The 56,164-nt window shown below is 57.1% G+C and carries 55 protein-coding genes, 1 tRNA gene and 1 riboswitch (2 of these 57 cut by a window edge); of the genes, 20 read left to right on the top strand and 36 right to left on the bottom strand.

Annotated features, from left to right (window positions below; translation table 11 throughout):
* A protein-coding gene (locus HMPREF1487_RS15065) for a hypothetical protein (RefSeq protein ID WP_010797533.1) crosses the window boundary here: on the top strand, positions 1-143 show its final stretch. 253 nt of this gene lie to the left of the window's left edge; the window shows 143 of its 396 coding nt (coding positions 254-396); the start codon falls outside the window, past its left edge; its stop codon occupies positions 141-143.
* A 46-nt stretch (positions 144-189) separates the two neighbouring features.
* Here the strand turns inward: HMPREF1487_RS15065 and HMPREF1487_RS15070 are convergent, their stop codons facing one another.
* The 7 genes from HMPREF1487_RS15070 to HMPREF1487_RS15100 all read right to left on the bottom strand — a co-directional run bounded on the left by HMPREF1487_RS15070 (position 190) and on the right by HMPREF1487_RS15100 (position 7,224).
* Positions 190-1,305 (bottom strand): hybrid sensor histidine kinase/response regulator, encoded by a 1,116-nt coding sequence (locus HMPREF1487_RS15070; RefSeq protein WP_010797534.1) that lies wholly within the window; start codon positions 1,303-1,305, stop codon positions 190-192.
* Entirely contained in the window at positions 1,298-3,058 is a 1,761-nt protein-coding gene (locus tag HMPREF1487_RS15075; protein ID WP_010797535.1) for an ATP-binding response regulator, read from the bottom strand. The genes HMPREF1487_RS15070 and HMPREF1487_RS15075 overlap by 8 nt, the downstream gene beginning before the upstream one ends.
* Positions 3,051-4,037, bottom strand: a complete 987-nt coding sequence (locus HMPREF1487_RS15080; RefSeq protein ID WP_010797536.1) for an ATP-binding protein — start codon at positions 4,035-4,037, stop codon at positions 3,051-3,053. The genes HMPREF1487_RS15075 and HMPREF1487_RS15080 overlap by 8 nt, the downstream gene beginning before the upstream one ends.
* The gene (locus tag HMPREF1487_RS15085) at positions 4,028-4,426 is read right to left on the bottom strand and encodes an anti-sigma regulatory factor (RefSeq protein WP_010797537.1); all 399 of its coding nucleotides are present in this window, start codon (positions 4,424-4,426) and stop codon (positions 4,028-4,030) included. The genes HMPREF1487_RS15080 and HMPREF1487_RS15085 overlap by 10 nt, the downstream gene beginning before the upstream one ends.
* A complete protein-coding gene (locus tag HMPREF1487_RS15090; protein WP_010797538.1) occupies positions 4,386-4,808 on the bottom strand; it encodes an STAS domain-containing protein in 423 nt (140 codons plus the stop codon). Before HMPREF1487_RS15090 ends, HMPREF1487_RS15085 begins: the two co-directional genes overlap by 41 nt.
* A 9-nt stretch (positions 4,809-4,817) precedes the next feature.
* Positions 4,818-5,657: an STAS domain-containing protein gene (locus HMPREF1487_RS15095; protein ID WP_010797539.1), complete on the bottom strand. Its 840-nt coding sequence runs from the start codon at positions 5,655-5,657 to the stop codon at positions 4,818-4,820.
* A gap of 277 nt (positions 5,658-5,934) precedes the next feature.
* The gene (locus HMPREF1487_RS15100) at positions 5,935-7,224 is read right to left on the bottom strand and encodes an MFS transporter (RefSeq protein WP_010797540.1); all 1,290 of its coding nucleotides are present in this window, start codon (positions 7,222-7,224) and stop codon (positions 5,935-5,937) included.
* Positions 7,225-7,837: 613 nt separating this feature from the next.
* Here HMPREF1487_RS15100 and HMPREF1487_RS15105 point away from each other — a divergent pair.
* A complete protein-coding gene (locus tag HMPREF1487_RS15105; RefSeq protein WP_010797541.1) occupies positions 7,838-9,199 on the top strand; it encodes an OprD family porin in 1,362 nt (453 codons plus the stop codon).
* 36 nt (positions 9,200-9,235) lie between these two features.
* Here the strand turns inward: HMPREF1487_RS15105 and HMPREF1487_RS15110 are convergent, their stop codons facing one another.
* The gene (locus HMPREF1487_RS15110) at positions 9,236-9,958 is read right to left on the bottom strand and encodes an SOS response-associated peptidase family protein (protein WP_010797542.1); all 723 of its coding nucleotides are present in this window, start codon (positions 9,956-9,958) and stop codon (positions 9,236-9,238) included.
* Between the two features lie 203 nt (positions 9,959-10,161).
* Between HMPREF1487_RS15110 and HMPREF1487_RS15115 the strand changes: the two genes are divergently transcribed.
* On the top strand, positions 10,162-12,387 hold the full coding sequence (locus tag HMPREF1487_RS15115) for a hybrid sensor histidine kinase/response regulator (protein WP_010797543.1): 2,226 nt from the start codon (positions 10,162-10,164) through the stop codon (positions 12,385-12,387).
* Between the two features lie 250 nt (positions 12,388-12,637).
* On the opposite strand, the gene HMPREF1487_RS15120 is transcribed toward HMPREF1487_RS15115, so the two are convergent.
* From HMPREF1487_RS15120 to HMPREF1487_RS15145, 6 genes are all read right to left on the bottom strand, one after another.
* Positions 12,638-12,934 carry a cyd operon YbgE family protein gene (locus HMPREF1487_RS15120; protein ID WP_010797544.1) on the bottom strand — a complete coding sequence of 99 codons (297 nt, stop codon included), beginning with the start codon at positions 12,932-12,934 and terminating at the stop codon, positions 12,638-12,640.
* Complete coding sequence (cydX, locus tag HMPREF1487_RS26795) at positions 12,931-13,041, bottom strand: cytochrome bd-I oxidase subunit CydX (protein WP_010797545.1); 111 nt, start codon at positions 13,039-13,041, stop codon at positions 12,931-12,933. Before cydX ends, HMPREF1487_RS15120 begins: the two co-directional genes overlap by 4 nt.
* Before the next feature lie 95 nt (positions 13,042-13,136).
* Positions 13,137-14,279: a cytochrome d ubiquinol oxidase subunit II gene (gene cydB, locus HMPREF1487_RS15130; protein WP_010797546.1), complete on the bottom strand. Its 1,143-nt coding sequence runs from the start codon at positions 14,277-14,279 to the stop codon at positions 13,137-13,139.
* Positions 14,280-14,289: 10 nt separating this feature from the next.
* Entirely contained in the window at positions 14,290-15,897 is a 1,608-nt protein-coding gene (locus tag HMPREF1487_RS15135) for a cytochrome ubiquinol oxidase subunit I (protein ID WP_010797547.1), read from the bottom strand.
* The gene (gene cydP, locus HMPREF1487_RS15140; RefSeq protein WP_010797548.1) at positions 15,894-16,097 is read right to left on the bottom strand and encodes a cytochrome oxidase putative small subunit CydP; all 204 of its coding nucleotides are present in this window, start codon (positions 16,095-16,097) and stop codon (positions 15,894-15,896) included. Before cydP ends, HMPREF1487_RS15135 begins: the two co-directional genes overlap by 4 nt.
* 117 nt (positions 16,098-16,214) lie before the next feature.
* Positions 16,215-16,508, bottom strand: a complete 294-nt coding sequence (locus tag HMPREF1487_RS15145) for a metal-sensing transcriptional repressor (RefSeq protein ID WP_051370240.1) — start codon at positions 16,506-16,508, stop codon at positions 16,215-16,217.
* A 971-nt stretch (positions 16,509-17,479) separates the two neighbouring features.
* Here HMPREF1487_RS15145 and HMPREF1487_RS15160 point away from each other — a divergent pair.
* The 5 genes from HMPREF1487_RS15160 (at position 17,480) to HMPREF1487_RS15180 (ending at position 20,616) form a co-directional block, all read left to right on the top strand.
* Positions 17,480-18,709, top strand: a complete 1,230-nt coding sequence (locus HMPREF1487_RS15160) for a GGDEF domain-containing protein (protein WP_051370241.1) — start codon at positions 17,480-17,482, stop codon at positions 18,707-18,709.
* A gap of 5 nt (positions 18,710-18,714) precedes the next feature.
* Positions 18,715-18,984, top strand: coding sequence for a hypothetical protein (locus HMPREF1487_RS15165; RefSeq protein WP_125912921.1), 270 nt, complete (start codon positions 18,715-18,717; stop codon positions 18,982-18,984).
* A gap of 127 nt (positions 18,985-19,111) precedes the next feature.
* Entirely contained in the window at positions 19,112-19,612 is a 501-nt protein-coding gene (locus HMPREF1487_RS15170) for a UPF0158 family protein (protein ID WP_010797551.1), read from the top strand.
* Positions 19,613-19,810: 198 nt separating this feature from the next.
* Positions 19,811-20,140 carry a hypothetical protein gene (locus HMPREF1487_RS15175; protein WP_010797552.1) on the top strand — a complete coding sequence of 110 codons (330 nt, stop codon included), beginning with the start codon at positions 19,811-19,813 and terminating at the stop codon, positions 20,138-20,140.
* A 107-nt stretch (positions 20,141-20,247) separates the two neighbouring features.
* A complete protein-coding gene (locus tag HMPREF1487_RS15180) occupies positions 20,248-20,616 on the top strand; it encodes a DUF1475 family protein (RefSeq protein WP_010797553.1) in 369 nt (122 codons plus the stop codon).
* Between the two features lie 10 nt (positions 20,617-20,626).
* Here HMPREF1487_RS15180 and HMPREF1487_RS15185 read toward each other — a convergent pair.
* Positions 20,627-20,700, bottom strand: a tRNA-Gly gene (locus tag HMPREF1487_RS15185).
* Between the two features lie 174 nt (positions 20,701-20,874).
* Here HMPREF1487_RS15185 and HMPREF1487_RS15190 point away from each other — a divergent pair.
* Positions 20,875-21,933 carry a M4 family metallopeptidase gene (locus HMPREF1487_RS15190; RefSeq protein ID WP_010797554.1) on the top strand — a complete coding sequence of 353 codons (1,059 nt, stop codon included), beginning with the start codon at positions 20,875-20,877 and terminating at the stop codon, positions 21,931-21,933.
* Positions 21,934-21,943: 10 nt separating this feature from the next.
* Positions 21,944-22,267, top strand: a complete 324-nt coding sequence (locus HMPREF1487_RS15195; protein ID WP_010797555.1) for a protealysin inhibitor emfourin — start codon at positions 21,944-21,946, stop codon at positions 22,265-22,267.
* 13 nt (positions 22,268-22,280) lie between these two features.
* Here HMPREF1487_RS15195 and HMPREF1487_RS15200 read toward each other — a convergent pair whose 3' ends face one another.
* The 3 genes from HMPREF1487_RS15200 to HMPREF1487_RS26800 all read right to left on the bottom strand — a co-directional run bounded on the left by HMPREF1487_RS15200 (position 22,281) and on the right by HMPREF1487_RS26800 (position 24,257).
* Positions 22,281-23,267 (bottom strand): aldo/keto reductase, encoded by a 987-nt coding sequence (locus HMPREF1487_RS15200; RefSeq protein WP_010797556.1) that lies wholly within the window; start codon positions 23,265-23,267, stop codon positions 22,281-22,283.
* Between the two features lie 67 nt (positions 23,268-23,334).
* Positions 23,335-24,036, bottom strand: coding sequence for a 16S rRNA pseudouridine(516) synthase (locus tag HMPREF1487_RS15205; RefSeq protein ID WP_010797557.1), 702 nt, complete (start codon positions 24,034-24,036; stop codon positions 23,335-23,337).
* Entirely contained in the window at positions 24,036-24,257 is a 222-nt protein-coding gene (locus tag HMPREF1487_RS26800; RefSeq protein WP_010797558.1) for a cysteine-rich CWC family protein, read from the bottom strand. The genes HMPREF1487_RS15205 and HMPREF1487_RS26800 overlap by 1 nt, the downstream gene beginning before the upstream one ends.
* 249 nt (positions 24,258-24,506) lie before the next feature.
* Here HMPREF1487_RS26800 and HMPREF1487_RS15210 point away from each other — a divergent pair, with 249 nt between their 5' ends.
* Positions 24,507-25,646, top strand: coding sequence for a glycerophosphodiester phosphodiesterase (locus tag HMPREF1487_RS15210; protein ID WP_037030086.1), 1,140 nt, complete (start codon positions 24,507-24,509; stop codon positions 25,644-25,646).
* A gap of 211 nt (positions 25,647-25,857) precedes the next feature.
* Complete coding sequence (locus HMPREF1487_RS15215) at positions 25,858-26,274, top strand: NUDIX hydrolase (RefSeq protein ID WP_010797561.1); 417 nt, start codon at positions 25,858-25,860, stop codon at positions 26,272-26,274.
* Between the two features lie 484 nt (positions 26,275-26,758).
* Here HMPREF1487_RS15215 and atzF read toward each other — a convergent pair whose 3' ends face one another.
* The 7 genes from atzF to HMPREF1487_RS15250 form a co-directional block, all read right to left on the bottom strand.
* Entirely contained in the window at positions 26,759-28,552 is a 1,794-nt protein-coding gene (atzF, locus tag HMPREF1487_RS15220) for an allophanate hydrolase (protein WP_010797563.1), read from the bottom strand.
* Between the two features lie 101 nt (positions 28,553-28,653).
* Entirely contained in the window at positions 28,654-32,271 is a 3,618-nt protein-coding gene (uca, locus tag HMPREF1487_RS15225; protein ID WP_010797564.1) for an urea carboxylase, read from the bottom strand.
* A gap of 223 nt (positions 32,272-32,494) precedes the next feature.
* Positions 32,495-33,130: an urea amidolyase associated protein UAAP2 gene (locus tag HMPREF1487_RS15230; RefSeq protein WP_010797565.1), complete on the bottom strand. Its 636-nt coding sequence runs from the start codon at positions 33,128-33,130 to the stop codon at positions 32,495-32,497.
* 11 nt (positions 33,131-33,141) lie between these two features.
* Entirely contained in the window at positions 33,142-33,867 is a 726-nt protein-coding gene (locus HMPREF1487_RS15235; protein WP_010797566.1) for an urea amidolyase associated protein UAAP1, read from the bottom strand.
* Between the two features lie 10 nt (positions 33,868-33,877).
* A complete protein-coding gene (locus tag HMPREF1487_RS15240) occupies positions 33,878-34,651 on the bottom strand; it encodes an ABC transporter ATP-binding protein (RefSeq protein WP_010797567.1) in 774 nt (257 codons plus the stop codon).
* On the bottom strand, positions 34,648-35,466 hold the full coding sequence (locus HMPREF1487_RS15245; protein WP_010797568.1) for an ABC transporter permease: 819 nt from the start codon (positions 35,464-35,466) through the stop codon (positions 34,648-34,650). Before HMPREF1487_RS15245 ends, HMPREF1487_RS15240 begins: the two co-directional genes overlap by 4 nt.
* A gap of 56 nt (positions 35,467-35,522) precedes the next feature.
* Complete coding sequence (locus tag HMPREF1487_RS15250; protein ID WP_010797569.1) at positions 35,523-36,587, bottom strand: putative urea ABC transporter substrate-binding protein; 1,065 nt, start codon at positions 36,585-36,587, stop codon at positions 35,523-35,525.
* Positions 36,588-36,641: 54 nt separating this feature from the next.
* A riboswitch (guanidine-I (ykkC/yxkD leader) is annotated at positions 36,642-36,741 on the bottom strand.
* Positions 36,742-37,011: 270 nt separating this feature from the next.
* On the opposite strand from HMPREF1487_RS15250, the gene ung reads away from it, so the two are divergent.
* Positions 37,012-37,701: a uracil-DNA glycosylase gene (gene ung / locus HMPREF1487_RS15255; RefSeq protein WP_010797570.1), complete on the top strand. Its 690-nt coding sequence runs from the start codon at positions 37,012-37,014 to the stop codon at positions 37,699-37,701.
* A gap of 42 nt (positions 37,702-37,743) precedes the next feature.
* On the opposite strand, the gene HMPREF1487_RS15260 is transcribed toward ung, so the two are convergent.
* From HMPREF1487_RS15260 to HMPREF1487_RS15275, 4 genes are read right to left on the bottom strand one after another with little or no spacing between them, the layout of a single operon-like run.
* Complete coding sequence (locus tag HMPREF1487_RS15260; RefSeq protein ID WP_010797571.1) at positions 37,744-38,421, bottom strand: DUF4197 domain-containing protein; 678 nt, start codon at positions 38,419-38,421, stop codon at positions 37,744-37,746.
* 14 nt (positions 38,422-38,435) lie between these two features.
* The gene (locus tag HMPREF1487_RS15265) at positions 38,436-38,921 is read right to left on the bottom strand and encodes a YbaY family lipoprotein (protein WP_010797572.1); all 486 of its coding nucleotides are present in this window, start codon (positions 38,919-38,921) and stop codon (positions 38,436-38,438) included.
* Positions 38,922-38,945: 24 nt separating this feature from the next.
* Positions 38,946-41,447 carry a glycerol-3-phosphate 1-O-acyltransferase PlsB gene (gene plsB / locus HMPREF1487_RS15270; protein ID WP_010797573.1) on the bottom strand — a complete coding sequence of 834 codons (2,502 nt, stop codon included), beginning with the start codon at positions 41,445-41,447 and terminating at the stop codon, positions 38,946-38,948.
* A 16-nt stretch (positions 41,448-41,463) separates the two neighbouring features.
* Entirely contained in the window at positions 41,464-41,748 is a 285-nt protein-coding gene (locus HMPREF1487_RS15275; protein WP_010797574.1) for a hypothetical protein, read from the bottom strand.
* Between the two features lie 98 nt (positions 41,749-41,846).
* Between HMPREF1487_RS15275 and HMPREF1487_RS15280 the strand changes: the two genes are divergently transcribed.
* Positions 41,847-42,056 (top strand): cold-shock protein, encoded by a 210-nt coding sequence (locus HMPREF1487_RS15280; protein WP_010797575.1) that lies wholly within the window; start codon positions 41,847-41,849, stop codon positions 42,054-42,056.
* A 57-nt stretch (positions 42,057-42,113) separates the two neighbouring features.
* Here the strand turns inward: HMPREF1487_RS15280 and HMPREF1487_RS15285 are convergent, their stop codons facing one another.
* The 3 genes from HMPREF1487_RS15285 to dapE are packed head-to-tail and all read right to left on the bottom strand — an operon-like array spanning position 42,114 to position 44,457.
* Positions 42,114-42,494 (bottom strand): hypothetical protein, encoded by a 381-nt coding sequence (locus tag HMPREF1487_RS15285; protein ID WP_010797576.1) that lies wholly within the window; start codon positions 42,492-42,494, stop codon positions 42,114-42,116.
* Between the two features lie 20 nt (positions 42,495-42,514).
* Positions 42,515-43,318 carry a putative RNA methyltransferase gene (locus HMPREF1487_RS15290; RefSeq protein WP_177325226.1) on the bottom strand — a complete coding sequence of 268 codons (804 nt, stop codon included), beginning with the start codon at positions 43,316-43,318 and terminating at the stop codon, positions 42,515-42,517.
* Complete coding sequence (dapE, locus tag HMPREF1487_RS15295; protein ID WP_010797578.1) at positions 43,318-44,457, bottom strand: succinyl-diaminopimelate desuccinylase; 1,140 nt, start codon at positions 44,455-44,457, stop codon at positions 43,318-43,320. The genes HMPREF1487_RS15290 and dapE overlap by 1 nt, the downstream gene beginning before the upstream one ends.
* A 135-nt stretch (positions 44,458-44,592) precedes the next feature.
* On the opposite strand from dapE, the gene tcdA reads away from it, so the two are divergent.
* A complete protein-coding gene (tcdA, locus tag HMPREF1487_RS15300; protein WP_010797579.1) occupies positions 44,593-45,390 on the top strand; it encodes a tRNA cyclic N6-threonylcarbamoyladenosine(37) synthase TcdA in 798 nt (265 codons plus the stop codon).
* 9 nt (positions 45,391-45,399) lie between these two features.
* Here tcdA and mltF read toward each other — a convergent pair whose 3' ends face one another.
* On the bottom strand, positions 45,400-46,872 hold the full coding sequence (gene mltF / locus HMPREF1487_RS15305) for a membrane-bound lytic murein transglycosylase MltF (RefSeq protein WP_037030091.1): 1,473 nt from the start codon (positions 46,870-46,872) through the stop codon (positions 45,400-45,402).
* A 334-nt stretch (positions 46,873-47,206) separates the two neighbouring features.
* Between mltF and purL the strand changes: the two genes are divergently transcribed.
* Both purL and HMPREF1487_RS15315 read left to right on the top strand, forming a co-directional pair.
* A complete protein-coding gene (gene purL, locus HMPREF1487_RS15310; protein ID WP_010797581.1) occupies positions 47,207-51,106 on the top strand; it encodes a phosphoribosylformylglycinamidine synthase in 3,900 nt (1,299 codons plus the stop codon).
* A gap of 64 nt (positions 51,107-51,170) precedes the next feature.
* Positions 51,171-51,482 (top strand): YqfO family protein, encoded by a 312-nt coding sequence (locus HMPREF1487_RS15315; protein ID WP_010797582.1) that lies wholly within the window; start codon positions 51,171-51,173, stop codon positions 51,480-51,482.
* A gap of 50 nt (positions 51,483-51,532) precedes the next feature.
* Here the strand turns inward: HMPREF1487_RS15315 and HMPREF1487_RS15320 are convergent, their stop codons facing one another.
* Positions 51,533-52,036: a L,D-transpeptidase family protein gene (locus HMPREF1487_RS15320; RefSeq protein WP_037030094.1), complete on the bottom strand. Its 504-nt coding sequence runs from the start codon at positions 52,034-52,036 to the stop codon at positions 51,533-51,535.
* An 89-nt stretch (positions 52,037-52,125) separates the two neighbouring features.
* Entirely contained in the window at positions 52,126-52,668 is a 543-nt protein-coding gene (locus HMPREF1487_RS15325; RefSeq protein WP_010797584.1) for an NUDIX hydrolase, read from the bottom strand.
* 113 nt (positions 52,669-52,781) lie between these two features.
* On the opposite strand from HMPREF1487_RS15325, the gene HMPREF1487_RS15330 reads away from it, so the two are divergent.
* The 3 genes from HMPREF1487_RS15330 (at position 52,782) to purT (ending at position 54,930) form a co-directional block, all read left to right on the top strand.
* Positions 52,782-53,378, top strand: coding sequence for a CoA pyrophosphatase (locus HMPREF1487_RS15330; RefSeq protein WP_037030096.1), 597 nt, complete (start codon positions 52,782-52,784; stop codon positions 53,376-53,378).
* A 94-nt stretch (positions 53,379-53,472) separates the two neighbouring features.
* Positions 53,473-53,664 carry a DUF1289 domain-containing protein gene (locus tag HMPREF1487_RS26810; protein ID WP_073450372.1) on the top strand — a complete coding sequence of 64 codons (192 nt, stop codon included), beginning with the start codon at positions 53,473-53,475 and terminating at the stop codon, positions 53,662-53,664.
* Positions 53,665-53,748: 84 nt separating this feature from the next.
* Positions 53,749-54,930 (top strand): formate-dependent phosphoribosylglycinamide formyltransferase, encoded by a 1,182-nt coding sequence (gene purT / locus HMPREF1487_RS15335; protein WP_010797586.1) that lies wholly within the window; start codon positions 53,749-53,751, stop codon positions 54,928-54,930.
* Positions 54,931-54,973: 43 nt separating this feature from the next.
* On the opposite strand, the gene HMPREF1487_RS15340 is transcribed toward purT, so the two are convergent.
* Positions 54,974-56,164, bottom strand: partial view of an MFS transporter gene (locus HMPREF1487_RS15340; RefSeq protein ID WP_010797587.1) — the 3' portion only. The gene runs 120 nt beyond the window's last position; 1,191 of the gene's 1,311 nt are visible here — the last part of the coding sequence; the start codon falls outside the window, past its right edge; the stop codon is at positions 54,974-54,976.

The raw sequence follows: 56,164 nt of genomic DNA on the forward strand, positions 1-56,164 counted from the left end.
GTGCCGCGCGGGCACTGGAAGAATATGCAGCATCCAAGCAGTCGCTACAGGACCTGTGCTCGGAGTTTCTTATCGACAAATGCATTGAGCACAGTCCCTATTTGCATGAGCATCTTGAGCGAGCTTTGGACGTGATCGCCTGATGCTACGGAGCCCACCGGCAGGGCTCCTTGAGAGGCAGGGCGGCAATCAGGTGGGGGGTACCGTAGAGGGAAGGTGGACTTCCACCACGACGTGGTCGTCAATATTTTTGAATTCGGCATGGCCGCCAAAGCTTTCACACAGCGCTTTAACGATGGGAAGGCCCAATCCCCAGCCGCGATCATCGCTGCGGGTGGAAATGAAATAAGGCGTTGCCAGGTTGACCAATACCTCGTCAGGCATCCGGCCCTGGTTGCGAACGCACAAGACAATACGCTCGGCAGACATCATCTGGCTGACGTCGATCCGCGTATCAGGCGTGCCATGCTTGGCGGCATTGATGACCAGATTGTCGACGATGCGCAGCAAGGCGTGCTTGTCCCAATAGACGTGCTGTTCAGGTGACTCAAGGGTGAGCGTGATCTCGTTCTGTACTTGAATCCGCAGGTTACTAATCGCCTCGCCAAGCAGCGTACCAAGGCTCAGCTTTTCACCGTGCAGTTTGACCCCACCGCCCAGGCTGGTATGGGAAATATCCAACACGTTGGTGATCATCTGATTCATGCGCTGCAGGTTTTCCTCGAGCAGCTTCAGCATGTCATCGGTGCGTCGGGCAGGTGTGCGACGCATAAGGCTGGCTACCATGGTCGCGGCGGTCAGCGGGGAGCGAAGGTCATGGTTCAGCGAACGCATGAAGCGCTCCAGCATGATCTTTTCGGCCTCCAGGTTTTCACTGCGGGCAATGGCGACGTTGCGCTGGTTTTCGATGCTCGCCAGACGAGTGCTCGATTTGAGCAAGGACGAAATGGTAGCCAGGACTTCGTCCCGGTTGATCGGGTGGGTCAGGTAGGCCTGGGCGCCCTGGTTGAGTCCCATAGCCTTGTCCTTGCCGCTGACGAACGTGGCCGAGATATTGATAATGGCCGGCATCTTGTTCTGATCCAGCTTCTTTTCAATGGCCTGGATCAGTTCGAAGCCGCTCATGTCCGGCAGGTTGATATCAATGATCACCAGGCTGGTCTGATCGTTGATCAGCTCGAGGCCAGCACTACCGCTTCCGGCCTCGAGAATATCGAAGTCAGGCTGGGACAGCAGAATCTTCCGCAGCACATAACGGTTCGCATCCGTATCATCAATGATGACGATGCGCTTACGGTCACTCATTTCTCAAGCTCCTGGACAAACTCTGTACCTGACAGAGCAACTGCTCAAGATACCCAGGTTGGGATTTTTGCAGAATGGCATGGCAATAGGGTCTGAGGCGGGCCAGCTCTTCATCGTTCAGAGCCTTGGCTGTGTTGACCAGGACGCGACGGTGCATGGACCAGTCCATGCTCTCCAGCAGCTCTTCACCGCTGATATCCGGCAGATCGAGGTCAAGGAAGATGATATCTGGTCGCACGGCATTGAGCTTGTCCATGCTGGCCTTGGCGCTATCAGCCTCGATCATGATCGGGGCATAGCTTTCCAGGGCGCGGGTAACGATATAGCGATCGGCTTCGCTGTCGTCGATCAGCAGAATCGTCATGCCGGAGAGGGCGTTCTGCTCGAGTGTGGAGGCGTTTTCCTCCAGCGCTATCGGGATGCGCAGGTAGAACTTGCTGCCCACGCCCTCCTGGCTGGTCAGATCAATTTCGCCTTTGAGCAGGGTGGCCACCTTCTGCGCCAGGGACAAGCCCAGCCCCGTCCCTTCAATGTTCTTCCGGCCCGGTGATTTGATCCGGTAGAACTCGTCGAATACCTTTTTCTGGTTTTCTTCGGAAATGCCGATTCCGGTGTCGGCCACCATGAATTCGATCTGCTGGTCGTCCGGACGGAAACAGCGAATCGTCACGCTACCCTTGGGCGTGTACTTGAAAGCATTGGAAATCAGGTTGCGCAGGATCTGGAACAGACGCTCCCGGTCCGTATTCAGAATGACGTCTTCCGGCAGGCGGTCGAGCCGGTAGCTGACATTCTCGTAGCGGAACGAAAGCGCGGCGGCAAAGGCTTCGATTCGCTCCAGAAGTTCATTCAGGCTGAACGGTTCAGCCATGACTTTCATTCGACCGGACTGCACTTCAGCCAGATCCAGTAGCTCATTGACCAAGGTTGAGAGTTCGGCAGCAGCATCACTGATGAATTTGACCTGACGGTACTGTTCTCCATTCAGTGGTCCGTCCTGACCGGAGATCAGGAGCTTCGAGATGTTCTCGATAATGTTGATCGGCGTCCGGAACTCATGGGTCATGTTGGAGAAGAAGCGACTCTTAGCTTCGCTGGCATCCTGCAGCTCCTGAGCGGTCTTTTCCAGCTCGGAGTACAGGGCCACAACCCCCTTGTTGGTTTCCTCCAGTTCCTTGTTGGTGTCCTCCAGTTCCTGCTGCTTGGCGCGCAGTTCCGAGGTGGTCACCAGCAGGTCTTCGCTCTGGAGCTGCATTTCCTTGTAAGGGTCCAGCGCACTCTTGTCGGTGAGCTGATGCAGCAGCCGACTCAGCTCCGCCTCGCTGGGAAAGGGCTTGGGTACGGACAGGTATTTGGCGGCGCGGATGCGGGTACCGCTCGAAGAGGTGTCAATCTGGAAATCATCCATCAGGCGCTGGGCGCCCCGCAGACCTACACCCATACCGGTCTGAGAGACGTAGCTGCCATTAAGGATATCGTCCAGATTCTGGATGCCTGCACCGTTGTCCTGCGCTTCAAATCGCAGGCCGTTCAGGCGCCCTTCGGCAGTGGTCATCATGTAAAAGCTGAATCGACCCTGTTTGGCGTACTGGTAGATATTGCGTGCCAACTCAGAAACCGTGGTGGCAACGCGAATCTGGTCGAGCCTGGGTAGCCCAATCCAATCGGCAAGCTGCTTGGCACGTTGGCGACACCAGACGATGTCCTGTTCGCTTTCGATGCGCAGGCTAGAAATCAGGCGGTCATTAGACATGACGTACTACCAGCGCCGTGGCGTCATCCGTTGAGCGCTTGAAATCACGATGAATCAGGGCGGCGATAATGGCGGGATGCTTGCCTAGCAGGCCGGTATACCCTGCAAGGTTGACCCGGGAATTGATACCATCTGAATTCATGACCAGCACGGTAGATTCATCCCAGGGATAGGAAAAGGATTGTACGCGGCCTATCTTGTAGCCAACAGTACCGTTGGCCGAGACCATGCTTCGCGGCCGATCTGCCATCAGGGTGCCGGCAATGTTGCCAACACCACAGAAATTGACGGTGCCTTGTTCCGGTAGAATTTCAGCAAAGGCCAGGGCTGCACCACGTGTACTTGTCAGGGCACGGTGCATGCGCTCCATCAGCTCGGTCAGGGGAAGGCCGGTGGGATGGTTGAGAAATATATCCCGAGCCTTGGCACTGGCTTCTCTGGCCTGTGTGCCATGCCCAAGCCCGTCACACACCATAATCCGGTTGTTCAGCACGGCCCAGCTGTCGCCACAAACTTCCTCCCGCGGATGCGGGGTGCACAACACACCCTCTTCAAACCGCTTGCCTGGAGGCGAGGGCACCAGTTGCGTTCGGGAAAATACAATAGTGCCCTTACCCGGCTGCGAGTAGATATCGAAGCGATCAGACATACGCCGGATCGCCCCCAGTCCAGCCCCCATCGTACCCTTGGTGGAATAGTTGTCGCTCAGGCACTGCGCCACGTTGACCATGCCTGGACCGCTATCCACCGCGATCAGGTCCAGCTCATGATTATTATGGCTCAGGTACAACTCGCCTTCGCCGGCATGGTTGACTAGATTGCGTGCCAGCTCCTGGACAACAAGGGTCAGCTTGCCCAGCACTTCTTCGTCATCGGTCAGTTCGCGGGCATGGCGGATGACCGCCCGGCGCGCAGCATCCACGTGGGCAACATCGGAAACCGAGAATGTCTGGCTGCAATACAATGGGGTCAACGCCACTTCCACAACTCCACACGTGTACCCTGCCCGGGTGCACTTTCGATTGCAAATTCATCCACCAGCCGCTTGGCACCGCTCAGGCCCAGGCCCAGACCATTACCTGAAGTATAGCCGTCCACCATGGCCTTGCTGATGTCATCGATTCCCTTACCCTGGTCGGTGATGACCAGGTGAACGGCGCTGCGGCCGTTACGCATCGTATCCTCGATCACGCATTCGCCACCGCCGCCGTAGATCAGAGCATTACGGGCAATCTCGCTTGCGGCCGTAACGATCTTGGTCTGTGAGACAAGCCCCAGCTTGGCTGTTTCGGCAGATTGGCGTACACGCTGCCGGATGAGGACGATGTCAGTCTCCTGCTTCAGCGGAAGTATGTCTTTCTTCGCCACGCTCTAGCTCCAGGAGTTCATCATCCGCGACCATCTGTTCCAGACGGGCCATCCCTTTTTCTACATTCAGTGCAGTGGCAATGCCGTCGAGTGACAGGCCTAATTCGACGAGCGTGATTGCGACGGCAGGTTGCATGCCCACGACGATGACCTTGGCGTCAAGGATGCGAGAGACATTGGCAATGTGGGACAGCATGCGGCCAATGAACGAATCGACGATCTCCAGGGAAGAGATATCGATCAGCACGCCCTTGGCTCGGTGCTTGACGATTTGATTGGTCAAATCTTCCTGCAGGTCCAGGGCCAGTTGGTCGTGCATGTCGACCTGGATGGACAAGAGCAGGTATTTGCCCATTTTGAGAATAGGGATCTTGTCTACCATGGCGGCTCCTTAGCGTGCCGTAGCAGAAACGAGACGAACGTTGAGCTCTTTCAGAGCCATCTGGAATGCATCGGCCAGCGAGGCTTTGGTCACGACGTCACCCAGCTCTACGCCCAGATGGACGATGGTGGCGGCGATTTGCGGACGAATACCGCTGATGATGCACTTGGCGCCCATCAGCTTGGCGGCAGTTACTGTCTTGAGCAGATGCTGGGCGACCATGGTGTCCACAGTAGGCACGCCGGTAATATCGATAATGGCAAGGTCGGACTCGGTCTGGACGATCTTTTCCAGCAGGGCTTCCATCACGATCTGGGTACGGTTGCTGTCGAGCGAGCCGATCAGAGGGATGGCCAGGATGCCTTTCCAGAGTTCAACGACAGGGGTCGACAGCTCCAGCATGCTTTCCTGCTGTTCGCGAATAATCGCCTCCCGGCTTTCCATGTGGCTTTCAACACAGTACAGGCCGAGCTTGTCCAGTAATTTGCTGGCAATCCATACCACTTCTACGGGATTGGCGCACTGCGCTTGAATCCGTGCAAAAAGAGGCTCTTTCAGCGAGAAGACAAAAGTTGCCGTTTCAGACGGTGAGAATCCCTGCCGGCTCTGGCTGCGAGACAGACGATCCAGCATGGCTTTGACCGGGGTCCATTGGTCATGATGAAGATCATCCAGGCCTTCGGCAGCCGCAACGGTCAATAGCTTGAGCATTTCTCTGGAGTTGCTCTTGACCGTTTCTTCATCAATCAGATCGGTACGAATACCTGCTGAACGTTGCGCAGTGATCCATTCCTCTAACAACTCGCGTTCATGCTGTTGTAAAAGCTCGGCAATAACAGATGCAGGCATTGCTTATCCTCGTAAGAAGAGCGAGGTCGCCAGACGCGTACCTCATGGACATCAGATTCAACCTGAGTGTCCATCATGCAGTATTTTGCGGGCTGGCATGATGGAATCGTGGCGTCGGGTCATTGATGCTGAATAATCAGCCTTTTAATGTGGCCTTCGACCCGCGATTCAAGGGATGGTGCACACACTGAATCAAAGAATTTCAGCGGCAGACAAGCGGAGGGTAGCGCGTGCAGGGCATGAAGCGGTATGGCGTTTCATGCCCTGCCAGGGAGAGTTACTGCGAGCTCAGTGCCTGCTGACCCGCGCCCTGCAGATCCTTGCGGCGGAACAGAACCAACGTAGCCGTCAGGCCAAGTACGGCCGCCAACGTCAGCCAGATGCCCGGTGCGGCACGGTTATCCAGGGTATGGATCAGCCAGGTACAGATGACCGGGGTGAAGCCGCCAAAGGTTGCGGTGGCCAAGCTGTAGGCCAACGAAAAGCCTGTAGTTCGTACGTCCGCCGGCATGACCTCGGCCAGGGCCACGACCATCGCACCGTTATAACTACCATATAGGAAGGACAGCCACAGCTCGACTAGCAGCAGGCGGGTAAACGAGGGCTCGTTCGTTAACCAGATCAGCGCAGGGTAGGCGGTAAAGATAGCCAGAACCGTTGCTGCGATCAGCAAGGGGCGACGTCCGATCCGATCCGATAGCGAACCCATCACAGGTAACCAGATGAAGTTCGAAACTCCTACGCACATGGTGACCAGCAAACTGTCAATGTCGCTCAGGTGCAGTTCGGTCTTGCCAAAGGTCGGGGTATAGGCGGTGATCAGGTAGAAGGATGCTGTGGTCATCGAGACCATGGCCATCCCGGCGATGATCAGACCGAAGTTGCTGCCAATGGAGCGGATTACTTCGCCCAGAGTCGGACGGTGGTGGCGCGCCTGGAACTCGGGCGACTCCTCCAGCGAACGGCGAATGATGAACAGCACGGGTACGATCAGGCAGCCAATCAGGAAGGGAATACGCCAGCCCCAGTCACCCATGTCTTCTGGAGACAGCAAACGATTGAGCATGACGCCCAGCAGGCCGGCAAAGACCACTGCTACCTGTTGGCTGGCTGACTGCCAGCTGACAAAGAAGCCGCGGCGGCCGGGCGTTGCAATCTCGGCCAGATAAACGGATACACCACCCAGTTCGACACCCGCCGAGAAACCCTGCAGAAGACGGCCCAGCAAGACGAGGATGGGCGCAAGCACGCCCAGCGTGGCATAGCCGGGCACCAATGCAATCAGCAAGGTTCCGGTGGCCATCAGGGCCAATGTGATGACCAATCCCTTGCGACGGCCATGACGGTCGATATAAGCCCCTAGAAAGATGGCGCCTAGAGGACGCATTAGAAAGCCCGCTCCGAAAGTTGCCAGGGACAGCATGAGCGAGGCGAGGGGGTTGTCGCCGGGGAAGAAGGTTTTGGCAATGGCGGTGGCATAGAAGCCATACACCATGAAATCGTACATTTCCAGGAAGTTGCCGCTGACAACCCGGAAGATGGCTTTGCCTTTAGAGTTGTTCGCCATGGGTACACACTCGATGTTGGAATAATCGGCCCTGACGTATCTGGTTACAAATATCAGGCTCTTTTGAATCACGTACTTGTAACCATATGTGTAATTGCTACCTTACGGCAAGGCTTGTCAGCATGCGCATTTCCAGTTATGGGTGTCTGGCATCACTATTTTGGAAAAGCAAGAGGGGCAGGCTCTGGCTCGAAACGCCAGACGGACGTGGGTCCGCCTTTCAGCAAGCTTTGGCGCTTACAAAATCGCTTGGTCGACAGCTGGTTTGTGCCCCATCAGTTTCGCTTTTGCAAAATGTGACCGTTTGGGCGTAGTGAGGAGGATTCAACCCGTTCATTCAGCGGGTTCGGCTTTAACTGTCCCGTTTATCTCTGCTAAGACAGCGCATCTCGGCCAGCACCGGTGTGCCTATAAGGTTAGTTTGCTAAGCAATTTAATGGCACACTGAGCGGGCAGCGCGTCGTCTGCACTGGGCTTTTGGCTGAATTGCCGAGCCGTGGAAAGCGATGCGTACCATAAAGACAAACGACAAATGAATTGAATCTCGACTGCCAATGAGATCTTGCACCTCTCGATTTTTACGGTGCACCATTTTTAAGGAGAGCCACCCCTGATGAAGACCTTCAGACTGAGCACGCTAACCCTCTCGTTAATGGCTTGCAGCAGTACAATGGCCTTCGCCGGTCAAGCGGATTCCAATGGATTTATTGAAGACAGCCATCTTCAGCTCCTGAATCGCAGCATGTACTTCAATCGCCAGGTCAAAGGCGATGGCCACCACGAAAACGCGCATAACCAGCGTGATCCTCGCGATTGGTCCTATGGTCTTCTCGCCAATTATGAATCGGGGTTCACCCAGGGAACGGTAGGCTTCGGAGTAGATGCCTTCGGGTATCTTGCGCTTAAACTCGATGGCGGTAATGGCCATGCTGGCAGCGGCAATGTCCAGGTCAACTCGAGCGGCGAAACGCAGGATGAATATTCAAAGGCTGGCGGCGCGGTAAAGCTACGAATCTCCAACACTATTCTGAAGTATGGCGAAATGCAGCCGACGGCCCCGGTGTTTGCGGCAGGTGGCAGCCGACTATTGCCGCAGACTGCACGTGGTCTGAACATCATTAGCAAGGAAATCGATGGTCTGACCCTGGACCTGGGGCATTTCACGGCGGGTACCGAACCAACCTCTACCAGCACCGATGGCGGATTGTGGGCGACCTATGCCGGCGTCGAAACCCGCAAGGTCGACTACCTAGGCGGCGCCTATCAGGTTAATGACAACCTCAGTGTCTCGCTGTATGGCTCGGAATTCCAGGACCTCTGGCGTCAATACTACGGTAACGTCAACTATGCGCTGCCCCTGCAGGATGATCAGTCGCTAACCTTCGACTTCAACATCTACCGTACCAATGATGAGGGGCGCGCCGAGGCGGGCTCCATCAGTAACACGGCCTGGTCTCTGGCAGCGGCCTATAACCTAGGCGCGCATACCTTTACGCTGGCGCACCAGCGCATTCACGGCGATACGCCCTTTGATTACGTAGGCTTCGGCAACAATGGCGCAGGCGGTGGCGGTGATTCGATCTTCCTGGCCAACTCGATCCAGTGGTCTGACTTCAACGCACCGAATGAAAAGTCCTGGCAGGCGCGTTACGACCTGGACATGACGTCCTATGGCGTGCCAGGTCTGAGCTTCATGGCCCGCTACATCTATGGCTATGATATCGACGGTACTCATGCGGATGCTGGCGGTGCCTACGTATCCCGAGACGAGGCGGGTGCGGTAACAGGTTATGCCTACGATCATAATGACAAAGAGCGTGAAACCAACCTGGAGGCCAAGTATGTCGTTCAGGAGGGGCCGGCAAAGGATCTGTCCCTGCGCGTTCGTCAGGCATGGCACCGTGGCGCTGCCTCGACGGGCGGGTCGGTTAACGAGTTCCGCTTGATCGCGGATTACCCACTCGACATCTTCTGAATACGAAAGCCCGGCGCTGTCGGGCTTCTGATTGGCTCACACCAACGGTTTGGGTTCTCGCTCAAGCAGGGCAGGGCTGTCGTTATGAACACTGCCGACAGCCTTGTTCACCGGATACCATTCGAACTGGTCGACAGAAATCGCGCCGTCCTGGGCGATTTCCTCGGCGCGCTCGGGTGAGAGGTCTGGCTCGATCCATTCCCGGGCCGCTTCGGGCGTCAATACCAGCGGACGTCGATCATGAATATCGATCATGCCTTCATCGGCAGCCGCCGTGATGATGACGAAACCATCATCTTCATGTTCGTGTTGGTCGGTCCGATGAAACTGTCCAATGGCGGCAAAGAACATCGGCTCGTCTGACTTCAGCTTGATGAAGTAAGGCTGCTTGCGTTTGGGGTCATCGGCATCCTTTTTCCATTCATACCAGCCGTCCGCTGCTACCAGTGATTTTCCATGCTTCCACAGGCTGCGAAACATTTTACTGGTGGCCGCTGTTTCTACACGGGCATTGATGACAGGAGGCCGCTTTGGCTTGTGTGACTCTGGATCACGTGCCCAAAAGGGTGCGTATCCCCACGGCACTGGATCGAAGCGGATGCCTTCGGTCTCTTCATGCAGCAATTGCACCCGGGTGCCAGGTGCCACGTTGTAACGGCCAATGGGTATGGGGTCGAGTCCGCCTGCAAAGTCGACCGATGTCTTGAGCGCCTCGATATAGTCTATGGCGGTCCGGTATTGTGCAAATCGTCCACACATGAAGAAATGCCTGGCTGCTAGTACTGTCCAGTCGACAACACCGCCTGGCATAAGAGTTCATTTTTTAGGAAAGGCGCAGCAGGGCGGCGGGCGGTGCATCCTGATACAGGAGGCGCTAGAAGGCCCTTGGCTAGTAATAGTCAAACTCCCTAAAGGGGCCTAGAATTTCAAGCATATTCACCTTTGAATAAGGTCGCAGCAGTATGTCGATCCGCGCCAAGCTTATTACGCTGGTAATAGCCATCTTGGCTCCGACACTGTTGGCTTCTACATTCGCCATCTACTACGTCTACCAGGATCAGCGAAGCAAGGTGGAAGAGAGCATGCGGGCCACCACCCGGGCGCTTTCGCTGGCCGTTGACCGTGACCTGCTCAGGCGTGATGCCATTATCTCGACTCTGGCCATTTCGCCTTCCCTTGAGCGCAACGACCTTGAGGCCTTCTACAGGCATGCGCGACGGATTACCCAGACCTGGGAAAACTCCATCATCCTATTCGACCTGGACGGCCAGCAGCTGATAAATACCCGTAGACCTTTTGGTGCAGACCTTCCCCATAGCATTAACGCTGAAATCAATGCTACCGACTTCAACAAGCCGTTACTGGTGAGCGGACTGTATGTCGCGCCTGTGGGGAAAGAGTACAGCTTTGCGGTCCGGCGGCCTGTTTTTCGTGATGGGCAGGTCGCCTACTTTATTGCAATGGGCTCGTTTGCCTCGCAAATGGATACGGTGCTTAAAGAGCAGCAGCTGCCCCAGTCTTGGCTGGGCGTCATCATGGATTCCAGGGCTCAAGTCGTAACCAGAAGTAGCCGTCCGCAGGACTTTGTAGGAAGACAGGCTTCAGGCCCTTTGATGGATCGGCTGATGGTCGATAGTGAAGGGTTTCTCGATTCGGTCTCGCTGGAAGGCATGCCCATGCGCTCCTTCTTCAGCAAGGCACCCTTGTCGGGGTGGTCAGTGGTTATTGGCCTCCCACGCGCGGAAATTCAGCGTACGGCTATTCATGCCTCGATTGCCGTCATCGTAGGATCACTGATTCTGTTGGGGTGCGCCATTCTTCTAGCCTTCTGGATGGGGCGCAGAATCGCGCAGCCGCTTCGTCTGCTGGATCAAACGGCCCAGGCGCTGGGCCGAGGCGAGGCGATCAAGCCCATTGCAACAGGCATGGTTGAAACGGACCGCACTGCTAGCGTACTGGCAAAGGCCAGCGAGGAAATACAGAGCGCCAACGCCAAGATGAACCAGCGGGTGGATGAGGCGGTTGCTCAGGCCGAGCGCTCGCAGAAGGCGTTGCTGCAAGGGCAGAAACTGGAATCTCTGGGGCGCCTCACCGGCGGTATTGCTCACGACTTCAATAACCTGCTGCAAACGCTAACTATGGGGTTGGCACTGGCTGAGAAGTCAGCCACGACGCCCCGCGCCCAAAAAGCGATCGAAGCCTGTAGCCGGTCTGTCGAGCGGGGCACCAAGTTGACTCGCCAGCTCATGGCGTTCAGTCGCAGCCGGGTTGATGAGGCTCGTACAGTGGACCTGCGTACGGTCCTGATGGGTATGGGCGATCTGTTGGATGGCGCCTTGCCCAGCCGTATAAGGCTCACGCTGGAAATACCGGACCAGTCCTGGTCGGTATTCCTCGATCCGCTTCAATGCGAGCTGGCCGTCTTGAACATGGTATTCAACTCCCGCGATGCCATGCCTGATGGCGGCGAAATCACCGTCTCGCTGGTGCGTAAGGTAATCCAGACCGGTGAAGTAGAGGGATTGGCAGGGGGAGAATACGTGGCGTTGTGCGTGAAGGATAATGGCCATGGCATGAGTGAAGATGTGCAGGCCAGGGCCATGGAGCCGTTCTTCACGACCAAGGAGGTGGGGCAAGGCACCGGGCTTGGGCTTGCCCAAGTCTATGGGTTTGCCAGGCAAGCGCGGGGGACGGTGCTGATCGAAAGCGCTGTAGGCGTAGGCACGACCCTTACAATCATGCTGCCCCTGGGGGAGGCCGTATTGATCGAGCACCAGGAGGCCGCTTCCGACAGCGCGTTGCCTGTTGCGTCTGCCCGGGTGTTGCTGGTGGATGATGACGAGCAGGTGAGGGAGGTGGTCGGACCGATGCTGGAGGAGTTGGGGTTTGAGGTAACCACAGCCGCCAATGCCGACGAGGCCTTGCAGCGGTACGAAACGATGCTGTCCGGCTCGCCCAGCGTACGACCCAACATCATCTTTTCCGACATCATTATGCCTGGCCGTCTGGACGGCGTCGGACTGGCGTTGGCGCTACGCGAGCGCGATCCAGGTTTGCCGATTGTATTAGCCACCGGTTATACCGAGCACGCGGTAAAGGATTATGGTTTCAAGGTCCTTTCCAAACCCTACGATTTGAAGACCCTGGCGCAAACCCTGAGAGATGAACTCGACCGCTCTGCCGCCTGAATAGGCATTAAGCATTACCCGTCCAGGACAGCTGTTGGGTATCGCTGGGCTGCACCCAACCTGCTGAGCGGAGTAACGGAGAGGGCAATTAGGATGGGTTGAGCAACACGATACTCAACTGGAGCGCAAGAACCGAATCAGTAAGGTATCCAGCAGAGCGGTTGAAAATTGCATCACGGCATCCAACCGACTCGCTTATGACCACCTGACCACAGGATGCCAGCCTTTAGTCAGGCTGGCATCTCATACGTCAACCCATTCGGGCCTGTATCAGCAGGGCGTAGCCCAGCGCCATCAGCGTCCAGGCTAACAAAGGGCCAAAGGCCCACTTCCAGACTTTCGCCCGAGGGTCGAACCCTACGCCGTGCACAAAGCCGCCCGCCACGCCCCACATCACCAGCATAAGCATGCTATGGCTGTAGTGGCCTTCGGCATTCAGAAACGCAGTGGGATAGATGAGCAGCAACAGGCACAGTGGCGAGGCGAGGAGCAGGGAGAGTACCCTGAACCCTCCTCGCAGCAGCACCGGGCGGGCGTGGGTGATCACGGCTGGATCTCCTCGTCGAGATTTTCAGTCGCTTCGAGCCACAATGCATTCATGATGCCGAAGCCGCACGCCAGAGCGATACCGAGAACCCAGGTGAAATACCACATGATGATGACTCCTGAAGATATTTAGGACCTGTCCGACCGATCCCTGGGACTGTTCTGAGCCTCCTCAGGGTCGGCCGAACGACTAGACGAATGAATCAATAAAGGCCGTGGGGGTTGTCGTTGATATGCGCGGTAGTCACCTTGCCCCACATCTTCACGTAACCCCACAGGGTATAGGTCAGGATGATCGGGACAAAGATGCAGGCTGCTACCAGCATGATCCCCAGAGTCTTGTGACTGGAGACGGCATCCCACATGGTCAGGCTCGCCGCGGGATCAAAGCTCGACGGCATGATGAAGGGGAACAGTGCAAAGCCTGCGGTGCACAACGTACCCACAATGGCCAGGCTGGAGCCGAGGAAGGCTACCCAACTGCGGCCGGAAGTCGAGGAGAGCAGGGCCATCAGCCCACCCACGATACCGATGACCGGGGCCAGCTTGGTCATCGGATATTGAGCGTAATTGGTCATCCAGCCGACGTTGGTCTGGGCGACTTCCTTGGCTAGCGGATTCAGTGCGGCGTTGGCGTCAAAGCTGGACAGCAGGGCGAAACCGTTGATGCCACCCATCCACAGCCAGACACCCGCCCCGATAAAGGTAGCAAGGAACGCCAGCGCCAGAATCTGCGAGGCGCGGCGGGCGCGTTGGCTGATGGCACCTTCGGTACGCATCATCAGCCAGGTACCGCCATGCAGGGCCAGCATAGTAAAGCTGACGATACCGGCCAGCAGGCCGAAGGGGTTCAGCAGTTGCCAGAAGCTACCGTGATAAGAGGCACGCAACGTGTTGTCCAGTTCCAGCGGTACGCCTTGCAGAAGGTTGCCAAAGGCCACGCCAAACACGACCGAGGGCACGACTGCACCGGCGAACAGCCCCCAATCCCAGGCCTGACGCCATTGGGTATTTTCCAGCTTGCTGCGGTAGTCGAATCCCACCGGGCGTACAAAAAGTGCAAACAGCACTACCAGCATGGCCCAGTAGAAGCCTGAAAACGCGGCGGCATAGACCATCGGCCAGGCGGCGAACATCGCACCGCCTGCGGTGATCAGCCACACCTGGTTGCCGTCCCAGTGGGGCGCAATGGTGTTGATTACCACGCGCCGCTCGTTGTCGGTACGGCCAACGATGGGCATCAGAATCGCCGCACCCAGGTCGAAGCCATCGGTCAGGGCAAAGCCAATGAGCAATACCCCCACCAGCACCCACCAGATCAGTTTAAGACTCTCGTAATCAAACATAAGGGTGTTCTCAGGCAATGATGGTTGGAGTCGCAGCCGCTTCCGGCGCCTGCGGCAGTTCGGTCTTTGCGCCTTTCTCAAAGTGGTAGCGACCGGTGTGCAGGCTGGACGGACCGAGGCGAGCGAAGCGGATCATCAGGTACATTTCGATCACCAGCAGGCCGCTGTAGAAGACGATCAAGGCGATCAGCGAGCCCCAGACATCACCTGTAGAGACGCTGGAAGCCGACAGGTGAGTAGGGAGCAGTTCGCCAATGGACCAGGGCTGACGACCGTTCTCGGCGACAAACCAGCCCGTCTGGCCGGCAATCCAGGGCAGCGGCAGGCTGAACAGGGCAAACTTGAGCAGCCAGGTCTTGGTGGCCTCGTTGCGGCGTGCCACAGCGTAGAAGGCGCAGGCGAACAGGACCAGCATCAGGAAACCCGAGGCGACCATGATGCGGAAGCTCCAGAAGATGCCAGATACGTGCGGGATGGTGCTCTTGGCCGCTTCCTTGATCTGGGCATCGGTAGCCGATACCACATCAGGGGTGTATTTCTTCAGCAGCAGGCCGTAACCGAGGTCTTTTTTCACATCGTTGAAGGCAGCGATGTTTTCAGGGGTCTTCTCACCGCCACGCAGTTTTTCCAGCAGACTATAGGCCACCATCCCGTTACGGATGCGGTCTTCATGCTGGTCGATCAGCTCATGAATACCGGTTACCTGCTTGTCCAGCGAGCGGGTGGCGATAATGCCCATGACATAGGGAATCTTCACCGCATAGTCGGTGCGCATGGTTTCCTGATTCGGGAAGCCGAACAGGGTGAAGGAGGCCGGAGCTTCTTCGGTATGCCATTCGGCTTCGATGGCGGCCAGCTTGGCTTTCTGCACGTCACCCACTTCGTAGCCGGACTCGTCCCCCAGCACAATCACAGACAGCACCGAGGCCAGGCCGAAGGCAGAGGCGATTGCAAAGGAGCGGCGGGCAAAGCCTACGTCACGCTTCTTCAGCAGGTAGTAACTGGAGATGGCCAGCACGAATACCGAGCCGGTCACATAGCCTGCCGCCACGGTGTGCACGAACTTGACCTGCGCGACCGGGTTCAGCAGCAGGGCGCCAAAGTCGGTCAGCTCCATGCGCATGGTCTCGAAATTGAACTCGGCGCCCACCGGGTTCTGCATCCAGCCGTTGGCGATCAGAATCCATAAGGCCGAGAGGTTGGAGCCCAGGGCCACCAGCCAGGTTACCGCCAGGTGCTGCTTCCTGGACAGCCGCTCCCAGCCAAAGAAGAACAGGCCGATAAAGGTCGATTCGAGGAAGAATGCCATAAGGCCTTCGATCGCCAGCGGTGCACCGAAAATATCGCCCACATAGTGGGAGTAGTACGCCCAGTTGGTGCCGAACTGAAATTCCATCGTCAGGCCGGTAGTGACCCCCAGGGCGAAATTGATCCCGAAGAGCTTGCCCCAGAACTTGGTCATATCCTTGTAGACCTGCTGGCCGGTCATGACGTAAACCGTTTCCATGATGGCCAGCAGGAAGGCCATGCCCAGCGTCAGGGGAATGAAGATAAAGTGATACATCGCCGTCATGGCAAACTGCAGACGCGACAGGTCGACGACTTGTTCCGAGATCATCTCGGTGTCTCCTCAATTTTAAGCGAAGCGGGAGTGGCACCCAAAAGGCGTTGGCTCATTTCCACGGTGCCGTCCTTGGGAACGGTGGGCGCGTCGAACCAGAGGGCCTTGATGCCCATGAGCAGGGTCAGCTTGATCAGGAGAATCACGGCGATCTCCTTGGCCAAGCGGTGTTTAAGAAAGCTGAAGGGCGAGTTCATAGTCGATACTCCGTGGAGTATCGGCATTAGAGACGATGGCAGGGTGCTATCTATTGATCTGGCGCAATGAAATCAGAGTAGAAGCATCCCTCAAGGGATGGCAGTTTGCCGCAGGGGTCAGGTGTAGCGGATGAAAACCTCGCGAACCTTGGCCAGCGCCTCGGCACTGTCCTGATCGGGATCGCTCATGGCCTCTTCAATCAATGCTGTCAGCATCAGGCGATACGCTTTTTCCAACGCACTGCGTGAGGCAGAAAACTGCTGGGCCACCGACTCGAAGCGCTCTCCGCGTCGGATCATGGCCTGAAGGCCCCGAATCTGGCCTTCGATACGGGCCAGCCGCTTAAGCATCACCTGCTGCGCTGTGGGGTGTTCGAGTAGATCATCATTTGCGGAAAGATCCGATTTCATGAAGCGCTCAGTAAACATAACGAGGCCACGCTCTTTGAAAGGCGTTATGCCATAGGGCGAGGCGGAAAAACGTAATCAAGATCATGGCTACTGCTTAAAGACACGTCTTATCCATTAATAAAGGAGGCGCCAAAGCGGCTGATAAGCAGCAGGGCTTGCGAGTTACCTCCAGATGGAAAGGAGCAGGTTACGAGTCCAGGCCCATCAGAGCTGACGTTACGATGGCTGGAGCCTCGCAAGGGTATGTCCGATGTAGCCTAGCAGGTGATGCCGGTGGCCCTTGTCTAGGCAGCGGACTAATTCGCTCGCGATTGACTTGAATCAATTGAGGTGACGGGCTGTGCTCTTTATGAAGCAGTGAGGTGTGTTTACTGCGGTTTACAGGGTATCCGTACCAAGGCAGCTTGAATGACATCAATCGGGTCGCGGCACATGAGCACAGCGGTTTACTCAAGGCAGAAGAGACTCGCTGCGCTGCACGCTTTGCAACACATGGCCACTAACCTTTCCGTGTTTATCCTTCTGTCGGATCAGGCCGCTGGTAGGCCTCTGAGTGCTGCCGATTTGATATTGAAAGCAACAGTTCATGAACGGTATTGATTGATTTGATTAGTAAGTTTTCATGATAAATCAATCGATTAACGTGTTTTCTTAATGGGGATTCAATTTAACGTTAAGGTTCTCAGCGAGACGGCCGTTACAATAAAGACGATTACAGATTATTGGCGTCAAGGTGTATGCTCCGCACGCATGCTTGATATCGAATGGCCATCGCTCCGCGTGATGAAGCAGCTGTTGGCTGTGCAAGGTGCAGACAGGATCGTGCAGGTCAGGCTGCCAGGGTAGGCCAGTAACCATTCATTATCCGATTTGTTTCATCGCGTGGCGGTGAACGTAGTTATCAGGATTTTCTTGTGCGGAACCGCTTCTCTCAAAGCCCGATTCATTTTGCGCCGCCCTTGTTTCTGGCAATGGTGGCGTGGCTGCTTAGCCTGTATTGGCCGGGCACGGCTTTCATGGCATCGCTGTTCAGCGTACTCCCAACGCTTCTGGTGTTGTTGGGAGGAGCCTTTTGTGTGGTCTATCAGCGGCAGAGCCAACTGTTTTCCCTGGTCACGCTTTACATTGCACATTTTTCATTGTCGCTTCAGGTCAGCCATTATCAGCAGACCCATACGCTCAACCCTGAAACGCCCTTAGTCTTTCACCTTGCCACAGTCATGACTCCACTGCTGATTGGCATCTATTGCGTTTGGCAGGTCAAGGCGCATCTGCTGCAGGACAGCATTGCCCGGCTGACGCTACTGATTGTGGCAACAGTCGTCCCGCTAGCACTGGGCCGTGTCTATCCCGAGGCGATGCTGCACGCGGTCGATACCATCTATTGGCCCATGCTGCACGGCGACTGGATGAAGCTGGCGCAGCTGGCCTACTTCACTTTTATCGTGGGGTTGGGGCTTGTCATCACGCGATATGTTCTCTTGCCAAGGCCGCAGACGGCGGCGCCTATTGTGGCTATTGGCTGTCTGATGTGGATGTGGTCCAAGGTCTTTATCGAGCCCCAGATTCTGGATGTAATGATCAGCTTTGTTCAGCTCATCATTATCGGCTCGGTCATTCATGAAACCTTCTACATGGCCTTCCGAGACGAGTTGACCGGTATTCCGGGGCGCCGTGCGCTCAATGAGCGCTTGAGTCGCCTGGGTAACCAGTACGTCATTGCCATGGCGGACGTGGATCACTTCAAGAAATTCAACGACACCCACGGCCATGACGTCGGCGATCAGGTACTCAAGCTGGTCGCTAGCAAGATGCGCAAGGTCGGCGGTGGCGGCAGTGCGTATCGGTATGGCGGCGAGGAGTTTACGCTGCTTTTTCCAGGCAAGACGCTGGAAGAATGCCTGCCGCATCTGGAAGCTGTGCGGCGTAGCATCGAAGAGTACCCTTTGCGTATCCGGGACAAGCAGAGCCGCCCCCAGGATGACGAGCGGGGCAGGGAGCAACGTGGCTCCGGTGAGGCCAAGACTGTCTTTATCACAGTCAGCATGGGCGTCGCAGAGCGGGGCGTGGCAGCGCGCACCCCTGAAGAGGTCATCAAGTGTGCGGATCAGGCACTGTATAAAGCCAAGGGCGCTGGCCGTAACAATGTCATGCCTTATGGGCAAAACGCCCAACCTGCTTCACGGGTCAGGCGGGCCTGACCTTGGTGCCGTGCAAGAAGAGCTGCACGGCATGGTCGATAAGCCCGTCCAGTTCCTCTGAGGTAGATGAGGGGCTGACCTGGAGCGGCGCGGCGCTGGGCGCCTGGAATTACCATACCGAGCAGCATGATCAACGCCTCCCTGTCGTCCGGTATATGCCAGCGTCTCGCCTGGATACTTGTAGCGGTAACTACCGCGTCAGCGCAGGCGCCAACGCCCTGGAGCGCCCACTCAAGGCACAGGTGCGCCTTACCGAGAAATACCTCGCGCCGTAACCGTGAAAAGCCGCAGCTACCGCTGCGGCTTTTCGCTTCCGCGGTATCTGCTTGTCCTATGTTGGGCACCCTCGGGCCATCCCTGGGTCATACCTGTATCGATAAGCCACAGTAAGTCAGTGCAGCCATGCGACCGATCACGATAAACCTCGAAGCGCTCAGATCAGTCCTCACCAGTGAGGCCCGACACGACCACGTACTCGATCTGGAAACCGGCAAGCTCCTGAATCTGACCGAGGATGACTTTGAAGCCGAAGAACTGCACGCCATCGAAACCCAGAAAGACCGCTACGTGCCCATCGAACCACTGGGTATCGCCGAGCGCGTAGCCATGCGCGAAGCCTTTTTGTTCGATCTTCATGACCCCCATGCACATCCGGTGCTCTCCCGCGCCTTGACCGACCGCAAGCCGCTGCGCACCTTTGACTATGAACTCAAGAATTTCCCCAAGGCCCAGAAAGCCTGGGAAGCCTATGAGGCTACTCAGGTCAGCCAATATGCCCTTATCTGGCTGCACGACCACGATCTGGAGCCCGTTTCAGAAGACTACGCTTCCCAGCCTGATGTTAAAGAAGGCGTGCCCGAAGGCATTCTGCGCCGCATGAACAAGAGCAACGTTCAAGAGTAGAGCGCTACCTGATAGCAGCAGGTGCCTGAATAGATGACTCAGGCACCTGCCTGGATACCTCTGATCCCCTCTACTGGCCCGCCCGTTCTGCACAAATAAATTTGATGAAGCTATCTAGCCAACCGAACTGTCATATGGGATAGATAGGATGGACAAAACATAACAAGAAAGTCATCTGTATAACGGGGGATGGAGACCATGCGTGGTTTAGTAGTAGTAAGTCTGATCACGTTACTGACAACCGGCTGCGTCATGAGCGGGCGCAACATTGACGAGCAACAGGTAGGGCAGATCGTCGAGGGCCAGACGACCCGCTCACAGCTCATCGCCATGTTTGGCGAGCCTCAATCCAAAATCCGCAAGTCGGGCTATGAGATGCTGTACTGGTCCTATTTCAATTCAGGCTTTCTCGCTGCCTCTGAACAATCCAAGGGCCTGCGCGTCCTGATCGATGAAGACGGTACGGTCAAGAAATACCAGGCAATCAACTCGAATACCAAGTCCGCACTGGCACAAAGCGATATCTAAGCGCATTCATACCATTTTCCTGTGCGTTGCTCAGTGGCAGCGCACGGGCAAACTCATGTCTTCTGCCTACAATCCTTACAGCAGGTATGTATTTTTTGAGGGATGACATGCGGAAGGTAACGGCGCTAACGCTGCTGCTTGGGGTGGGATGGCTAGTGCTGGTCGCCATTACGCTTCGCGGTACTGTCGAGATGGGCTTAGTGACGGGCCTGTACACCTTTGTAGGCGACTTTGCTCATCCGTGGCGAGCGCAGTTCCACTCAGACCTGAGCCTGAACGTTTTTCTGATTGCCCTCTGGCTTCTCTATCGAGCCCGCTCCTGGCAGGTTGGTCTGCTATGGGGCTTGCTGGCACTCATGGCGGGCGCCTTGTTTACGCTGCCTTACGTAGTGATAGCAATGATTCGGGCGAAGGGGGATTGGCGAGTGCTGCTACTGGGAAGGCAAGCCAGGATGTCAGCCCCGCTTGAATCATGAGGAAGCGAATTGGAGCGGGCGAAGGGAATCGAACCCTCGTCATGAGCTTGGGAAGCTCAGGTAATGCCATTATACGACGCCCGCTTCGGGAGGCGTCCTTTGTACCAGAAGCCGAGCCTTGGGTGAAGCCTCTTGATAAGGTTTTTGTGCGAGGGAGTCTAGGGCGGGTTTTGCGGTCTAACCCTGTGCCACGTAGAGTGGCGTGAGAGGGGTAGTGTTGTGCTGCTCCAACGCTGGCTGCTTAGGGAGGGCGTTCGTATGCCTCGCTTGGGTTCTGTTCAAGGTTTTATCCCCCCGTACATCCTCAGCCGTATCGTTGATCATGGTGATGAACGCCAGCGCTCCTGCGCGTTGGGTACGCTGAGTCATGTACGTACGCTTTTGCATAATCCAGGCCCGCCTGGTGTGCGTCAGGCACCGGTGAGTGAGCTGGAGCGTACCGATGATGAGCGTGCACAGCGCAGCATCTATGATGCAAAAAATGGTAACCAGTTGCCGGGTGTGCTGGTTCGCAAGGAAGGCCAGCCTGCCGTAAGCGACATTGCTGTAGATGAGGCTTATGACCATCTCGGCTCCACCTTCGATTTCTTCTATCAGGTGCTGGGCCGCAACTCCATCGATAACCGGGGCCTGCCGCTTTCGGGCACGGTGCATTACGGTCAGGACTATCAGAACGCCTTCTGGAATGGCGAGCAGATGGTATTCGGCGATGGGGACGGCGAGATCTTCAACCGCTTTACCATTTCGCTGGATGTCGTTGCCCATGAGCTTACCCACGGGGTGACGGAAAGTGAGGCGGGGCTGGTGTATTACAACCAGTCTGGCGCACTTAATGAGTCCGTGTCCGATGTCTTTGGGGTCTTGGTTAAGCAATACAGCCTGAAGCAGCGAGCCGAGGAGGCCAACTGGCTGATCGGGGAAGGGCTGTTGACCGAGAAGATCAATGGTCGTGGTCTGCGCTCGATGGCTGAGCCGGGTACGGCGTATGATGATCCGATGCTGGGCAAGGACCCGCAGCCTGGCCATATGCGTGACTTCATTGAAACGCGGGATGACAATGGCGGTGTGCACCTCAACTCGGGCATTCCAAATCGGGCATTCTATCTGGCGGCAACCGGGATCGGCGGATACGCATGGGAGACAGCGGGCCGCGTCTGGTACGACACCCTATGCGACAGCCGCTTGACCAACGATGCTGATTTTGCGGCCTTCGCTCGACTCACCGTTTCGAATGCCGGTCGCCGCTTCGGCGCAGAAGCGCGCGAGACCCAGGCAATTAACAAGGCCTGGGAAGACGTTGGGGTAGAGCTGACCTGAGGAGGTCATTATGAAAGAGCTACCGAAACTGGGACCGGATGCCTTGTTAAGGCTTTCTCGACAGGGCGGCTTTGCAGCGATCCATGCGCTGGCGCGCCCACGGGAGATCGATTTTTCCAGTTGTAATGAGGATGAGCGCGGACGAATCTGTTCCGTGCTCGAGCGTTCGCTGCCAGCCTCGGCGGAAAGCGTAGGGCGTGGCGATCAGCGGTATTACAAGATCGAGTTGCGCTTCAAGGACAAGCCCGACGAGATCACAATTACCGTTCCGGAAGACCGTGCACCCAACGAGCTGGTAAGGCTGTGGGATAAGGGCGACGCCAAGGTGCCCTGATCCCACTTCACGCCTAGTGTCTGGCCGTCTCGCCTGGCACCGGCGCATCAGGGGGCAGGACGCCCTGCTCCCGCAGTGTTGTCCAGAGTTCCTGCGGGATTGGTACCTGCATCAGTTCAACGTTTTCCCTGACCCGCTCAGGCTTGCTGGTGCCCGGGATCGTGGCGGCTACAGTAGGGTGTGCCATGCAGAATTGCAGGGCTGCAGCGCGCACGTCGACGGCGAACTGTTCGCAGACCCATTTGAGGTGCTTGGCTTTTTCCTTAATGGAGGAATCAGCCTCGGCATAGTTGTAGTTCTCGCCGCCCGCCAAAATACCCGAGTTGTACGGACCTCCTACAACAATACCTACGCCGCGCTCCAGGCACTGCGGGAACAAGGTGTCCAGCGCCTCGCGATGGTCCAGCAGTGAGTATCGACCCGCCAGCAGAAAGGCATCCGGGTCAGCCTGTTCCAAGGCAAGACGGCAAGGCTCGACCATGTTCACACCCAGCCCCCAGCCTTTGATGAGGCCTTCTTCGCGCATCCGGGTCAGTGCAACCGCTGCGCCTTTCATGGCCTGGTCAAAATACTCTCGCCATGTAGGGCCGAACTGGTCTTCGGATACATCATGGATCCAGACGATATCAATCCGGTCGGTTTTGAGGCGTTCGAGGCTGTCTTCAATGGAACGACGGGCACCGTCTGCGCTGTAGTCCAGAATGCGGCGGTAGGGGCGCTCGTTGACGAACGGGGCCGCATTCTCAGGCTGGTCGGCCTTTTGCAGCAGACGGCCAACCTTGGTGCAGAGGGTGTATTCATCCCGGGGTTTTTGACTGAGCACCTCGGCAAAGCGAATTTCCGACAGGCCGGCACCATAATGGGGTGACGTATCGTACAGGCGAATACCGGCCTCCCAGGCCGCTTCAAGCGTGGCGGAGGCTTGTTCTTCGGTGAGCTCATGAAACATGTTGCCCAGCGGGGCGCCGCCAAAACCGAGGCGGGGAACGTGAATGCGCATACGGCTCTCCTGGCTGATGAATGATTCTTATGCCGACCGGAGTGCGCGACGAATGTTCCTCAGTGGTCTAGGCAGGGACGCCGCATGCGATTTCTGTAGCGGTAAGAGGGCGATATTCACCGGGTGCTAGGGCGGGGTCGAGCACAATGGGACCGATCCGCTCCCGGTGCAGGTGCAAGACCTGATTTCTAAAGTGCCCGAACATGCGCTTGACCTGATGATAGCGGCCTTCGATGAGAGTAAGCCGCGCGCTGCGCTCGCTCAGGATATCCAGATGGGCGGGCAAGGTAGTAAGGTCTTCAAACTTGAAGTACAGCCCGGCGGCGAATGTGGAGGCGTATTCCGGCAGGATCGGGTTGGCCGTCTCGACGTAATACACCTTGGGCAGCTTGCTGCCGGGCAGGGTCAGACGACGAGACCAGAGACCATCGTTGGTGATGAGCATGAGGCCTGATGTGTTCAGGTCCAGACGGCCGCTCAGGTGGAGATCATCCTTGTCCTGTTCGTTCAGCAGATCGATTACCGTGGGGTGATCCGGATGCTGCGTTGCGCTCACATACCCAACGGGTTTGTGCAGCATGAAGTAACGAGCAGCCTTGCCAGGTTGAAGCAGCTCGTCCAGCAACTCGACCCGATCGAAGAAGCGTACCTCGTAACGGCCATCGCGCACAGGCACGCCATTGATCCGTACGTGTCCATGCGCTAGATGCATGCGTGCGTCCAGGCGGTTAAGGGTCGGTCGGTTACTGATGAAACGATCCAGGCGCATCAGCCGTTAGTATCCATTTCATGTTCTAAGGTAGCACTGGCGCAGCGGGCGCACAGGCAAGCCACGTTGCGAGCGTCTTCCGGCAAGGTCTCGAGTGCTTCGGGAGCGATACGAGTGTGGAAGCACCAGCAGTCAGTCACCGGTTGGCTGCAACCGAGCTGAGCACAGCCATTGGGTTGCCCGCAGCGAGGGCAGAGATGGGGTGGATAGGCTGTGTTCATGTCTGTCGCCTCGTGCGCCTGTAAGGGCGTACGGAAATCGAATGTAAATAGGGGGAGACCGTAATCGTACCCCGTGTGAGGCAGTACGGCTATGAAGACCAGCCGTATGGGCTACGCTTGCTTACGTTCTTTGACTGATGGCCCGCAAGGGTGGGGATAAGCGGTATGGTCACGTTAACGTCGTGTTCATGCCGCAGCATGGGCGTTGTGTATTCAAAATCCAAAAAGTCACAACAACGGGAGACACCGATGGATAGAGGTTTATGCAAGGGATTATTGGCAGGAGCGCTAATGGCGGCTATGGGGATGATGGGGCAGTCGGCTGGTGCCGTGAGCGAGCCGGTAGGCAAGGCGCTGAGCGAGAAGGCGGGCATTCCGTATCCGGCCGTGATTGCACACCGGGGGGCGTCCTATGATGCACCAGAGTCCACCGCGCCCGCGTATATGCTGGCCCGTGACTTGGGCGCCGACTATCTGGAACTGGACCTGCAGCGTACCCGTGATGGCGTCCTGATCGCCCTGCATGACGACAACCTCAAGCGCACCACTAACGTTGCGCAGCGCTTTCCGGACCGGGCGGATCAACCTGTCAGTAGCTTTACGCTGGAGGAACTTAAAAGCCTGGATGCCGGAACCTGGTTCAATACGGCTCACCCGGACCGTGCGCGGCCCAGCTTTGCTGGCCAGAAAATTCTGACCCTGGACGAGGTGATCGATATCGCCGAGGGTGGCCAGAACAAGCCGGGCCTATATATCGAGACAAAGCAGCCCAAACTGTTCCCAGGTATCGAAAAAGACCTGAAGGACAAGCTCCAGGCACGTGGTTGGCTAGGCAAGCCTGCGGCAAAAACATCGGATACCCCGCAGGTGCATGTGGCCTCGATGCCAGGTCGCGTAGTCCTGCAGACGTTCGAAAAGAGCAGTATGGAACTGTTGCAGCAGGAAATGCCGCAGGTGCCCAAAGTGCTTCTGCTATGGCTGGGCGATGGCAGTATCGAGCCCAAGTCGAATGTGAGCTTTGCCGACTCGGGCGAAAAGGATAAGGCCGCCTATTATGCCAAGCAGGAGGTCAAATCCAAGGCTGAGTACGAACGCTGGCTGAATTGGGCGAAAGCGCATGGCGCACTGGGAATAGGGCCTTCCTCGGCACTGACAAATGGCGGTGATCAGAGTTATGCGGATCTGGTGAAGCCCTGGATGAATCAGATGGCTCACGAAAAAGGGCTGATTGTGCATCCATACACGGTGGATGAGGCTGTGGACTTCAAGAAAATCAGCGATGCGGGCGTAGATGGCTTCTTTACCAACCGCACTGCCGAGCTGTTGAAGTTTTACAACCGCCCTGCAAAGGACGGCATCGACACGATACTGAAGCGCCACGGTTATTGATAAACGCCCTTTAGCGTTATGATGGGTACCGCGTTGCTCCACCCTACTCTAGAAAAGACCGGCTTGGACGTAGGAGGGGGGAGCGCAGCGATACCCGTCATGTCGCCCCTCTTATCCGTACAACCGCCTATGCGCTCACCGCAATTCGATCACAACATGGATAAATTGGTAGGGTGGGTCTGAAAAAGAGTCTGCCAACAGGAGAGCGGTAGTGAATGACTTTTCCGGGGCTAAACTTGCCTTATTGTGTGGTGATCAACTCCTGACCTACAAGCGAGACGAGAAGGACTCGATTCCCTTCCCGGGCTGCTGGGATTTTGCTGGCGGTGGTCGAGAAGGGAATGAAAGTCCAGTCGAGTGCGCGTTGCGAGAGTTGGATGAGGAGTTTTCCCTGCAGCTGACCAAAGATCGGATCATTTGGGAAAGGCGCTACAGGAGTTATACCCGTAAGCCTCTTGACGCCTATTTCTTCGTCGGCGAACTAACCGCTGAAGAGATCGAATCCATACGCTTCGGTGATGAAGGCCAGTATTGGCAGATGATGCCAATAGCGGAGTTCCTGTCCTTGCCGGACGCAGTACCTTATCTGCAAACACGGCTGCGCGACTACCTTGAGCAGATATCGTAAGATGAAATATCTGGTTAAGTTGCTTAATGCCAGCTGAATGCCTGGGTGATTCCAAAGGACAGGGTTTCGCAGAGCGGTAATATGCCATTACGCACCGTTTTTTAGGGCGTGGAGGATACTGTTTTGCGGCGTCTATTCTTGGCGTTAGCGTTTGCTCTACCGTTAAGCGGGTGTGTGGTCTACGACGATAACCCTTACCGTCATACCACCACGACCTACTACCGTTCATATACCCCCGTTTATGTGACACCGGCTGCTCCTGTTGGGCCGCCGCCTTCCGTCATTATCTATGACCGGCCCGTGACACGTTGGCGCTCGAATTTCTATTATGGCCCACCACCGCCTCCGCCGCGGTTTCGCTCTGGTTGGGGCCCCGGTCCCGGTCCCGGTCCCGGCCCAGGCTATTGGCGTCATGGACCGAGACCGTACTGGGGGCCACCACCGAGACGGTGGTAAGCCCCGGCAGGCGATTAGCAAGCCCCTCCTATCGCTGGCTGGCCATATAAGCCCGCCAGCCACCGAAGTGGGTGATGTCCTTGGCGCCTTCCAACCCATAGGGCTCACAGATAAACCCGGTTTCCCAACTGCCATCAGCCAGCTGAACCTTGCCTAGGCCGAGCGGAGCAGGAATAGCTGTCAAAAATGAGCCTAGCTCGCGGCTGGGCAGTTCCCAGATTTCCACGGCAATGGCTCGACCACCTTCGGCTACACGAACCATGCCCGGGCGGAAGGGCGGTCCACCGGCCAATGCGTACAGTTTGTAGTCGGGACTGCTTTCTGTACGTGAAACCAGTTTGCCGCCCCGCTTCACGAGTTGCCAGTTGAGCGGCAATCCCTCCAGATGCGCACCGCAGACGACCACACGAGCATGATCATGGCGCGTGACTGTAGTAGAGGCAGGGGCGTCCATCTGTGCACCGTTTACCAGAGGTAATTGCTGCACACGCTGGAAGGCATCGGCCAGGCTCAAGAGGTACTGATCGGTGAAGGCGCGTCCGAACAGCGTCACGCCCCACGGCAGGCCGTTTTGCATAAAGCCGGCCGGCACCGCCACGGCGGCATAATCCAGCATGTTCATGAAGTTGGTGTAGTAACCCAGATCGGAGTTACGGGCGACAGGCTCGGCCTGCAATTCATCCAGAGTGACGGGGCGGGGGTAGGCAGGCGTCAGTACGCAATCCAGCTCGGCCAGCGCCTGGTCACAGACAGCCTTGAGTGCTTGCAGGCGGTACTGCGCCCGGAAGGCGTCTACGGCCGTCGTGCCGGGCGCCTTGGCCAGTACTGCCTTGATGACGGGCAGTACCGCGTCCGGTTGTTCTTCGATCAGCTCACCCGCCACGCTGTAGCGCTCGGCTACCCACGGACCTTCGTAGAGCAGCTTGGCCGCTTCGAGGAACGGGGCGAAATCCAGTTCGACTGCCTCGCCCCCGAGCGCTTCCAGCTGTCTTACCGTGTGCTCGAACAGCGCGGGACTTTCCGGACAGCCGAGAAATTCGAGCTGCCTGGGTACACCAAAGCGGAACGGGCGCGGAGTACCGAAGGCCGAGGCATCGTTCCAGAGCGGATTGGCGCGACTGTACGCGTCGCGTGGATCGTATACAGCGGTCAGGGCAAGCAGTTCGCTGGCCTCCTTGGCTGTGGCGGTGAAATAGGTGACGCAATCCAATGTACGGCATGCCGGAACGACACCCGCCGTCGAGATCAGCCCTTTGGTGGCCTTGAGACCGACCAGGTTGTTCAGCGCAGCAGGTACTCGACCCGAGCCGGCCGTATCGGTACCCAGTGCAAAGGTAGCCACGCCCAGCGCTACGGCTAGGGATGACCCCGCGCTGGAACCGCCGGAAGGGTAGTCTGGATGAATACTGTTGCGGCAGGCACCATAGGGCGAACGTGTACCGTTGAGGCCGGTGGCAAACTGATCCAGATTGGCCTTGCCCAGGGGAATCGCACCCAGGGCGATCAGCTGCTCAACAACGGTGGCCGAGCGCTCCGGTGTATAGGCAAAGGCTGGGCAGGCGGCTGTGGTAGGAATGCCCGCCAGATCGATGTTGTCCTTGATGGCAAAGGGGACGCCATACAGCGGAAGGTCCGCGGGGGACCTGCTTTCCAGTGCCGCCAGATAGGGTTCCAGCTCCGCCAGGGAGAGCAGATGGATGAACAGGTGAAAGTCGGGATTCAACTGCTCGGCCTTGTTGCGAAGTTCGATAATAAGCGTGCGTGGCGTGGTGCGGCCTTCACGATAGGCGGCGCGGAGGGTATCGAGGCGCAGGTCAGTCATAAAATAGTCCCTGGTAGTCTGGATAAAGCCATTGGCAATACCCAGCAATAGCGTTCTGAGCCGGGTATCGCCTTGCTCGACCCGCCTCTGGTTAAGTTGGATCAGGCGTGCTCGATTACCATCATTCTTTGCCCGGCGCGTACAGGAGAGCCGGGCTGCACGCGAACGTCCTTTACGAGTCCATCGCAAGGCGAGAAGAGCGGAATCTCCATTTTCATGGATTCCAGAATCACCAGCACATCGCCGGCTTTGACCTCTGTGCCCGGTTCCACCTGTACCTGCCAGAGATTGCCGGCAATATGGCTTTCCACAGCGGTCTGCCCGGCAGTCAAGGGGGCATCCTCATCGGGCTCTGGCGTGACGTCTTCGCTTTCGAAGTGCGCCTGACCGGACTCGAGCCAGCGCTGGCGCTCGGCATTGAAGGCTGCCTGCTGGTGGGTGCGGAAGGTTTGAATAGAGTCCGCCTCTTTGGCAAGAAATGCCTGATAGTCCGCCAGGGACAGCTCGGTCTCTTCGATCTGCAAGGGATAACGACCCAGCGGAAAGTCGGCGCGTATCGTGAGCAGTTCTTCTGCTGACACCTCATGAAAGCGAATCTGGTCGAAGAAGCGCAGCAGATAAGGCTGGCCGCAGAAGGCATCGACCTGCTTGTAACGGTTCCACATTTGCAGCGTGCGGCCCACGAACTGGTAGCCCCCCGGGCCTTCCATGCCATACACGCACAGGTAAGCGCCGCCGATGCCGACAGAATTTTCCGCCGTCCAGGTACGGGCCGGGTTGTACTTGGTTGTTACCAGACGATGGCGAGGGTCCAGCGGTGTGGCTACCGGGGCGCCGAGGTAGACGTCTCCCAGACCCATCACAAGGTAGCTGGCGTCAAAGACGATTCGCTTCACCGCTTCAATGGAGTCGAGGTCATTAATGCGGCGGATGAATTCCAGATTGCTCGGGCACCAGGGGGCGTCCTTGCGGACAGTCGTTGCGTATTTTTCGATCGCCAGTTTGCACGCCGGGTCGTCCCAGGAAAGCGGAATATGGACGATACGAGAGGGTACGCGCAGATCGTTGGCGTTGCGTAATTCCCGCCAGGTTCGCTCGACCAGGATCAGCAGGTCATTGAGTGACAACTGCTCGGGGCGATAGTGAATCTGTAGCGAACGGATGCCGGGCGTGAGGTCGATGATACCCGGTAGGTCGAGGGCTTCTAGGGACTGCATCAGCGCATGTCCTCGGAAGCGCAGGACCAGATCCAGCTCAGCCGGCCCGATCTCTAGAAGCAAATGGGTATCACCAGAGAGCCGCGCTACCAGACGCTCGTCGTCGTGGCCGATGTCCAATACGATGGGGCTGATCAGCTTAGAGTCAGTGCCGGTCAACGGCAACACGTCATAATCAACGTTTGGTATCAGCGTTTCAGTCTTGACATGACGCGCCTTGGCCAGTAGACGTGCCGTCTCGATGCCGACCGGCACAAAGCGTACCCTGTCACCGGCCTTGAGCTGACCCATCTGCCACAGGTCTGCCTCGATAATTGTGACCGGGCAAACGAAACCGCCCAGGCTTGGGCCGTCTGGCCCGAGGATGACAGGCATGTCGCCCGTAAAGTCAACGGCACCGATGGCGTATGGATTATCGTGAATATTGGAGGGATGCAGACCGGCCTCGCCGCCATCTTCCCGTGCCCACTCCGGTTTTGGCCCGATCAGCCGTACGCCGGTACGACTGGAGTTGAAATGTACCTCCCACTCGGTATCGAGGAAGCGCTGGATGTAGGCCTCGCTGAAATATTCCGGCGCGCCGTGCGGACCGTAGATCACGCGCAGGGTGCGGGTATCCGTCAGCGAGGTGCACAATTCGGGCGAAAGGTTGGCACCTGCATGATGGTCCTGCGACGGGTACAGGTGCAGCACATCGCCTGCCCGCAAGGCACGACCGCCATGCCCGCCGAACTGACCAAGAGTAAAGGTGCTCTTGCTGCCGAGGTAATCTGGTAGATCCAGGCCGCCTCTCAGGCAGAGATAACTTCGCGCGCCGGCACCGCTGACCGTTCCCAGCGTCAAGGTTGCCCCGGCGGGGATGAACAGCGTGGTATTCATGGGTTGCGACACGCCATCAAGCTGTACAGGCAGTGCTGCCCCTGTCACGGCTACCACCGCAGACGTGTTGAAGCGCAAGGTCGGCCCGGTCATGGTGATCTCGAGCCCTGCAGTGCCCTCAGGGTTGCCCAGCAGGCGATTGCCCAGGCGCAAGGCGCGATCATCCATGGGGCCTGACGGCGGAATACCCACCGCCCAATACCCCTGGCGGCCTGGGTAATCTTGTACGGTCGTCTGAGTGCCCGCGCTGATGACCTCAAAGGTAGTAGCTTGATAAGTCAGGTTCTCCAGGCAGCGGGTCCAGGGGTTGCCTGAGGCGAAGGGGGTATCGGTGAGGATCTGACGCAGGTAGTCGCGGTTACTTTCTACCCCGTAGAGGCGGGTGCGTTGCAAGGCAAGGTTCAGTGCACTGCGCGCGGCGTCTCGGGAGTCGGCCCAGGTAATGACCTTGGCGATCATCGGATCGAAGTAGGGCGGGATTTCACAACCCGCTTCCACCCAGGTATCGATACGCAGGGCGCGACCCTCCGAGGGCGGAAACTCGACAGCGGTCAGCAGGCCAGGGCTGGGCTGGAAGTCGCGGCCTGGATCTTCGGCATACAGCCGCGCCTGGATGGCATGGCCATGTGGCTTTAAATGTCTGGCAAGTTCGGCCAGTGGGGGCAGATCGCCTGCGGCCAGCTCGATCATCCAGCGCACCAGGTCCACACCCCAAACCTGTTCGGTTACTCCGTGCTCGACCTGCAGGCGTGTGTTTACTTCCAAAAAGTAGAAGTGCTGGGCTTCGCTGTCATACACGAACTCGACGGTGCCGGCGCTCCGGTAATTGACCGCCTTGCCCAGCGTGATTGCTGCTGCGCACAGGGCTTCCGCCATGCCGTCAGGCAGGTTAGGCGCTGGGGTCTCTTCCAGCACTTTCTGGTTGCGGCGCTGTACGGAGCAGTCGCGGACACCTAGGGCAATCACGTCGCCCTGGCCGTCGCCAAAAATCTGGACTTCCAGATGGCGGGCGCGCTGGATGTATTTTTCAATGAATACGCCCGCGTCGCTGAAATTGTTCTGACCCAGACGTTTGACGGCGTCGAATGCTTCAGCGAGTTCACTGGCCGAGCGGCACACCCGCATGCCGATACCGCCACCGCCAGCGGTGCTTTTCAACATGACCGGATAACCCACGGTCTCGCCAGCCTTTAACGCAGCCTCCAGATCCTCCAGAAGCTCTGTGCCTTCGAGCATCGGTACGCCTTGAGCCTTGGCCAGCGCGCGGGCCGTATGCTTGAGGCCAAAGACACGCAGCTGCTCAGGAGTGGGGCCAACGAAGGCGATGCCGGCGGCCTCGCAGGCTTCGGCGAATGCGGCATTTTCGGAAAGAAAACCATAGCCTGGATGGATAGCCTGTACGCCGGTTGATGTAGCGATAGCCAGGAGCTTGGGCATATCCAGATAAGTAGCCGCGGCTGCGCCTTCACCCAGGCTTACGGCCTCGTCAGCGTGGCTCACATGCAGGCTGGCGCGATCGGCCTCGCTGTAAACGGCTACGCCTTTTACCTGGAGGTCGCACAAAGTACGCAGAATACGGCAGGCAATGGCACCACGGTTAGCGATCAGGAGTTTGGTGAACATGTCGCACCCTCGAAAGGGAGGCGGGCCGTCCCGCCGTAATTTCACGCTCCAGGGTCGTCCCGGGAGCCAAGTCGTTGTCATGCATAGCTGGAGGGGGTATAGCGGGGCGATACCTGTCGTTTCGGCGTCGCTCAGTCCCTTTTGCACTCAGAGCGTCGTGTATTCAAACACTGCCCGGAGCGGCTCTGGCAAAGAGTATGCAGCCAGGTGCGCAGTCGCTGTTTCAGTCCCATATCAGCACCTCTGCCGGAGTTGGGTTCCAGCCGTTGCATGGGTTGTTGAGCTGCGGGCAGTTCGAAATCATCACAATTACATCCGTCTCGGCGCGCAGTTCTACGTACTTTCCCGCGCCGGAGATGCCATCCTCGAAGGTCAGCCCGCCTTCAGGCGTCACCGGAACATTCATGAAAAAGTTGATGTTGGCAGCGATGTCGCGCTTGCCCAACCTGCCGTCATGGTGGCAGGCGCAGAGAAAGTTATCGCGGCAGCTATGCATGTAGCGCTTCTCCAGCGCATAGCGCACGGTGTTGCTCTCTTGGGCGCAGGCGCCGCCAAGCGTGTCGTGTCGGCCACAGGTGTCGGCAACGATGGTCAGGAGTGGATTGCCCAGGTTGGAATACAACACGGTCCCGGTGGTGAGGTAGACCTTGCCCTGTCGACGCAGCGTACGCTGGGCGTCATAGCGCTCGCGCGGGTTCGTCGCGCTATAGAACAAGGTATCAACAGCCTGATTGCCTTCGAGGTCATGAATGCGAATCGTTTGGCCGGCCTTGATCTCTTTCAGGTAAGGCGCACCCGCCGGGATGACCTCACGGTAGAGAGCGTCCTCAGGACGTTTTTCGCTAGCAGTCATGGTCATGGCAGTCGTCCTCACAGAAAGAAGCGTTCGGTGTTGATAAAGCCGCGAATATTCTCTTCACGGGATGTACGGCAGACGTCGGCCACGCCTGGGTCGGCGCTTTTCAATGTCAGCGTGACGGATTTCGGTGCGTATTTGGGTGTTGGGTCCAGCGGGTGCTGCAAGGCGGTGAGTACAACCAAGGTATTCATGGGTGCATACAGCTCGATGTAGTCGCCGGCTGAAGAGTTGCTTTCGATGAAGTGGAAGACGCCTTCGGCATCCACGTCCACCCGGCTGAACAGGTTCAGTGTCATGAGTAAATCTTCCTGCCCCAGCCCCCACTTGCCCATCTCTACCAGCAGGTTGTCAGTACCGTTGCGGTGAAAGCCGTTGCGCAGCTCCTGATATCGGCCGGGGCCGTACTTTTCAGTGACTTCTTCGGCATTTGCCACGCCACCAAAGCTGTCGTGCCAGCCGCAGGTATCTTCGACAATGGCGGCCAGCACGCGGCCCATGTCTGAATACAGGCAATGCCCTTTGGTGAGCTTGGCAGTGTGCTGGCATTTGAGTGTATCCGGCAGGTTCAGGCGTTCGCTCTTCTCCTGCGCGTTGAACAGCATCAGGCTGACATTGGCGCCGCCCAGTTCGTCGGTGATCCGCAGCAACTGGCCGCGTTTGACGATGAGCGAGGTGTGACCGCCTCCGGGAACGTGTTCTTCGAGCAACAGGGAAGCAACAGGGCGTGTTTCGTTCATAACAGGATCCTCAGTTGACGGCGGGTTGGCCCAGCAGGGTTTCCACCGACGTCAAGGCGCCGGAGGTTTTTCTGCGGTTTACCGGGATGTTGTAAGTAATGCGTGCGCCATAGGCGTTGGGCGCATGGGGATCGATACGCATCTTGTCGAATACCAACACGCGGCTGGCGAGAGTGAAGCCTTCGGAAAGATCATGGGTGACCATGAAGACGGTCAGCTTGTGCTCCTTCCACAGCTCGGTCAGCAACACATGCATGTCCTTGCGGATGCCAGGGTCGAGCGCACCAAAAGGCTCATCCAGCAGCAAAATACGTGGCTTCACAATCAGCGCCTGGGCGATGGCCAGACGCTGCTGCATGCCACCGGAAAGCTGGCTGGGGTATTTGTCGAGCGCATGGCCCAGACCGACCCTGTTCAGCATGGCCGCTGCCGTCTCGCGAAGGCGTCGCTTGTCGGTGCCGAACAGGCGACCCAGAAGACGTGAATGGGGGAGCTCCATGCCGATTACCACGTTATCCAGCACGGAAAGATGCGGAAATACGGAGTAGCGCTGAAAGACTACTCCACGGCTGGGATCGGGCTCGACACAAAGCGGTTGTCCATCCAACAGGATGTGCCCGCGGGTGGGGCTTTCCTGGCCTAAGAGCATCCGTAGAAAGGTTGATTTACCGCAGCCGGAAGCCCCTACCAGGGCACAGAACTCACCCTCTTGAATGCTCAGGTTCAGGTGTTCCAATACGACCTGATCACCGTACTGCTTCCAGACATTCTTAACCTGGATCATGAACGGGCTCCTGTGTCGTACCAGGGGAAAGCCCAGCGCGTCAGCTGTCGTAGGCCAACGTCCATGGCCCAGGCCAGCGCCGTGATCCAGACGACATACGGCACGATCACATCCATCGCCATGTAGCGGCGGACCAGAAAGATGCGGTAGCCGAGTCCGTCAGTGCTGGCAATAGCCTCGGCGGCAATCAGAAATAACCAAGCCGAGCCGAGCGCCAGGCGCAACGCGATCAGAAGACGAGGCAGGACTTGAGGCAGTACCACACGCAGAATCAATGTCCAGCTGTTGGCGCCAAGGGTTTGTGCCTTGATCAAGAGTTCCTGTGGAATCTCGCGGACCCGCTGCTCCATGTCGCGAATAAGCACCGGTGTAATACCGATGACGATCAGCATGACCTTCGACAGCTCACCCAAGCCGAACACGATAAAGAGGATAGGGAGGATCGCCAGCGGCGGCACCATGGAGAGTACGGTTACCAGCGGAGAAAGCGGCGCGCCAAACAGCGGAATGGCACCTGTGGCGATACCGACTACCAGTGCGATCGAAGCACTGATGACCAGTCCGGTAGCCAGGCGGGAGAGGCTGGACATTGTGTCCTGCCAGAACACATAGTCACCGGTGCGCTTGTCTTCCTTGAACGCCAGACGATCTATCGCTGCGGCCATTTGAGTCGCGCTGGGCAGGAGCTTGTCGTTGGGGTTTTCCGCTAGGCGGGTAGCCGAGCCGCTGAAGTAAGCAAACAGCAGCAGGGCGAAAGGCAGCAGGATGAGAAGCAGACGACTTCCGCGATCAGGCTGGCGATTGATCAGGCGCATGGTGGATTACCTGTGTAGCGGATATGGGCCGGCCCAAGAGACGGCCTAGGCCTTAGTCAAAGCGTGCCGTCAGCAGCCATTTGCACGTATGTCGGGTCGAAGCGCAGCTTCATATTGCTGGTGTCGCCCACCGTTACACCGCCGGCGAATGCCATGCCAATGGCATTCGCATCCGGCGCACCTTCGCCCAGCAGCCCATGATCAAAGGAGAACCGGGCAATCTTTTCCATCGTCTTTGGTAGCTCTGGGCTGAGTACGAAGCTCAGGGAGTCCTGAGGGGCATAGAAGAGCCTTGTATTGGCCAGCTGCGCCTTGAAACCCGCAAGGTCGGTACCCGATGCATTCGCCATGGCCGTGAGTGCTGCCTGGCCTTCAGGCGTTCCGGCTGTCATCAGGGCAGTCATTTCATACCAGGCGCCGGTCAGGGCCTTGCCGAGATTGGGGTTTTCCTTCAACGTTTCGGTATTCACCACCATCATGTCCATGATCTCGCCGGGAATCTGGCTGGAGTTGAATACTTCTGTGGTGTCTGGCGAAGTTTTGATTTCAGCGAGCAATGGATTCCAGGTCGCTACGTTCTGTACGTCCTGCGTGTTGAACGCGGCTACCATGTCAGCATCCGAGGTATTGATCGTAGACAGGTCCTTCTCGCTTAGGCCGACTGTTTCCAGCGCCCGGGCGAGCAGGTAATGGGAAACGGAAAACTGTACGAGATTGACGGTCTGGTCCTTGAGGTCCGCAACGGTTTTACTCTTGCCCTTCATGACGATGCCATCGTTGCCGTTGGAAAAGTCACTGACGATCAGAGCGGTCGTATCCACTCCGCCGGCCGCTGGAATGGTCAAGGCGTCCATATTAGTCATGGCGCAGCCATCGAACTGGCCGGCGGTGTATTGATTGATGGATTCGACATAGTCATTGAGCTGTACCACATCGATCGTAATGCCGTACTTCTTGGCCCCTTTGTCGATGATTCCGTGGGTCTTGGCTTCACCCCATGGCATCCAGCCGGCATAAATAGTCCAGCAGACCTTGAAGTCGTCGCGAGGTGCTGCCAGAGAAGGTAGGCTGACCCATGCAGTCAGACTGAGAGCGAGGGTGGCAAGCAAGCATTTACGCATGGAACCTCCGGATGAGTGGTGGGCAAGCAGGAGCAGAGCAGCGCAATGCGCGTCTTCTCCCGGGCTTTTGTCCCGCCGTGTAACCTCGTCGGAGGTCGATGACTCTCGGACCAGTCACTTACTTTCGTAAGCCGGAACCCTAGTCATCTATTTCGCCAAGTTGTGGTGCTGCGGTTCCGGCATGCCGGCTGCTCCTGCACATAGGTCGTATAGCTAGCACCATGCCAACTTCTCCAAACCCTGATAGCACATGGGTTGCGTTATGCATTGGGGCATTTGGAACGAGGTATCGTGCGCAACCTTGGGGCATTGCTCTATGCTTCGCACATTCATGGGGCGGAACCTGCTGGCAGGAAATGGGATGAATGGTTGACAGAGCAGATCACCTTTCCTACGGTGCGCTCGATTGACATGAGGACATAACGTGGACGACGACCGCATCAAACTGGAACCGCAGTGGAAAGCCGCACTGCGTGATGAATTCGATGCTCCTTATATGAAGCAATTGGGTGAGTTTCTGCGCAGCGAAAAAGCGGCCGGCAAGGTGATCTATCCGCCAGGCCCCTTGATCTTCAATGCGTTGAACAGTACGCCGCTGGATCAGGTAAAGGTCGTCATCTTGGGGCAGGATCCCTATCACGGCCCAGGGCAGGCCCATGGCTTGTGCTTCTCCGTACAGCCCGGTGTCCCTGCACCGCCATCCTTGCAGAATATTTACAAGGAATTGAAGCGGGACCTGAATCTGCCCATTCCTAATCATGGCTATCTACAGCATTGGGCCGAGCAGGGCGTACTGTTGCTCAACACCTCGCTGACGGTAGAGCAGGCCAAGGCCGGCTCCCATGCCAATGCCGGCTGGCAGCGTTTCACTGATCGTGTGATTCAGGTGGTCAGCGAGCAACGTAACCATCTGGTCTTTCTGCTGTGGGGTGCTCACGCACAGAGCAAGGAAAAGCTGATCGACACACAAAAGCATTTGATCCTGCGCTCACCCCATCCGTCACCCCTCTCTGCCCATCGAGGCTTTATCGGCAACGGCCATTTCAGCCGGACGAACAAGTTTCTGGAGCAGTCAGGCCTTACGCCCATCGACTGGGCGTTGCCGCCTTTGTAAGGCATCGGGCCGGGTTATTCGATTACTCGGCCCGTTATATCCTCAAAGCGTACTGAACACTTTTTTGGCAATGTTGGTAGCGGCGGCGGCCGGGTTTTCCCGGAGTGCGCGTTCCTGGTCAGCGATTACGGTGAATAACCCATTAAGCGCCTGGTCCGTGACGTAGCTTTCAACGTTTGCACTCTTGGCGTCCACCGCGCCGAAGGCAGCAGCTTTGCCAGCCAGGGCGTTGTATTGCTGAGCCAAGCCTACCTTGTCCGTTGCCTGCTTGATGATGGGCATCAATTGAGCGCGAAGCTGGTCTCGGCTGGAGCGATCCAGATACTGCGTGGCCGCATTGTCCCCGCCGGTCAGAATGCCCTTGGCGTCCTGAACCGTCATACGTTTGACCGCATCGATCAGCAGTGCCTGCGCCTTCGGCACAGCGGCTTCGGCAGCCTGGTTCATGCTGGTTTCCAGCTGTTCTACCTGCGCACCCATACCGAACTGCTTGAGCAGGGCGGATGCTTTGCCCAGTTTTCCAGGCAGCTCAATACGGACTTCCGGGTTGTTGGTGAATCCTCCCGGTTTACCCAGTTGTTGAACCGCGATTTGCGCGCCCTGAGTCAGTGCGTCCTTCATGGCGCTGGCGGAATCTTGTTGGGAAAAGTCAGACAGACTCAAGGCAAAGGCGTTGACCGATAAGGTTAAGGCCGCAAGCGTAAGCGCGAAACGTTTCATCTATATCCCTTGTATCAACGGACGGGGGTCAGCTTGATTTCAACCGGCTGGTCGTTGGTGCTATTGAGTTGCACCGGTATTGCCTTTGGTGTCAGGAACAGCGGGCGGCCACCCAGCAATACGCGAGCGCTGATGGCATAGCGCTGACCAGACTTGACCTTCGACGGATCGTAGTCCAGGCGGAAAGGGATAGGTGTTTCCTGTTTCACGAAAACGGTACGTTGTGCGAGGCGCCCTGAGGGCGTATCGCCCGTGGCCGCATTGTGCAGACTGACAGTCAGTTTGGCGGTAGGCGGCAAGGGTTCGGACTGTTCGAAATAGGCATCACCTTCCAGGCTACGTTTGGCCGGTGAAGGCGTACCGGGTTGCGGCATGATGACCGGAGGTTTGCTCGTGCTGGGAGTCGTAGGGGTAGGGCCAGGTTCGAAAACTGGGCGCAGCCCGCCGCTACAGGCCGTAAGCAACAGGCTGGTCAGACTTAACAGAACAATCTTGCGCATGACATAAGGTCTCTTCTGAATGGGTCAATCGGGCATCGGAACTGAGGGCGGAATGCTGGGTTCATCGGGCCGTTCCAATGCCACGTGTCGAATCGACAAGCGTATTTCGGCAGGCAGCATTCGCTTGCCAGCTTCTTCGGCCAGCTCGCCCAGCAGTTCATGGTGGCCAAGCTTGCCTTCGGCGTTCTTGTGCAGCACGCCTTCTTTCAATAACGTTTCGATAAAATGCCGGAACAGGCTTTTGTCAAAGAATTCCGGTGCGTTCAGTCCATGCAGGATGGAAAGTCGCCGTGCCATGACGGTACACAATTCCTCCAGCTCGCTGGCGGTTAGTCTACCCTGGCCCTGGTTGAGCAGTAGGGCAATGGCCATGTAATAACGCTGTAACGTTTGCTGAATGCTGCGGGCCAGCAGTGCCAGACGTACAAACTGCCGTGAGCTGGGAGGCGGGCGTTTGAAGGTCTCGTCCTCTTGCTGAAGCAGGTCATACTCCACCAGCGCTGCCAGCCACTGATCAATCATGGCGGGCAGCTCGTCGCGGTCCCAGCGGATGAACAGTTCGGCTTGTAAATAAGGGTATAGCGCCAGGGTAAACCGGTGAATCTGCTCTCGGCTCATGCGAGGCGTGTTCTGGAAGAAACTGGCCAGTAATGCCGGTAATGCAAAAATGTGCAGGATGTTGTTGCGATAGTAGGTCATCAGGATGGCATTCTGCTCATCGAGATAGAGTATACGGCCCAGCGCATCCTGTTGCTCGGCCAGCAGGTTCAGACTCTTCACGTAGTCCACCTGCGCTTGTCCGTCACCCTCGGGCAGGGTTGCAGAGGGCGAGTAGGGAACCTTTCGCAAAAGCCCCAGGTAAAGGTCTAGTACGCCAACCAAAGCGCGCTCATCCATCGCCTGTCGATGGGTGGATAGCATGATCAATGCCACCAGATTAACGGGGTTGATGGCTGCCGCATCGTTGATCCTGCGAGCCACCACCTCACCCAGGCAGTGAGTCAGCGTGCTGAACCACTCAGGGCGGGCATCATGATCAAAGGAGAGATTACGCCAGCCTTCCTGGCGCTGGTCCAGAAACTGCGGCAGGCTCAGGGGCTCGCCAAAATTGACCCACACCTGACCGAAGCGCTTGCGCAAGGCCCCTACGGCCTTGAACACATCAAAGATAGATTCCTTCTTCTTGGCCGCTCCCCGTAACTCGCCCAGGTAAGTGCGGCCTTCAAAGACCCGCTCGTAGCCAATGTACACTGGCACGAATACCAGCGAACGACGGGAGTCCCGCAAAAAGCTGCGCAAGGTAATGGCCAGCATGCCGGTGCGTGGCTGCAGCATCCGTCCCGTTCGCGAGCGACCGCCTTCTACAAAGTATTCGGTCGAGAAGCCCCGGGAAAACAGGGTGTGCATGTATTCATTGAAGACAGCGGTATAGAGCGCATTGCCCTTGAAGCTACGGCGCATAAAGAAGGCACCGCCACGGCGCAAAATATTTCCCACGACGGGCATGTTCAGGTTGATACCTGCTGCGATGTGTGGAGGCGTCAGTCCATTGTGAAATAACAGGTAGGACAGAAGCAGATAGTCCATGTGGCTGCGGTGGCAGGGCACATAAACGATCTCGTTGCCCTGCGCCACATTCTGGACGCGCTCGATATGATTTACCCGCAGCCCTTCATAGAGCTTGTTCCAGAACCAGGTCAAGATGACTTCAAGGCAGCGTACTACCGGATACGAGAAGTCCGAGGCTATTTCCTGGGCATACTCCAAAGCCTGCTGCTCGGCTTGTGCATGAGATGTGTTCCCATGCCTGGCTTCATGTTCGATTGCCTCACGAACCTGGGGGGCCTGGATCAGGCTTTTGACCAGATTGCGCCGGTGGGAGATATCGGGGCCGATAACCGCTGTTTTCAGGTTGCGAAAGTGCACTCTCAGGATACGCAGCACCATGCGTTGAGTGCGCTCCTGCCCTTTGTTCTGGGCGACAAGCCGGCTCAAATGGATGGGCTCGGAAAACAACACCCGTGTCATACGGCCCAGAACAACGATGCGTGCCAGTTTGCGTAGCCGGCCTGTAATGACCCAGTTATCTGTCCAGAGCAGTTTCCATAGGCTCGTTTCACGGTCAGGCGACTGCCCCCAGAACACGCTGACAGGTACGATCTGGGCATCTTCGACTGTGCTTTGGCCAACAGCTTCAAGCAGTCGGGTAAGGCAGGGCGGAACGTTACGCCTGGTAGGACGACCCAGCCAGTCAGGTGAGGGCGTTGTATAGATATAGGCATTCGGTTCGACCACATCCCCAATGGTTACGGGTGTTACCGGACGGGGCAGGCCATTTTTGATGCATTCGGCATCCAGGACGGCCAGATCGCTTAGCGAATGCTCCTGCAGGACATAGATCACCGGCTTGCTGCGGTCGAGCTTGAGGGTTACCGCTGACTGGTTGATAGTCTGCGAGCGAACCCAGGTGTACAGCAGGCGTTTGAAGGCGGCAAACAGCATGCGGCGAAAAGGGGAGCGATTCATGACATGTACCTGAAATTCAAGCCAGCAGTGTGCCGTAATGGCCCGATGGCGCAAAGCCCACGATCATTAGACTGAAACACTCGTCAGCAAAACTAAAGAGGCTCAGGCACTGCTTGATTGACGCTCTTTTTTTGACATTTCGATTACGCAATTTGTTGTTATAAAGCACGAATTTTGTGCTTTCAGCTACGATTAATACGTAATTAGCACCAAAAAAGAGCAGAAAACATTTTAGTGATAAAACCTGTTGCAATTGCCTGGAAACTTTTGCTTTATACGCCGGTACGGCGGAAACGATCATCAGTTATTTGGCCTGGAAGGCCATGAGGATGACTCGGATCGGCTGGGGAGCTGTCCTGCAAGGGCACAGATAATAATTGCGAAGCTTGGAGAGTGGTAATGGCTGAACGTGAGACCGGAACCGTCAAGTGGTTCAATGACGCCAAAGGTTATGGATTCATTCAACGTGAGAGTGGCCCGGATGTGTTTGTTCATTATCGCGCCATCCGTGGCGAGGGGCATCGCTCGCTGATTGAAGGCCAAAAGGTGGAGTTTTCTGTGATTCAGGGCCAGAAAGGTCTACAGGCCGAAGACGTCTCCAAGCTTTGAATCCTGAAAAAAAGCCCGTCAGTTCAACTGACGGGCTTTTTTATTACTGGCAAACCTTCAGGTTCGCCAGATGATTTCTTCTATGCCGGCTGAGGTGACTTTTATCCAGCGATCGGCATCCTCCTCGCCCTGTTCCTCTTCCCAGCTCCCAGGGGCGCACCGTACCTGGACATCCAGTGCGGCAGCGGCTGCCTTGGCGCAGGCCAGATCGTCCTCCCAGGGGGTTGCATCGCTTTCCAGCAGAAGGCTGTTCCATTTGCCGACGGCTTTGGGTAGCCAGGTTACTGGAATCGCAGTGCCCTGGTAGTCGACCGTACACTTATAGGTTTGCCCCTGCTGGCGCCACTCGCTGCAGGCACCCAGCGCCTGGCTCAGCCACTCGGTAATAGCAGGCTGGTCGGCATCCTTGAGGTAGATTTCAATGTCTGGCTGGCGCATGGTTAATCTCGATAGGGCTTTCAGGTCCGGGTAATCCAATCGTAGCGTACGGCAACGGTGACCTCGAAGGGTTCAGCCAGTACGCGTTCGCGACGCTCGGCATTAATACGCCAACCATGGGGTGTCATGGATAGCAGATCGGCTCGGACTTCGCGAGTTTCCAGACTAAGGCGAAAATTCAAGGTTTCACTGTCGGCCAATGTCAGCGCCGAAGGTAAGCCCTGCAGGTGCTTGGCCTCGTCGTAATCACGCACATCATCGTACAGCCGCTGGCGCAGTTCGATCAGATGATCACGCGCCGGACCAAGGCGCAGTACGCCGCCGCCGGGCGTCAGCAAGCGTACGGCTTCAGCCCAGTCAATCGGACTGAATACGCTGGTGAGGAGCTGGCAGCTTGTGTTGGGCAAGGGAATGCGGGCCATGCTGGCAACCAGCCAGTTCACCTGCGGAGCCCGGCGACTCGCCCGGCGTACCGCCTCACGGGAAATGTCCAGCGCGTAACCATCGCTCTGTGGCAATGCTTCTGCCAGACGCGTGGTATAAAAACCTTCGCCGCAACCAATATCGACCCAGCGAGCCGGGGCTTTTTCCTGGGCCAGCTTCGCCAGACGCTGCGCCAGTGGAGCATAGTGGCCAGCATCGAGAAAGCGGCGACGCGCCTCGACCATCTCGGCATTGTCGCCAGGGTCACGGCTTTTCTTATGCTGTACAGGCAGCAGGTTCAAATAGCCCTGGCGTGCACGGTCAAAACGGTGGCCTTGCTCACAGACAACACCTTGTTGTGCCTCGGTCAGCTTGGCCGAGCAGAGGGGGCAGATCAACATCATGCCAGCAGCCTTACCAGGGTCTGGTAGTACACCTCGGTCAACAAATCCAGGTCACTGGCCAATACTCGTTCATTGACCTGATGGATCGTAGCGTTAACAGGCCCCACTTCAACCACCTGTGTGCCAAGCGTGGCAATAAATCGACCATCCGAGGTCCCGCCGCTGGTAGAGGCTTCTGTTGTAAGACCGGTAACCGCCTGGATGCTCGAGGCGATAGCGTCCAGCAATTCGCCAGGCTCGGTGATGAAGGGCAGGCCCGAAAGAGACCAGTCAATGTGCCAGTCAAGGTTATGCTTGTTCAGGATAGCCTCAACGCGCGCCTTGAGTCCCTCTTCGGTCGACTCGGTCGAAAAGCGGAAGTTGAACAGGGCATTCAGCTCGCCCGGGATTACATTATTTGCGCCTGTGCCCGAGTTCAGGTTGGAGATCTGGAACGTGGTGGACGGGAAAAAGTCATTACCGGCATCCCACTGTTCAGCGGCAAGTTCTGCCAGCGCGGCTGCGGCCAGATGAATGGGGTTGCGAGCCAGATGAGGGTAGGCCACGTGGCCTTGCTTGCCACGAATCGTCAACTTGCCGTTGAGCGAACCGCGGCGACCGTTCTTGACGACGTCGCCCAGAAGCGTCGTACTGGAAGGCTCGCCTACAATGCACCAGTCCAGGCGTTCATTGCGTGCACGCAGACGCTCGACAACCGCGCGTGTCCCGTGCAGGGCAGGCCCTTCTTCATCACTGGTAATCAGAAAGGCAATGGCGCCTCGATGGTTGGGGTGATCGGCTACGAAGCGTTCGACCGCGATGATCATGCTGGCCAGGCTGCCTTTCATGTCCGCTGCGCCACGCCCCAGGAGCATGCCGTCTGCATCGACCTGAGCATCGAAGGGGCCTTGTTGCCAGGCCTCGACCGGCCCGGTCGGCACGACGTCGGTATGCCCGGCGAAGCACAACACCGGACCTTCGCCTCCCCGGCGTGCCCAAAAATTATCGACGTTTTCGATACGCATGGGCTCGAGCGCAAAACCTGCTGCTTCAAGCCGCGTCATCATAAGGGCTTGGCAACCCTCGTCGACCGGTGTGACGGAGGGGCGGCGGATGAGCTCGCAGGCAAGCTCGAGCGTCGGGGTAAGGGTCGTCATGGATGAATCCTGAAGCAGCAAGGGCACGAAAAGTTGTCCATGGTAAAGCAAAACGCCATAAGGAGCGTCGCTCTTCGGTGATCAACAATGCCGTGGCATGTCTTTATACTGTTAGCTCGCTGAGTGAGAGCCGTTATGAATATTGATCAACAACGCTTTGGTGGCATTGCCCGCTTGTATGGTAACGATGCGCTCGAGCGTCTGGCTGCCAGTCATGTCGCGGTAGTCGGTATTGGTGGCGTAGGGTCTTGGGCGGCCGAGGCCCTGGCGCGTAGTGGCGTTGGCCGTATCAGTCTGTTCGATCTGGACGATGTCTGCATCAGCAATACCAACCGACAAATCCATGCGCTGGAAGGACAGGTGGGACGGGCCAAGGTCGATGTGATGGCTGAGCGCATCCGGGCAATCAACCCGGCGTGCGCCGTCCATGCCGTGGCGGATTTCGTCACGCGGGAGACCATGGCGGATTACATCACGCCGGAGATGGATCTGGTGCTGGACTGTATCGATAGCGTCGCGTCCAAGGCTGCTCTGATCTCATGGTGCAAGCGCCGCAAGATCAACATCATCACAACCGGTGGAGCGGGTGGTCAGATCGACCCGACCCAGATTCAGGTCGTCGATTTGAACCGGACCTATAACGATCCGCTGGCGTCCCGCGTACGTTCACTGCTGCGCCGCGACTATGGGTTTTCACGTAACCCCAGCCGGCACTACAGCGTGCCGTGCGTGTTCTCGACCGAGCAGCTGCGTTATCCCAAGCCGGATGGCAGCGTGTGCCAGCAGAAAAGCTTTGTAGGGGAAGGGGTACGACTGGATTGCTCTGGCGGTTTTGGTGCGGTCATGATGGTGACCGCAACCTTTGGCATGGTGGCCGCAGCCAAGGCGGTAGATAAACTGATCGCCAAGTCTTCAAAGCCAAAGACGGTCTAGGCCCGTCGGCTACATTTCCTGCTCGGGTTCCTTTTCAGCGATACCGGGCAGGTGCATGCCGCTTTTGGCCAGCTGTGAGCCTTCCATCTGCGGCTGGGTCACCCAGGTCAGAATGTCGTAGTAGCGGCGAATATTCTGCACGAAGTGCACCGTTTCGCCGCCTCGGGCATAGCCGTAACGGGTCTTGCTATACCATTGCTTCTGACTGAGTCGTGGCAACATGCGTTTGACGTCCAGCCAGCGATTAGGATCCAACCCTTCGTCCTGCGCCATCTTTCGCGCATCTGCAATATGCGCACTGCCAATGTTGTAGGTTGCCAGGGCGAACCAGGTCCGATCCGGCTCCTTGATCGACTCGGGAAGCTCGCCGCGAATCTGATTGAAATACCGGGCGCCGCCCTCGATGCTCTGGAAGGGGTCGAGCCGGTTGGACACGCCCATGGCCTGGGCTGTGTTGTTGGTCAGCATCATGAGGCCGCGTACCCCGGTTTTTGAGGTCGCATCAGCCTGCCACATCGATTCCTGATACCCGATGGCAGCCAGAAGCCGCCAATCGACCTCCCGTTGCTGTGCAGCCTTGCGGAAGTGCTTCTCATAAACAGGCAGGCGTTGTTGCAGGTGCTGGGCAAAGGTGTAGGCGCCTACATACCCCAGAACATCCACATGACCGTAGTAGCGCTCCTTGAGGTGCTGAAGCGTATTGTCCTGCTTGGCCTTGTCGATAAAAGCGTTGATGGCTTTCATCAAGGTGCCGTCTTCGCGCTCGGCTGTTACCCAGGCGAGGCTCTGTCCATCTCCGAGATCAAAGGCGACGCGCACGTTGGGAAAGTAGACCTGATTCATGGCCAGCTCGTTGGAGTCGACCAGCGTAAGATCGATCTGGCCCTCATCGACCATCTTCAGCAGGTCAGCCACCTCAACCTGATCGGACTCTTCGTAGGTAAGATCCGGCTGCTGGGGTTTGAGCGCAGCCAATTGTTCCGCCTGGCTGCTTCCCTTGAGCACCATGATGCGCTTGCCTACCAGATCGCTTACCTGTGCAGGGCGCCGTGAACCATTGCGATAGATGACCTGCGGAACAACATCAAGATAGGGATGTGAGAAGTGGAACTTCTCCTGCCGTGCCGGGCTGGGCGTCAGGCCTGCCGCTGCCAGGACTGGTCCTTCAGCACTGTCGAGACGGTTGAAAAGATCATCCAGGTTATCTGCAGTTTCGATCTGCAGTTTGAGCCCCATACTGTCGGCGAAGCTTTTCACCAGCTCGTATTCGAAGCCGGTATCACCGTTACGGTCCTGGAAATAGGTCGCCGGGCTGTTGCGGGTAATAACGCGTAGAACACCCTCCTTCTGTATCCGTTCCAGGGTAGTGGGTTGTTTGGGAGGAGCTTCGTCAGGCTCTTCGCACCCCTGGAGCAACAGAAAGATCGCAGTCGCCATGATGCAGGCGATTCGTTTCAGGCAAAGCGCATGGTGTGCAAACATCCACTCAGTATACGCAAAGCTATCCAAGTGCCATACCAGGGGAACGCCACAGAATTTTCTATTGCCTGGATTCCACTCGTAACCAATTTTTGCTAAGCAAGGCCAAAATATCCGAGTGAAATGGGATCAGTCGCGATGATTCCAGGGTTTCCAAGAGGCACCTTCAAGCCATCGAGAGGTCGTCATTTCTGGAGCGAAGCGCTTCTCAGGACGGCTGGATGAGTCGGTTTGACGCAGCATTAGCGAAACCTTTGTCGCCTAAAGGTGTCTCGCCGGGTCCTTTGCGGTAGAATACCGGCCCCTGAAATTCCTCTAGCCCCGAGGCTGTCCTACGATGCTGATCTTGCGCGGCGCTCCCGCTCTTTCTTCGTTTCGTCACGGCAAACTGCTCGACCAACTGACCCGTAAAGTGCCGGGTGTTTCCGGACTTTATGCCGAGTTCGCTCATTTTGCCGAGGTGGTCGGCACGCTTACCGCTGAAGAGGAGCACGTGCTTGAGCGCTTGCTCAAATACGGACCCAGTGTTCCGGTACAAGAGCCTGTAGGCCGGCTGTTCCTGGTAGTCCCGCGCTTTGGCACGATTTCGCCGTGGTCCAGCAAGGCCACTGACATCGCCCATAATTGCGGTCTGGCCAAGGTCGAGCGCATCGAACGGGGCGTCGCCTATTATATTGCCGGCGATCTGTCCGATGCCGATGTTCAGGCTGTGGCTGCCACCCTGCATGATCGTATGACCCAGCTCGTACTGGGAGGTCTGGATGAGGCTGAAGCCCTGTTCAGTCATGCGACGCCCAAGCCGCTGATGGTCATCGATATCCTGAATGGCGGCCGTGCCGCGCTGGAAAAGGCCAACAGCGAACTAGGTCTTGCCCTGGCGGATGACGAGATCGATTACCTGGTCAAGAGTTTCCAGGGACTGGGTCGCAACCCCCATGACATCGAGCTTATGATGTTTGCTCAGGCAAACTCCGAGCACTGCCGTCACAAGATCTTTAATGCCAGCTGGGATATCGATGGCGAAGGCCAGGAAAAATCCCTGTTCGGTATGATCAAGAACACCTATGAAATGCACCGTGAAGGCGTCTTGTCTGCCTACAAGGATAACGCTGCGGTGATCGAGGGATTTACTGCCGGTCGTTTCTATCCTGACCCGCAGACTCATCAATACAGCGCCAATCAGGAGCCGATTCATATCCTGATGAAGGTGGAAACCCATAACCACCCGACAGCAATTGCACCATTCCCTGGCGCCTCTACGGGTTCGGGTGGCGAAATCCGAGACGAGGGGGCAACCGGTCGTGGTGCAAAACCCAAGGCAGGTCTGACCGGTTTCACGGTTTCCAACCTGAATATCCCAGGTTTCGAGCAACCTTGGGAAAAGCCATACGGCAAGCCCGAACGCATCGTGACACCACTCGATATCATGATCGAAGGGCCATTGGGCGGCGCGGCATTCAACAACGAATTTGGCCGCCCGGCACTGGCAGGTTACTTCCGTACCTTCGAGCAGGCGATTGAAACCCCACGTGGCGAAGAGGTCCGGGGCTATCACAAGCCGATCATGCTGGCCGGCGGTATGGGTAACATCCGTGCCGACCATGTCCAGAAAGGTGATATCTCCGTAGGTGGCAAGCTGATTGTCTTGGGTGGCCCGGCCATGTTGATCGGCCTGGGTGGAGGCGCTGCCTCGTCGATGTCCACTGGCTCCAGCTCGGCAGACCTGGACTTCGCTTCCGTGCAGCGTGAAAACCCCGAGATGGAGCGCCGCTGCCAGGAGGTGATCGACCGCTGCTGGCAGATGGGTGACAAGAACCCTATTACCTTCATCCATGACGTAGGCGCAGGCGGTCTATCCAATGCCTTCCCTGAGCTTGTCAACGATGCCGGTCGTGGCGGTCGCTTTGAGCTGCGCAACGTACCTAACGACGAGCCCGGCATGAGCCCGCTCGAGATATGGTGCAACGAGTCCCAGGAACGCTATGTGCTGTCCGTGGACGCCGAGAACTTTGAAACTTTCAAGGCCATTTGTGAGCGTGAACGCTGCCCGTTCGCGGTAGTTGGCGAGGCTACTGAAGAGCGTCGTCTCACGGTAGCGGACAGCCATTTTGAAAATAATGCGGTCGACATGCCGCTAGATGTTCTTCTGGGCAAGCCTCCACGTATGCATCGCTCCGCTACTCGCGAGGAAGCGCTGGGTGATGACTTTGACGGTGCCGGCCTGGAGCTCAAGGAGGCGGTAGAGCGCGTTCTTCGGCATCCAGCCGTTGCCAGCAAGAGCTTTCTGATCACCATCGGTGACCGGACCATCACCGGCCTGGTCGCGCGTGATCAAATGGTTGGTCCCTGGCAGGTTCCAGTGGCTGACTGCGCGGTTACAGCGACCAGCTACACCGCCTATACCGGCGAGGCAATGGCCATGGGCGAGCGTACGCCCTTGGCATTGCTGGATGCGGCAGCGTCTGGCCGCATGGCGGTAGGTGAAACACTGACCAACCTGGCGTCGGCGCGTATCGAGAAAATCAGCGATATCAAGCTTTCCGCCAACTGGATGGCAGCTGCCGGACATCCGGGTGAGGATGCTCGCCTGTACGATACGGTAAAGGCAGTGGGCATGGAGCTGTGCCCGGCTTTGGGTATCACCATCCCCGTGGGCAAAGATTCCATGTCCATGAAAACCCGCTGGGAAGAAAACGGTCAAGACAAGAGCGTGACGTCGCCTCTGTCGCTGATCGTGACGGGCTTTGCTCCTGTGCAGGATATTCGTCAGACCCTGACGCCTGAGCTGCGCATGGATAAAGGCGAAACGGACCTGATCCTGATCGATCTTGGCCGAGGCCAGAACCGCCTGGGTGGTTCAATTCTGGCGCAGGTTCACAACAAGATCGGCCACAAGGCACCTGATGTGGATGATGCAGAGGATCTCAAGGCCTTCTTTGCCGTCATCCAGGGGCTCAATAAGGACGGGCTCATCCTGTCCTATCATGACCGTTCCGATGGTGGTCTGATCACGACGCTCGTGGAGATGGCATTTGCCGGTCACTGTGGCCTGTCTCTGAAACTGGATGCCTTGGCCGCTACCCGTGATGAACTGACCCGCGCCTTGTTTGCCGAGGAACTGGGTGCTGTGATCCAGGTGCCTCAGGATTTCACATCCGAAGTGCTGGCGCAGTTCACTGCTGCAGGTCTTGAGGATTGCGTGGCGGTCATTGGCCAGCCGGTAAACGGTTACGAGGTCAATATCACCTATAACGAGCAGAACGTCTTCAAGGCCGAGCGCCGCTCGTTGCAGCGTATCTGGAGCGAAACCAGCTATCAGATCCAGCGACTGCGTGACAACGCTGACTGTGCTCAGCAGGAATACGACGCATTGCTCGAAGAGAACAATCCGGGCCTGTCTGCCAAGCTGAGCTTTGATCCGAACGAAAACATCGTTGCACCTTATATCAAGACAGGTGTACGGCCTCAGGTCGCGGTTCTGCGTGAGCAGGGCGTTAACGGTCAGGTCGAAATGGCTGCAGCGTTTGACCGTGCCGGCTTTGCCTCGGTAGACGTGCACATGAGCGATATTCTTGCTGGTCGTGTCGATTTGAATGACTTCAAGGGTGTCGTTGCGTGCGGCGGTTTCTCCTACGGTGACGTCTTGGGTGCCGGTGAGGGATGGGCCAAGTCGATTCTGTTCAACGCCCGTGCACGTGATGCGTTCCAGCAATTCTTCGAGCGTACGGATAGCTTTACGCTAGGCGTCTGCAACGGCTGCCAGATGGTCTCGAACCTGCGCGAGCTTGTTCCAGGCAGTGAATTCTGGCCACGCTTCGTGCGTAACCGCTCAGAGCAGTTCGAAGCGCGTATTGCGATGCTACAGGTACAGGAATCGCCATCCCTGTTCTTTGCGGGCATGGCAGGCTCGCGCATGCCGATTGCCATTGCGCACGGTGAAGGCCATGCCGAGTTCAGGGACGCCGCGGCCCTGCAGGCAGCAGATGCCTCTGGCACCGTCTCGTTGCGCTTCGTTGACAACCATGGGCGTGTCACCGAGACGTATCCGGCCAACCCCAACGGCTCGCTGCTGGGTATTACTGGCCTGACCAGCCGTGATGGTCGCGTCACCATCATGATGCCGCACCCTGAACGCGTTTTCCGCGCAGTTCAAAATTCCTGGATTCCACGTGATTGGCAGGGCGAGGACGGCGGCTGGATGCGCATGTTCCGTAATGCGCGTGTCTGGGTAGACTGATAAGTCCGAGAAGGCCGGTCATACTGTTTCAGGTATGACCGGCCTTTTTGCATCTGGAGGATTTATGTACAAGCTATGCTTCTATGTGCCAGGTAGCCATGTGGAGTCCGTCAAGGACGCGGTATTTGCTGCAGGAGGTGGTCGCATCGGTAATTACGAGGCGTGCTGCTGGCAGGTCTTGGGGGAGGGGCAGTTTCGCCCATGTGCTGGAAGCAACCCTTTTCTAGGGAAGATTGGCGAGCTGGAGCGCGTGGCAGAATGGAAAGTAGAGCTGGTCGTGACCGATGACTATGTAAAGCAGGCTGTCGAGGCGTTACGCAAAGCCCATCCCTATGAGACGCCAGCCTATGAGGTGTGGCAGCTGGCGTCATTCTAGGTCAAGGCCGAACGTTGTGACTCCTGTGCTTCAAGGTGTGTACCGGAGCTTCAGGGGCGTATCTCGATCAACGTACCGTCCTTGACCAGCGTCCAGATTTCACGCATATCCGCATTGGTTAGTGCAATGCATCCATTCGTCCAGTTCAGCGAAGAGAAATACCACTCCGGGTATTCTTCATCGATAGGGGTGCCGTGAATCATGATCATGCTGCCCGGTGGCACGCCTGCTGCTTTTGCGCGTGCCAGGTCCTGTGCATTGGGGTATGAGATGTGCATCGACAGATTGAACTTGTCGCTCGTCTTTCGCCAGTCTATCCAGTAGAAGCCTTCTGGCGTGCGCTGATCCCCTTCGCGAAACTTGGGCCCCTTGGGGAATTTGCCCAGTGATACCCGGTAGGACTTGATGGTTTCGCCCTTGCTGAGCAGCTCAAGCTTGTTCATCGACTTTATGACCAGCACCTTGTCGATTGTCCGGCCATCAAGTGTTGTTGTCGTGCTGGCAAGGCAGAGGGTAGAGAAAAACAGGCAACAGAAAGCAGTAAGCCAATACATCCGGCGCATTTGAAAAATAATCCCTAGCTAAGCGACTGCAGAAAGCAGCCAAGGCGTGCTGCTGTTCACTCTGTATATATCAGCTGGAGCTAGCGTTCCAGCATGGGTGCGATGCCTTCATGATGCACTGAATAGTGACCGGTTCGGCGATCAGCAAAAAAGCATTCTAGGGTACGCGCAATGGTCGGAAAAGCGAGTGACGACCAAGGGATATCTGCTTCGTCAAACAGGGCTGTTTCCAGGCTTTCTTCACCGATGCCAAACGACCCGCCGACAAGCTCGCCGCGGAACAGCATATAGACCTGATTGATATGGGGCAGGTCGAATAAGGTATAGAGCTTGAGGTTGCCGACGTTAGCGCAGGCTTCCTCCCAGGTCTCACGGGCGGCGGCCTGTTCGATCGTTTCTCCGTTTTCCATGAAGCCGGCCGGGAGTGTCCAGTAGCCGCGGCGAGGCTCAATGGCGCGGCGACATAAAAGTACTTTATCTCCCCAGACGGGCAGGCATCCCGCCACAATGCGAGGGTTCTGGTAGTGCACCGTGTGGCACTGTGTGCAGATGTAGCGAGGGCGCGTATCCCCCTCGGGAATGCGCTGAACCAGCGTGCCGCCGCAATAGTTACAGAATTTCATGATGCCTCCTCGTCATCCTGCCATCTTGCGAGGAGCTGAGGCTGCAAGCAAGGGGTTGGGCAAGCTGGATATTCCATGCCATGATGCCTCAAGAGTAAGCGTGTGGAGAAAGCATCGTGGATGAGTTGCTCCATCGATTGCGGCATTATCGACCGCGTCACCTGGAGACTGATCGTACACACCCCGAAGCCGCCGTATTGTTGCCTATTATTCGAGGTGATGATCCTGAGCTGGTTCTGACGCTGCGCGCCAGCAATCTGTCGACGCATGGGGGAGAGGTCGCATTACCAGGTGGGCGACGTGATCCGGAAGATCCGGACCTTATTCATACAGCGCTGCGTGAGGCGTATGAGGAGATTGGTCTGCCGCCGGGGCTGGTTGAAGTGGTCGGGCCGTTGAGCCCCTTGATTTCTTATTACGGGATCAAGGTAACGCCTTATGTCGGCATTATTCCCGATTACGTGGAGTACACGCCCAACGACGCTGAAATCGCAGCCGTATTTACGGTTCCGCTCAGCTTTCTGTGCGAAGTGCCTCCAGAGGTCACGCCGAGGATCGATGAGCAGGGGCGACGTTCCTATATCCCAATTTATCAGTACGGTGAGTATCGGATCTGGGGCCTGACGGCTGCCATTATCGTGGAGCTGGTCAACCTGCTTTATGATGCCGGCATTTCGCTTCATGAGCCGCCTCATTCAGTTGAGAAATGATGCCTTTTGATGCACTTCTGCCATCAGGCCAAGTAGAATTCATGCCAACGATACGTTATCAGGCCGCTGCCTGTACGAGATGACAGCCTTGGACATGAATGAAAACGAAAAGCCTGTTCGCTCTCCCTGCGTGCAAGTCTGTGTGCTGGATGAGGCCGATATGTGCACAGGATGCCAGCGCACCGCTCAGGAAATATCTCAATGGGGACGTATGACCAACACCGAGCGGCGTAGGGTCTTGCAGCTGTGTGAGGAACGTGCCTGCGCCGCTGGCCACTATTTCTAAGGGCACCTCAGATAGCGATCGAGTGCGTTGTCGCTATGGGGCAGCCCGGTTAAATCCATGACTGTATACACCAGAGGATGCTGCATGACCCAGATAGGAACTCCATTGTCACCTACCGCCACTCGCGTTCTGTTATGTGGCTCTGGTGAGCTTGGTAAAGAAGTTGTCATCGAGCTACAGCGTTTGGGTGTGGAGGTCATTGCCGTCGATCGTTATGCCAATGCACCGGCCATGCAGGTAGCCCATCGTAGTCATGTCATCAATATGCTGGATGGCGCCGCGCTTCGCGCGATCATCGAGCAGGAAAAACCTCATTACATCGTGCCCGAGATCGAGGCAATTGCCACGGCAACCCTCGTTGAGCTGGAGGGTGAAGGGTATACCGTCGTGCCTACTGCACGCGCTGCGCAGCTGACCATGAACCGCGAAGGTATTCGCCGTCTGGCTGCGGAGGAGTTGGGTTTGCCCACTTCACCGTATCACTTCGCGGACACCTTTGAAGAGTATGCCGCTGCCGTCGAATCTGTAGGCATGCCCTGTGTCGTGAAGCCGATCATGAGCTCCTCCGGCAAGGGGCAGAGCGTTATCAAGTGCAGCGAAGACATTCAGGCCGCCTGGGATTATGCTCAGGAGGGCGGACGAGCGGGTAAGGGACGCGTCATTGTTGAAGGCTTTATCGACTTTGACTATGAAATCACCTTGCTGACAGTCCGTCATGTCAATGGAACATCGTTCTGCGAACCTATTGGTCATCGTCAGGTAAAAGGTGATTACCATGAGTCCTGGCAGCCGCAAGCGATGAGTCCCAAGGCACTTGCTGAGTCCGAGCGTGTCGCCAGGGCGGTTACCGAGGCGCTGGGCGGGCGTGGTCTGTTTGGTGTTGAGCTGTTTGTCAAAGGCGATCAGGTGTGGTTCAGTGAAGTCTCTCCACGTCCCCATGATACAGGCCTGGTAACGCTGATCTCTCAGGATCTCTCTGAGTTTGCCCTTCATGCCCGTGCCATTCTGGGATTACCGATACCGGTCATTCGCCAGTTTGGTCCATCAGCCTCTGCCGTACTGCTGGTTGAAGGACAATCTACCCAGACAAGTTTCGGCAATCTGGGTGCAGCGCTAAGTGATCCGGATACGGCCCTGCGCCTGTTTGGCAAGCCTGAAGTGGCAGGGCAGCGCCGAATGGGCGTGGCACTGGCTCGAGATGAGTCGGTGGAAGCGGCCCGTGAAAAGGCGACCAAGGCGTCGCAAGCCATCAGCGTAACGCTTTAATCCTTCGGGACGACAGCCCTGCCTGCACAGGGCTGTCGCTTGATTACAATTCCCGATCTCGTGTTTCCTTAAGGCACAGTACGGCAATCAAGCTGATCAGCGCCGCTGCGGAAACATAACCTCCTACCCAGCTCAAGCCTCCGGTATCGGCTAGCTTCTGCGCAATATAAGGCGCTACCGAGGCACCCAGGATGCCGCCGAGGTTATACGCGGCCGAGGCGCCGGTATACCTGACGTGGGTGGGGAAAATCTCCGGTAACAGCGCGCCCATCGGTGCGAACGTCATACCCATGAGAAACAGCTCCAGCGCCAGGAAAAGCGCAATGCTACCTGTTGAGCCATGGGTAAGCAGCGGCTCCATGGCAAAGCCTGACAGCAGGGCGGCGGCTGCACTGATTGCCAGAACTGGTTTGCGGCCATAACGGTCGGCAAGCCAGGCCGACAGAGGTGTAGCCAGAGTCATGAACAGAACGGCAAAGCACAGGAGCCCTAGAAAGCCCTCTCGGCTGAACCCTAGTGTTTTAACGCCATAGCTCAGCGAAAACACCGTTGAGATATAGAACAGCGCATAGCACACCACCATGGATAAGGCGCCCAGCAGCATGGGATGCCAGTGCTTGGTAATTGCTTCGGTTAATGGAAGACGTAGCTTTTCGTGTCGCTCCATGGCTTTGGCAAACACTGGTGTTTCACTTAGTTTGAGGCGGACATAAAGGCCAACCATTACCAAGGCGGCGCTCAGGATGAAAGGAATCCGCCAGCCCCAGGCCTTAAATTGCTCGTCCGATAGCAGCACGGCCAGCGCGAGAAACAAGCCGTTAGCCGCAAGAAAGCCGATAGACGGGCCCAGCTGAGGAAACATGCCAAACCAGGCTCGCTTGTTCTTCGGCGCATTTTCCGTTGCCAGCAGCGCGGCGCCACCCCATTCTCCGCCCAGCCCAAGCCCTTGGGCGAATCTGAGAACGCACAACAGCACGGGGGCCCAGCCACCTATGCTGGCATAGCCAGGGAGCAGGCCGATCAGCGTGGTCGAAACACCCATCAAGAGGAGCGAAGCCACTAGAGTGGATTTTCGACCAATCCGATCGCCGAAATGGCCAAACAGTGCAGAGCCGAGAGGACGGGCCAGGAAAGCGATGCCAAAGGTGATGAATGCGCTGAGTGTTTGCGCAATCGCAGATGTTTGTGGAAAGAACACCGGGCCGATGACCAGCGCAGCGGCGGTAGCGTAGAC

This window comes from Pseudomonas sp. HPB0071, from assembly GCF_000478505.2.
Taxonomy (GTDB): Bacteria; Pseudomonadota; Gammaproteobacteria; order Pseudomonadales; family Pseudomonadaceae; genus Chryseomonas; species Chryseomonas luteola.

Bases quoted from the DNA above. Each gene is read 5' to 3' on its own strand.
- HMPREF1487_RS15070 (WP_010797534.1), bottom strand. From the start codon at position 1,305: ATGAGTGACCGTAAGCGCATCGTCATCATTGATGATACGGATGCGAAC.
- HMPREF1487_RS15075 (WP_010797535.1), bottom strand. From the start codon at position 3,058: ATGTCTAATGACCGCCTGATTTCTAGCCTGCGCATCGAAAGCGAACAG.
- HMPREF1487_RS15090 (WP_010797538.1), bottom strand. From the start codon at position 4,808: ATGGTAGACAAGATCCCTATTCTCAAAATGGGCAAATACCTGCTCTTG.
- HMPREF1487_RS15095 (WP_010797539.1), bottom strand. From the start codon at position 5,657: ATGCCTGCATCTGTTATTGCCGAGCTTTTACAACAGCATGAACGCGAG.
- HMPREF1487_RS15100 (WP_010797540.1), bottom strand. From the start codon at position 7,224: ATGGCGAACAACTCTAAAGGCAAAGCCATCTTCCGGGTTGTCAGCGGC.
- HMPREF1487_RS15105 (WP_010797541.1), top strand. From the start codon at position 7,838: ATGAAGACCTTCAGACTGAGCACGCTAACCCTCTCGTTAATGGCTTGC.
- HMPREF1487_RS15110 (WP_010797542.1), bottom strand. From the start codon at position 9,958: ATGTGTGGACGATTTGCACAATACCGGACCGCCATAGACTATATCGAG.
- HMPREF1487_RS15115 (WP_010797543.1), top strand. From the start codon at position 10,162: ATGTCGATCCGCGCCAAGCTTATTACGCTGGTAATAGCCATCTTGGCT.
- cydX (WP_010797545.1), bottom strand. From the start codon at position 13,041: ATGTGGTATTTCACCTGGGTTCTCGGTATCGCTCTGGCGTGCGGCTTC.
- cydB (WP_010797546.1), bottom strand. From the start codon at position 14,279: ATGTTTGATTACGAGAGTCTTAAACTGATCTGGTGGGTGCTGGTGGGG.
- HMPREF1487_RS15135 (WP_010797547.1), bottom strand. From the start codon at position 15,897: ATGATCTCGGAACAAGTCGTCGACCTGTCGCGTCTGCAGTTTGCCATG.
- cydP (WP_010797548.1), bottom strand. From the start codon at position 16,097: ATGAACTCGCCCTTCAGCTTTCTTAAACACCGCTTGGCCAAGGAGATC.
- HMPREF1487_RS15145 (WP_051370240.1), bottom strand. From the start codon at position 16,508: ATGAAATCGGATCTTTCCGCAAATGATGATCTACTCGAACACCCCACA.
- HMPREF1487_RS15160 (WP_051370241.1), top strand. From the start codon at position 17,480: ATGGTGGCGTGGCTGCTTAGCCTGTATTGGCCGGGCACGGCTTTCATG.
- HMPREF1487_RS15170 (WP_010797551.1), top strand. From the start codon at position 19,112: ATGCGACCGATCACGATAAACCTCGAAGCGCTCAGATCAGTCCTCACC.
- HMPREF1487_RS15175 (WP_010797552.1), top strand. From the start codon at position 19,811: ATGCGTGGTTTAGTAGTAGTAAGTCTGATCACGTTACTGACAACCGGC.
- HMPREF1487_RS15180 (WP_010797553.1), top strand. From the start codon at position 20,248: ATGCGGAAGGTAACGGCGCTAACGCTGCTGCTTGGGGTGGGATGGCTA.
- HMPREF1487_RS15190 (WP_010797554.1), top strand. From the start codon at position 20,875: ATGCCTCGCTTGGGTTCTGTTCAAGGTTTTATCCCCCCGTACATCCTC.
- HMPREF1487_RS15195 (WP_010797555.1), top strand. From the start codon at position 21,944: ATGAAAGAGCTACCGAAACTGGGACCGGATGCCTTGTTAAGGCTTTCT.
- HMPREF1487_RS15200 (WP_010797556.1), bottom strand. From the start codon at position 23,267: ATGCGCATTCACGTTCCCCGCCTCGGTTTTGGCGGCGCCCCGCTGGGC.
- HMPREF1487_RS15205 (WP_010797557.1), bottom strand. From the start codon at position 24,036: ATGCGCCTGGATCGTTTCATCAGTAACCGACCGACCCTTAACCGCCTG.
- HMPREF1487_RS26800 (WP_010797558.1), bottom strand. From the start codon at position 24,257: ATGAACACAGCCTATCCACCCCATCTCTGCCCTCGCTGCGGGCAACCC.
- HMPREF1487_RS15210 (WP_037030086.1), top strand. From the start codon at position 24,507: ATGGATAGAGGTTTATGCAAGGGATTATTGGCAGGAGCGCTAATGGCG.
- atzF (WP_010797563.1), bottom strand. From the start codon at position 28,552: ATGACTGACCTGCGCCTCGATACCCTCCGCGCCGCCTATCGTGAAGGC.
- uca (WP_010797564.1), bottom strand. From the start codon at position 32,271: ATGTTCACCAAACTCCTGATCGCTAACCGTGGTGCCATTGCCTGCCGT.
- HMPREF1487_RS15230 (WP_010797565.1), bottom strand. From the start codon at position 33,130: ATGACCATGACTGCTAGCGAAAAACGTCCTGAGGACGCTCTCTACCGT.
- HMPREF1487_RS15235 (WP_010797566.1), bottom strand. From the start codon at position 33,867: ATGAACGAAACACGCCCTGTTGCTTCCCTGTTGCTCGAAGAACACGTT.
- HMPREF1487_RS15240 (WP_010797567.1), bottom strand. From the start codon at position 34,651: ATGATCCAGGTTAAGAATGTCTGGAAGCAGTACGGTGATCAGGTCGTA.
- HMPREF1487_RS15245 (WP_010797568.1), bottom strand. From the start codon at position 35,466: ATGCGCCTGATCAATCGCCAGCCTGATCGCGGAAGTCGTCTGCTTCTC.
- HMPREF1487_RS15250 (WP_010797569.1), bottom strand. From the start codon at position 36,587: ATGCGTAAATGCTTGCTTGCCACCCTCGCTCTCAGTCTGACTGCATGG.
- HMPREF1487_RS15260 (WP_010797571.1), bottom strand. From the start codon at position 38,421: ATGAAACGTTTCGCGCTTACGCTTGCGGCCTTAACCTTATCGGTCAAC.
- HMPREF1487_RS15265 (WP_010797572.1), bottom strand. From the start codon at position 38,921: ATGCGCAAGATTGTTCTGTTAAGTCTGACCAGCCTGTTGCTTACGGCC.
- plsB (WP_010797573.1), bottom strand. From the start codon at position 41,447: ATGAATCGCTCCCCTTTTCGCCGCATGCTGTTTGCCGCCTTCAAACGC.
- HMPREF1487_RS15275 (WP_010797574.1), bottom strand. From the start codon at position 41,748: ATGATCGTTTCCGCCGTACCGGCGTATAAAGCAAAAGTTTCCAGGCAA.
- HMPREF1487_RS15280 (WP_010797575.1), top strand. From the start codon at position 41,847: ATGGCTGAACGTGAGACCGGAACCGTCAAGTGGTTCAATGACGCCAAA.
- HMPREF1487_RS15285 (WP_010797576.1), bottom strand. From the start codon at position 42,494: ATGCGCCAGCCAGACATTGAAATCTACCTCAAGGATGCCGACCAGCCT.
- HMPREF1487_RS15290 (WP_177325226.1), bottom strand. From the start codon at position 43,318: ATGTTGATCTGCCCCCTCTGCTCGGCCAAGCTGACCGAGGCACAACAA.
- dapE (WP_010797578.1), bottom strand. From the start codon at position 44,457: ATGACGACCCTTACCCCGACGCTCGAGCTTGCCTGCGAGCTCATCCGC.
- tcdA (WP_010797579.1), top strand. From the start codon at position 44,593: ATGAATATTGATCAACAACGCTTTGGTGGCATTGCCCGCTTGTATGGT.
- mltF (WP_037030091.1), bottom strand. From the start codon at position 46,872: ATGTTTGCACACCATGCGCTTTGCCTGAAACGAATCGCCTGCATCATG.
- purL (WP_010797581.1), top strand. From the start codon at position 47,207: ATGCTGATCTTGCGCGGCGCTCCCGCTCTTTCTTCGTTTCGTCACGGC.
- HMPREF1487_RS15315 (WP_010797582.1), top strand. From the start codon at position 51,171: ATGTACAAGCTATGCTTCTATGTGCCAGGTAGCCATGTGGAGTCCGTC.
- HMPREF1487_RS15320 (WP_037030094.1), bottom strand. From the start codon at position 52,036: ATGTATTGGCTTACTGCTTTCTGTTGCCTGTTTTTCTCTACCCTCTGC.
- HMPREF1487_RS15325 (WP_010797584.1), bottom strand. From the start codon at position 52,668: ATGAAATTCTGTAACTATTGCGGCGGCACGCTGGTTCAGCGCATTCCC.
- HMPREF1487_RS26810 (WP_073450372.1), top strand. From the start codon at position 53,473: ATGAATGAAAACGAAAAGCCTGTTCGCTCTCCCTGCGTGCAAGTCTGT.
- purT (WP_010797586.1), top strand. From the start codon at position 53,749: ATGACCCAGATAGGAACTCCATTGTCACCTACCGCCACTCGCGTTCTG.